Source organism: Schinkia azotoformans, assembly GCF_035811335.1.
Taxonomy (GTDB): Bacteria; Bacillota; Bacilli; order Bacillales; family Bacillaceae_J; genus Schinkia; species Schinkia azotoformans.
Genome location: NZ_JARSMD010000011.1, coordinates 1 through 54,885 on the forward strand (window position 1 = coordinate 1; position 54,885 = coordinate 54,885).

Here is a 54,885-nt window from a genome sequence, read left to right on the forward strand (position 1 = left end):
CTCAAAATTAATACTGACTTGGTGTTGAACTCAAAGTTCAACTTTATTTGCACGCTTGACATTTTGTTTAGTTTTCAAAGATCATTTCGTTCGTCGTGTTTCAGCGACAAGATTTATCTTAACATCTTTATTCGCAGAAGTCAATAACTTTTTTATTTACTTACTTCGACATTATTTTTAATGGCGACTCTCATAATATATCATTATGATTATTAGTTGTCAACATTATTTATCACATATTTTTTTACGTTTTTCGTGACAACGAAATTAAATATATCAGGTTCAAAAACAAAGATCAAGGCCTTTTTGAAAAAAATTAAGTAAAAAGACATCCACAGTTAATTTAAGCACTTGGCTATAACTAGGATGTCCCTATATTTCAAAATTAATTAATTCTTTTTAAATTAATCTCTGTGACGCATTAATGGGAATAATAATACATCTCTAATTGATGGTGAATTTGTTAACAACATTACTAGACGGTCAATCCCAATCCCTAATCCACCTGTAGGAGGCATTCCATACTCCATAGCCTCAATATAATCCTCGTCCATCATATGAGCTTCATCGTTACCTTCTGCTCTTTCTTTTAACTGCGCTTCAAACCGTTCTTTTTGATCAATCGGATCATTTAACTCTGTAAATGCATTGGCATGCTCACGAGCCACAATAAACAACTCAAAACGATCTGTAAAGCGTTTATCTTCATCGTTTTTCTTCGCTAATGGCGAAATTTCAACTGGATGCCCATAAATAAATGTCGGTTGAATTAATTTTTCTTCCACTCTTTGTTCAAAGAACTCATTGACGATATGACCAAATGTCATATTGTCTTTTATCTCAATATTATGCTCTTTCGCTAAGACACGAGCCTCTTCATCACTCATTTTCTTCCAGAAGTCAACGCCTACATACTCTTTAATTGCATCAACGATATGAAGACGAGTCCATTTAGGCTCTAAATTAATTTCATTATCGCCATATTGAACAGTAGTAGAGCCAAGAACTTCTTTTGCAATATGAGCGATCATATTCTCTGTAAGGTCCATAATATCATTAAAATCTGCATATGCCTCATAGAGTTCAATCATAGTGAACTCTGGATTATGGCGTGTTGAAATCCCTTCATTACGGAATACACGGCCGATCTCATATACTTTTTCCAGTCCACCTACAATCAACCGCTTTAAATGCAATTCAATTGCAATACGCATATACAGCTCCATATCAAGTGCATTGTGATGCGTAATAAACGGTCTTGCAGCAGCTCCACCTGCGATGGAATGCATCATTGGTGTTTCAACCTCAAGATAGCCTCTATCATCTAAGTAGCGGCGCATAGATTGCAATATTTTACTTCTAGTAATAAAGGTTCCTCTGCTTTCCATGCTTGTAATTAGATCAAGGTAACGTTGACGATAACGTTGTTCGATATCTTTTAAACCATGGAATTTATCAGGTAATGGTCGTAGAGCCTTTGAAAGAAACGTAAATTCTTTTACTTTAATAGATAACTCCCCAACCTTTGTTTTGAATACTTCACCACTTACACCTACGATATCTCCAAGGTCGGCTTTATCAAAAGTTTCATACTGTTCCTCACCAACAGCATCTTGACGAACATAGATTTGAACTTGTCCATTTAAATCCTGAATATGCGCAAAGCCTGCTTTTCCCTTGCCGCGCTTTGTCATAATACGACCAGCAACAGAGACAACGATAGATTTTTCTTCTAGTTCTTCTTTTGAAAATTGATCATATTGTTCTTTTAGACTCTTAGTCGTATCGCTTCTTTCAAATCTTTTTCCGAACGGATCAATTCCTTTATCCCTAAATTGGGCTAACTTTTCACGTCTCACCAACAGCTGGTCATTTAATTCTTCCTGACTCATTTCATCATCTCCAAATCATTAATATAAGAAATATATGTAAAAAAACTGCCAGTGGATACTGGCAGCATCAGTAATCAAATGCGCCTTGGCGTATTTGCGCCCAGACTTTTTCGAGCTCGCTCGAAAAACTACCTTTGAAAATCGCAAGGCTCGCCGGAGGCTTTAACTTTATAACAAAGTTAAAGTTTATCCAACTCGAATACCTTCATCATCTCTTTGTTCCAGGAATGAGACATATTCTTGCAATAAAGATTCTAATTCTGCTCTTTTATTACATTCGTTTATAGCAGTGCGGACCTTTGCGTTGCCACGAAGTCCTTTTAAATACCAAGCAGCATGCTTACGCATTTCCATAATCCCCACTTTTTCACCTTTAAGCTTAATCAAGCGGTCAGCATGGAGCATACAAACCTTCACTTTCTCCTCAGGAGTCGGCGGTGCCATTAACTCCCCTGTTTCTAAATAATGAACTGTCCGATAGATCATCCAAGGGTCTCCAAGTGCTGCACGTCCGATCATGACTCCGTCACATCCGGTTGTGTCCAGCATTCTCTTAGCATCCTCAGGGGATTTAACATCACCATTCCCGATAACCGGTATATTTACGACTGACTTTACGTCTTTTATAATATCCCAGTTCGCAGTACCTTCGTACATTTGCACACGAGTACGACCATGTAGTGACACCGCTTGCCCACCGGCACGTTCAACAGCTTGAGCATTCTCTATTGCATATATATGGTTATCATCCCAGCCCATTCGCATTTTGACAGTAACTGGTTTATCTACCGCATCAACTACAGCTGCCACCATTTCATATATTTTTTCCGGATCTAAGAGCCATTTCGCTCCTGCATCACTTTTAATTATCTTAGGCACGGGACAACCCATATTAATATCAATAATATCTGCTGTTGTATTTTTCTCAACAAATTTGGCCGCTTCTACAAGAGTTTCTTTTTCACCGCCAAAGATTTGCAGACTCAAAGGCTTCTCGCCTTCATCTATAAAAAGCATGTCCATCGTTTTTTCATTTTTAAATAGGATTGCTTTATCACTTACCATTTCTGCACAAACTAATCCTGCCCCAAATTCCTTTACAATTAAACGAAACGCTGCATTACATACTCCTGCCATTGGTGCTAAAACAACTTGATTTTTTAGTTCAATATCGCCTATTTTAAACATTACCTTCACCTCTTTACAATCGGAGTACTTTTTCTCGCTCAATATATAATGATACACCTTTATCTTCTGTCAGACTATCAGCATTTATTTTAAATTGATTAAAAATATCATTATTGATCTCCAACAATGGAACAATCACAAAAGCTCTTTCAAACATTCTTGGATGTGGAACCTTTAAATGCTCCGACTCTATATTTTCGTCATTAAAGAGTAAAATGTCAAGATCTATTGTCCGCGGTCCCCAATGAATCTCTCTTTTTCTGCCAAGATCCTTTTCAAGCTTTTGTGTAAATTCCAATAATTCATGTGCTGTTAACGAGGTTCTAAGCTTTATAACCATGTTAAGGAACTTCGGTTGTTCTGTATAGCCAACTGGTTCTGTTTCAAAAATAGACGAATGGTCCATTAAGGAAATATGAGGACAATCATCCAATAATTTAATTGCAGTTAGTAAGAAATTTTCGCGGTCTCCTTGATTAGTGCCAAGTGCAAGATAAACAATATTATTCATTTTCTTCCCCTTCGAATTTCGACAGCAACTGACCTGTAATGTCCTTTAATAGGCGGGTCCGGTTTAATCAGTTTTACAGTACAATACTCTATCTTTGAAAAAGCGGCAAGTAAACTAGCAGCTAACAGTTCCGCCACCTTTTCAATCAGTTGGTAGGGCCTTCCTTCCAGTATTTCCTTTGTCATTTCATAAACTTCAGCATAGTTTACAGTTTCATTTAAGTCATCAGTTTGGCCAGCCTTCGCTAAGTCCAACTCCAATTCAAGGTCAACAATAAATCGCTGTCCTAGCCTAGTTTCTTCTGGTAAAACACCGTGATATCCGTAAAACTCCATTTTATTTAAATAGATTTTATCCATTTGACACCACCCAAGCAGCCGGTTTACCTAGCATTGCATCCATCATCCTTGCCATTCTTGTCATTTCTTTAACATCATGGACTCTTACCATGTGGCAACCTCTTTCAATACCAAGACAGACGCTTGCCCCTGTCCCCTCAACACGCTCGTCTACGGGTAGGTCTAGGGCTGTACCAATAAATCTCTTTCTTGATGTAGCAAGCAGAATAGGGTAACCGATATCTACAATCCTATCTAAATTACGCATGACCTCTAAATTATGCTCATAGTTTTTAGCAAAGCCAATGCCCGGATCGAGGATAATCTTTTCATCTGGAACTCCTGCATCTTTTACAATTGCAATACTTTCCCGTAAATCGGAAATCATATCCTCCATTAAGTTCTGGTAATCCATATTATCCCGGTTATGCATCAGGATGATTGGGACTTGATAACGGGCGGCAACCTCAGCCATTTTCGGATCGGCTTTCGCACCCCAAATATCATTAATAATATCCGCACCGGCTTCCAAGGCAAGTCTTGCAACTTCGGATTTATACGTATCAATCGAAAGCGGTATATCAAATCTCTTTTTTAGCTCTTTAATAATAGGCACAACCCGGCTTATTTCTTCCTCATCACTTATTCTTTCGTGGCCGGGTCTTGTCGATTCACCGCCGATATCTATAATATCAACCCCTTCACTAACCATCCTCTCAGCCTGCATGATCGCAGCCTCTTCGTTATTATAACGGCCTCCATCTGAAAAGGAATCAGGAGTGACATTTAAAATACCCATAATCCATGTTTTTTTATTCATATCAAGCCGTACATCACCACATGTTATGTATAATGGCTTATTTTTCATTGTATCCAAACCTTTCATTTTACAATACTCTTATCAAATACGCCTTGGTGTATTTGCGCCCAGATTTTTTCGAGCTTGCTCGAAAAACTACCTCTGAAAATCTGAGGCATCCGCCGGAGGCTTAACTTTATTCAGAATGGGTTTGTACCCTCACTGAATTTAAAACTAGGATTGCATTTATTCAACTGCTTTGGGAGTATAAAGATTCTCTGAATAAAGTTCAGAAACAGTGAAAGACCATTTGCATAAGCATCTGGTCTCATTTCACACTTTATTATTATAACCTAAATCAAATGCGCCTTGGCGTATTTGTGCCCAGCGGATATTTTCGAGCTTGCTCGAAAAACTACCTTTGGAAATCGCAAGGCTCGCCGGAGGCTTTAACCTTATTCTTCAGAATAAAGTTAACTAGTTTTAAGCTTTGGGCTGCATATTCTTGCCATAGGCTTCAATAAAATTCCGAAGCATATCTTTACCATGGGATGTGATAATCGATTCAGGGTGGAATTGTACTCCTTCAATCGGCAGTTCTTTATGGCGGATTGCCATAATTTCATCATCCTTCGTCCACGCTGAAATTTCAAAACAAGCTGGCAACGTTTCTTTTTTCACAATTAATGAATGGTATCTGGCAGCAGAAAAGGGCTGTTCCAATCCCGCGAATACAGTTTTTCCATCATGATAAATATCCGATGTTTTACCATGCATTAAGTTTCGCGCACGGATTACGTCCCCACCAAACGCTTGGGCAATGGACTGATGACCAAGACAAACGCCAAAGATCGGGATCTTTCCAGCAAATGTTCGGATTGCATCTAGACTTATTCCCGCATCGTCCGGTGTACACGGTCCAGGTGAAATCATCAAAAAGTCCGGATTCATTTCCCCAATTTCTTTAATGCTGATTTCATCATTCCGCTTCACAACAAGATCCTGACCCATTTCCCCTAAATACTGAACTAAATTAAACGTAAAGGAATCATAATTATCAATCATTAAAATCACTCTGCTCACCTCGGGCTCATCTTTTCTAATCTCAACTATTTTATAGTATAATAAATTTTTCCATAAAAAAACAGTCCTAATTCTGAAAAGGACTGTTTTCTCTTTTCTACTGATTAAAGTTATTAGCCTTCAAACTGATATAAAGCAGTACTTAAATAACGCTCTCCATTGTCAGGCAAGATTGCTAATACTTTCTTTCCTTTTCCAAGTTCTTTAGCAATCTTTAAAGCAGCTGCAATCGCAGCCCCTGAAGAAATTCCGCATAGAACTCCTTCTTCACGACCGGCACGGCGAGCGTGTTCAAAAGCCTCTTCGTTATCTATTTTGATAATCTCATCATAAACCTTTGTATTTAATACTTCAGGAACGAAACCTGCGCCAATTCCTTGGATTTTATGAGGACCTGGTTTACCTCCAGATAATACAGGTGAATCAGTTGGCTCTACCGCATAGATTTTAATCTCAGGGAATCTTTCTTTCAATACTTCTCCAGCACCTGTAATTGTACCACCAGTACCAATACCGGATACAAAAGCATCAAGTTGATCCATTTGTTCTACGATTTCTTTACCTGTTGTTTCACGGTGAACTTGTGGATTTGCCGGATTTTCAAACTGCTGCGGCACGAAATATCCGTTTTCTTTTGCTAGCTCATTGGCTTTGGCAATTGCACCCTTCATACCTTCTGCACCAGGAGTTAAGACAAGCTCAGCACCATATGCACGTAATAGATTGCGTCTTTCAAGGCTCATTGTATCAGGCATAACAAGTACAGCTTTTAAACCTTTTGCTGCCGCTACCATTGCAAGACCAATGCCAGTGTTGCCACTAGTTGGCTCAATAATAGTATCGCCTTCTTTTAAATCCCCTTTTTCAAGCGCTGCTTCAATCATCGCTAATGCAATACGATCTTTCACACTGCTTCCTGGATTAAAATACTCTAATTTTACATATACATCTGCAGCATTTTCATCAGTTAATCGGTTTAATTTAACAATCGGTGTATAGCCAATTAGTTCTACAATAGAATTTGCAACGCGCATTTTCTCCCACTCCAATTCCGAGTAAATTTATTGGTGTTTAAGATTTATATTAAAACCGTATCAATTTTTCTGATAATTGTCAATTAGTTTTAATCAGCAGTTTTCGCCATAATTCATCATTTTAGGCACCCTAATCTTGTTTTGTTTTATTATAAAGATCTTCTAATTCTTGTTTTGTAAAATGATACTGTTCATTACAAAAATGACAATGTGCATCGGCCTTGCCGTCCTCTTCAATCATCGCTTTAATTTCATCCGGTCCCAAACTTACAATTGCATTGGCCAATCTTTCTTTTGAACAGCTGCATGTAAATGAAACCGGCATCTTGTCCAGAATTTTAATATCTCCAAGCAGTCTTTCTAGAATTTCTTCTGGTGTTAAACCCTCTTGGATTAACTTTGAAATTGGAGGAATCGAATTAATTTGTTTTTCAATTTTTTCAATTGTCTCATCCGTCGTTCCCGGCATTAATTGAATAATAAATCCCCCTGAAGCTAAAATGGAATGATCGGGATTTACTAATACACCGACGCCCACAGCTGAGGGAACCTGTTCTGATGCTACAAAATAATATGTAAAATCTTCACCTAATTCTCCGGAAACAAGCGGTACTTGACCCGTAAAATGCTCTCTCATGCCTAAATCTTTAACAACGGACAAAAAGCCGTTATTGCCAACAGCTCTGGAGACATCAAGTTTCCCCTTATCATTTAATTCAAAATCAACATGGGGGTTTGTAACATAACCACGGACCTCACCATGGGCATTGGCATCAACAAGAATGGCCCCGATAGGACCGCCGCCTTCAATTTTTACAGTAATTTTATCGTCGCCTTTTAGCATCGCTCCCATCATGGTTGATGCAGTCATTGCTCTTCCTAGTGCAGCAGAAGCAGTAGCCCAAGTGTCGTGGCGCCTTTGCCCCTCCGAAACCGTTTCTGTAGTTCGAATACCATAGGCTCGGACTTGGCCATCATAGGCTAAAGCTTTTATTAAATAATCAGACATCCAGTTTACTCCTTTCAGTTGCTTGGTTTCGTGCAAAAATCATTTGCAAGCCTTTTAAAGTTAAGAATGGATCAACAACATCGATTGCATCAGATTCTTTAGCAATTAGTGAAGCCAACCCGCCCGTTGCAATTACTTTCGGTTCTACAGTTGCCTCCTCTTTCATCCTTCTTACGATACCCTCAACCTGGCCGACATAACCAAATAAAATACCAGCCTGCATCGCATGTACTGTGTTTTTACCAACGATCCCATTTGGTCTAGCAATTTCTATTCGTGGCAACTTAGCCGCCTTTGTATATAATGCCTCTGTGGAAATATTTATTCCTGGGGCAATCGCGCCTCCCATATACTGCTTGTCCTCATCAATGTAACAATATGTAGTAGCCGTTCCAAAATCAACGATAATAAGCGGTGCACCATATTCGTGAATTCCTGCCACTGCATTGACAATGCGGTCTGCCCCCACTTCTTTCGGGTTATCATATTTAATATTTAACCCTGTTTTAATTCCAGGTCCGACGATCATCGGGGTAATGTTAAAGTACTTTTCACACATTCTTTCAAGCGAAAACATAATAGGCGGTACAACCGAAGATATAATAATTCCGCTTACGTCGGATGAACGGATCCCGACGTGTGTAAATAGCTCTTTAATGATCATCCCGTATTCATCTTCCGTTTTATTTCTGCTCGTTTCGATTCGCCATTGATACTTTAACTCTTCTCTATCAAATACGCCTAATACTGTATTAGTATTGCCTACATCAATAACAAAGATCATTGTTATCACCCTATTATAAGATTTTTAGCGAAAATAGGATGCCATAAAGGCATCCTATTTTTTATGAATAAAGTTTACTCTTTTGTTTCTTTATTAGTATCATCATTTTTCGTATTGATGTTAACGATGACATCTTCCTTCGTTGTTGTTGACTCTACTTTAGTCGTTGCAGCTGGCTTTTTAGGTTCATTAGCATCAACCGAGCGATCAGGCAATGTTCCATGATCAAATAAATGCCTAATTTGCTCAGCATCAAGCGTTTCAACTTCAAGTAGTGTTTTCGCAATTAAATGATGCTGTTCGGAATACTCTGTTAAGATCCTCTTCGCTTTATCGTAGCATTCTAAGATAATGCGTTGAATTTCCATATCAATTTCATGAGCAATCGCATCACTATAGTTCTGCTCATTGTTAATATCACGGCCTAGGAATACTTGACCACCAGATGCATGGCCAAATTGCATTGGGCCTAACTTATCACTCATACCATATTCAGTAACCATCTTACGAGCAATATTTGTCGCGCGTTGGAAGTCATTATGAGCACCTGTACTTACTTCTCCAAGTACAAGTTCCTCAGCTACACGTCCGCCTAGTAAGCCGGTAATTTTATCATATAACTCCGGCTTTGTCATAAAGTAACGATCTTCCTTTGGTAGCATAACTGCATATCCACCCGCTTGGCCACGAGGAACAATCGTTACCTTGTGAACCATATCGGCCTCATCTAATACAACGCCAATGATTGTATGTCCCGCTTCATGATAGGCAACAATTCTTCTTTCTTTTTCAGATACCACCCGGCTTCTTTTAGCAGGGCCGGCAATAACTCGGTCGATTGCCTCATCAATATCATCAGCTGTGATTACCTTTTGATCTGCTCTTGCAGCAACAAGTGCAGCTTCATTTAATAGATTTTCAAGATCAGCACCTGAGAATCCAGGTGTGCGCAATGCAATCGTCTTAAGATCAACATTATCAGCAAGTGGTTTATTTTTTGCATGTACTCCTAATACTGCTTCACGGCCTTTTACATCCGGACGGTCAACTGTAATTTGACGGTCAAAACGGCCTGGGCGCAAGAGTGCAGGGTCTAAAATATCAGGGCGGTTTGTTGCAGCAATGATGATAATTCCTTCATTGGCACCAAACCCATCCATCTCAACAAGCAATTGGTTTAACGTCTGCTCACGCTCGTCGTGACCACCGCCAAGACCGGCGCCACGCTGACGACCAACAGCATCAATTTCATCTATGAAGATAATACATGGTGCATTCTTTTTTGCATTTTCAAACAAATCACGAACCCTCGATGCACCAACACCGACGAACATTTCTACAAAGTCCGAACCACTAATTGAGAAAAACGGAACGCCCGCTTCTCCTGCTACAGCCCGAGCCAATAATGTTTTACCTGTACCTGGAGGCCCTACAAGCAGTACCCCTTTAGGAATTCGTGCCCCTAATGCTGCAAACTTGCGTGGGTCCTTAAGAAATTCAACAACTTCAACAAGTTCTTGTTTCTCTTCATCTGCACCGGCAACATCTTTAAAGCGTACCTTTTTCTTTTCTTCACTATAAAGCTTTGCCTTACTCTTACCGAAATTCATAACACGGCTGCCGCCGCCTTGAGCTTGGTTTAATAAGAAGAAGAACAAAATAAAAATAATGATGAAAGGAATAATCGAAGTAAAAAATGTTACCCAGCCGCTTGTTTCTTTGGCTGGTAAATTTTCAACCTTTGCGCCACTTTTCCTTAGCATTTCAGTGAAGTCTGAAGCAGTCTCTGTTTGAAGGACATATGTAACGAAAAACTGACCTTCAGGGTATGTTTTTAGCTGACCACGAACTTCGTAAACCAGCCTCTCTGGCTGAATTGTCGCTGACTTTATATCACCTTTTTCTAGGTGAGTCATGAATTGGTCATATGTTAGTGATTGCTGTTGCTGTCCTGTGCCATTAAAGAAGCTTACTACTCCAATGACAACTAAGAATATTAATAAATAAAAAATTGTATTACGGAAGATCCGATTCATTACTTACCTCCTCCTGCGAAGCAAAGAAACTATAGTAAATGGTACCATATTAGTTAAAAAAAACACAACAAATTACACTTCTAAAAAGGATATTTTTTCTATATTTTCTAATTTTGATATACTTCAGGTTTTAAAACCCCAATATATGGGAGATTCCGGTACCTTTCAGCAAAGTCAAGCCCATATCCTACAACAAAGGCATCAGGAACATCGAAGCCAACCAAATCAGCATAAAGATCCACTTTTCTTCCAGTTGGTTTATCTAAGAGTGTTACAATCTTAATTGATTTAGCTTTTCGATAGCGAAGAAGATCGACGAGATAATTTAGCGTAAGACCACTGTCGATAATATCTTCTACAATGATAATATCCCTACCCTCAACAGAGGTATTTAAGTCTTTAATAATTTTAACTTCCCCGGATGACACGGTGGAGCTTCCGTAGCTTGAAACATCCATAAAGTCCATTTCCAGATGGATGTCCATATTTTTCACAATATCACTCATGAAAAGCATCGCGCCTTTCAATACACCAATGACTAATGGGAATCGGTCTTGGTATTCCTCTGAAAGAATCGCTCCAAGTTCTTTTACCCTTTTTTGAATTTCCTCTTCCGCAATTAAAACCTCTTTAATATCGTGCTTCATTCCTAGTTCCTCCTAGAGCTCTTTGTTGTATGATATATATTGTAATAGTAAATAAAGATGACTATTGCTTTCTTCATTTTTATGTCCTTCTAGGGAATATGCCGATTTTTTTAGGCATGGCAGCCAGAGAATATGCCCATTAGCATCTTCAACGATGGGCCAAGCATCCCTTTCATCTCTTGGCACCTTCTTATCGATAAAAATATCTTTAATTTTTTTCGTTCCTTTCATACCTTTTACGGTCATTCGGTCGCCCGTTTTTCGCCTTCGAATATGTATCGGTAATGCAATCTCTTCAGCATAACATATAAAAAAATCAATTCCGTCTATTTTTTCCGGAATACTATCAATCCATTCAGCCTTAATTGAAAAACTACTTGCTACATTAACTTCCCCAGGCACAGCTAAAGTATAGGGGTTAAAGACACGCTCCTTCTTCTCTGCTTTTGGCTCAATAGCTAAAATGCATTGATTATAGGACTTCGTAACAATCAAGCCTTTTGGAAAATGTAAAATACCTGAAGGATGTTCATGGTCGAGCAAAGATAAAAGTTGATTAATATGTATTGTAGCTATATTGGAAGGAATTACTTTATAAAGATATTTTAATATTAGATGAATACCCCTTCTTTGTAAAGAAATAGGTATTCTTTTAAACTCATTAATCGCAAAAACAATTCTTGTGTCCGTCTTCGCTATTAAAACCCTTTGTAATTCCTTTTCTGCATAATCTTCTAATAACTTTTGGTCATCCGAGAGCAACTCACTTAACGTTTGAAACCGTTCTGAAACGTTTGGATTTTCTTTTTTTAAAAAAGGAAGAATATGATGCCTAAATCGGTTTCTTTGATAGTCATCTTTGTTGTTGCTTGGATCAACTCGAAATGATAAATTGCATTCCTCTATGTACTCTTCAATTTCAACCTTGGTCAAACATAAAAACGGTCGAATGAGCGTTGCATTATTATAGGGCCGCTTTACGGGTATCCCCGCTAATGATTGTCCATAGCTGCCCCTAACCATTCTCATCAGCATCGTTTCCACCTGGTCATCCGCGTGATGAGCCAAGGCAAGGTAATCTCCATTATATTTCTCTAAAACTCTATCATAAAACTCATAGCGGCAAATCCTTGCTGCAACTTGGGAGCTTACATGATGTTTTTCAATAAAACCTGGTACATCGACTGAAATCCCTTCAAATTGGATTGAATGATTTTCACAAAAGTTCTTAACAAATAGTAAATCCTCATAGGACTCCTTCCCTCTAAACATATGGTCTACATGGGCGGCCACTAATGTTAACTCCCATTTGTCTTTAATCGTCCACAAATAATGAAGCAGAGCAATAGAATCCGAGCCTCCTGAAACACCTACGACAACAACAGCATTCTCGTCAAGTAAATTGTGCCTTTCGATAAATTGCTCTACTCTGTCATGCTTCATTCCAATCTTCCTTTATAATAGTAGTATTGATTTCCATTTGTATATTGTAGCAAAAAAATCACATCATATGTCCTGCAATATAAAGAAAGTAAGCAATTAATAAAAAAACAGCAATGAGAAATGTTTCAAATACCCCTCTAAATCTATTTCTCCTGTCAGCCTTTCTTTTCATCTGTCTTGCATTTTTTAATGTTTTCGTGGTCGGTATTGATTTTGAATTTGTTTTTGTCGTGGACTGATTCACCGGTTTACTTTGTTTAATCTGAGAGCTAATTGTTTCTATCAATTCCTGTCTCATTTCCTGTGCAGAAGGATAACGTCCTTGAATCGCTTTTATTATGACCCTTTCATATTTCCTTAATGTAGGAGCTGTTTGAACGGCTTTAACTAATTCCTGAAAGTGATTTCCAAGCTCCCCTTTTTTTGAAAAGCGATGAGGAAAAGCACTATTAATCATGATCATCGCTACTGCGAATAAATCATAAGATGGTTCTGCTTTTCTTGAGCCCATACCCCAATATCCACGATCGAAAAACTCAGTAAACTCTTTGATGGAACGCCCTTTCATTGTTGTCCCGCCAACATCCAGCCATCTAACTCGTGAAGGTGGCCCTACTACTAATAAATTATCCGGTTTTAAATCACCAAACACCCACCCCTCCTCATGAAGCCGGTCTAAATCGGAAAGAAGCTGAAGCACGAGGACACTAAGCCATTCATCCCCATTCTTATTTATAAAAGATAAAAAATCATCCCCTTTTAAATATTCCATTACATAGAAATGAAGAGCTTTTCCTTGCCCGGGAAATACCCAATCATCGACATCAAGCAAAGAAGGCCCAAGGCAACCTTGGACCTTAGAAAAATGTCGTAATACATTTACCTCTGAAGTAATCGCCATACTATCATCACTTATTTTTAATGCTACTAATCCTTCCTTCCCCTCCGCTAAATATACAGTCCCTGTTGCCCCGTACCCGAGGGTTTTATGTACTGTATAAGCATGATGGTGCCATTTTCCCTTAATAACCGTTCCTCGTGCTACATTATAATCCGGCTTCTTCGATATATTCATCATCACGGGAAATCCAGCTCCTTAAATTTCGTGGCTTCTTCCTAGAGAAGTGTTGGATCGCCTCACGAATCGCAGGTCCTGTAGGTGTGATGCCACCAGATGTTAATTTCGGGAATACACTTGAAATGGAATCTAGTTTAGGCGTCCAATCTAGTATTTTATCAACCTCATCCCGTCTACCTGGGAATCCAAAAATTGAAAAACGATTTTGACCAATCCTTGAGTTTAGACTGATAGATAAATCAAACAACGCCTCCTTAACCGTAGGTATTTTATCCTTCATACTTCCACTAATATCTACTAATATTAATACCTCTAAATCAACGGTTTCCCCAAGCTCATCAACTACTTCCATCACCTCGCCGCGTTTTTTAGGTGGTAGGTCTTCGATCGTGCTTCTGCTTCCGAGTATTTGTTTTAATTCTGAATTGACAACACCTTGAAGAGTTTGCGTCATCGCTTTTCTTGTCACCATCTGAACCGTTTGTGACAGCTGCTTGGCATAAACAATTTGGCTAATACCGTTGCCACTCATGGCAATTTCCTCTATTTCCTGTTTTCCTTGATCACCAACGGAATCATTCAGCATCACGCCAATCACATTTACAGTAATTCCTTGTTCCTTTGCCAGTGCCGCCATTGCGACTGGATCTTCCCCGGAATTTGAACATCCATCCGTAATCAGTAATATTTGTTTTAGCGTTCCTTTTTTCATTCGTATCTCCTCCAACAATCAATGGTCTATTACCATCATTAACGAATAAAAAAGGAATTATACTACAAATCCATGACATCTACCGGAGGCTATAACTTTATTCAGCCCTGAATAAGGTTATAGCGCCTTTTTACTTGGATACACCGGAATGGAGGCCCACTTTGGAATATTGTGTTGAATTTTTGCAACAATAACCGTCATATCATCTTGAATTTGCCCGCTCGTTCTAATAACTTCTTCTAGTAAAATATCTGCAATCTCCTGCGGATCCCCTGTTGAAATTTCCTTTAATTTTCTCTTCATCCATACATCATAGTTTTCTACATGGGACGGCCCTTCAAATACACCGTCACTCATCATAACGAGGATATCACCAGATTTAAGCTGATCACTTACAACATCTACCTCAAAATCTTGGATGATGCCCATCGGTAAATTGCTTGCTTCAATTTTTTTAATACTTTCACCTCGTTTTATAAAGCTTGGTGATGAACCAATTTTGAGAAACTTAACGTTGGCATCCTGAAGGTCGATCATCGCTAAATCTAATGTTGAAAAGATCTCATCGGTTGTTCTTAATGATAACACTGAATTAACAGATTTAATGGCAACTTTCTCTTCAATCCCGGATTGAAGAATTTTTTGCAATAATACTAATGTTTCATTGCTTTCTAAAAACGCTCTTTCACCATTTCCCATTCCATCGCTGATAGCGATTGCATATTTCCCGGCACCTAACTCAATCGTCGAATAGCAGTCTCCTGAAACGAATGCACCGCCTTTGGCGGCGTGCGCTACTCCTGTGTCTACTACAAAAGCTTTAGCTGAACCTAATGCAACTTGGCAATATCCATGTGGAAATGGAGCACAATCCTCTTTTTTAACAACAATTGTTTCACCTACTATATCCGAAAGCATCGGCGCGATGACCTTTTCTGCCTCCCCAGTGCCATTACAATACGGAATGCTTAATTCAATATCAACATTCCCCGATTTTAAGCTGTAAATATCAATTTGACCTAATTCAATTCCCATCCCAGCCAACGCCTCAATAATTTGGTCTTCCTGATGCTGATGATTTTCCCGCTCACGCTGTATTTCTTTTGCAAAATTATCCATCACTTGGGAAACCCCCAACAACTGATCGGCCACTAAACGTCTGCTTTCCTGTACCTGCTTTTTTAATCTTTGATTTGCATGGTAAAAAGAAAGCTCTTGTTTGATCTCCTCATACACCCTTGCCCCTTTGACACAATGGTTGTCCCACTCACGCTGTAGCGTTCTATTAGGAGGGCCAGAAGAATTTGTTTCACATTCACGCATAATTTCCAACATGTAGTCATAGGTTGTATTAAAGTTGTCCTCCCAGCATTTTGTTTTTCGAAAACAGGTTTGGCACGTTTTTTCTGTTACATTACTTAAGAAATAGTCGATCTCACGACTATCATCTTCATCCTTATTAGTGAGCCCTTGATAGTTAAAACTATTAGAAAGCGCATGAAATAATGTCGAGAATTGCTCAACCCGCTTGGCCGTAACATCTCTTACTTTGCGCATATATTGCTGTTGTTCCTGCGCATGCTCCTCCGTACCAGGAATGAACGTAGCAATTTTTGAAATAGCTGCCTTAGGTGTCAATAGGAAGATCAGGATGGCGATGCAAGACTCTAATATTGTCGGTAGGAGATCCGTTGTGCCTTCTCCATATAAACCGATTAATAATGTACCAATTAAAAGACCAATCCCAACACCGAACTTTTTCCCGTCTTTTAATAGACCACCTAATAGACCGGAAAACGCAAGCAAACTCATCTGATACAAGCTGGCTACATTTGCTAGGCTTAGTATTAACCCTGTAACAACGCCAACGGTGGATCCGATTGCAGCTCCGCCGATGAAGGCGAATAACATCACTAAATACCTGGATAATACATGCTCGACAGAAACATCATAAACGGACCAGCCAATCGTTCCAGTTAACACCGAGGCTAATAAAATGATTAAACAAATAATCTCTTCATTCTTTAATACTTGTTTTCTGCGGCGTATGCTTAACAAAGGCACGCTTTGTATAAAAATTAACGTTAAAATATAACCTAGGCCTGCCTCTATTATACTCATCATGATGTCATAGTAGACAAGTTCATGATTAAATACATACGTTAAAGAAAGCCTTGTTGCTAAAGATGCAATTAATACATTTAAAGGCAAAACCTTAACTCGGTCAAAGCTTATCCTTGAAAAAATCAGATAAAAGATGAAAAATGCTCCGATTGATGCAAATGTAAATCCTGCACTGGGAATCGACGTTGTTAAAGCTCCTAAAACTACGGCAATCGCAGCTTGTCCAGTCTTTTCTTTACGCATTAAAAATACGGCTGCAAAAAAAGGCAAGGCAAATGGTGCAATCTTTGCAAGAATCAAAGCCCGTCCAAGTAAAAAACCGACAAGTACCAACAGCAAACCCTTTTTAATAAAAAGATGATCTAGCTTAGCTCCTAAGCGTTCTAACCATCCCTCCATAATCCCTTGAGTTTGCGCCTGAAAAATCATCTCCCTCTCTACTTTTTGCATACAACACACTCCCCTGACTAGAAATAGTTGTCTCCTATTTAACCACAAGGTTTCCTATTTTTTTGTCAAATCATCAGGGCTAACTATAAAAAGTGTTCGACGTTATTTTATCTTGGTTTGTCAAAAAACATTGTTTTTCACTATAAAAACTTATGAAAAAAGATCACTCCGTAAAATGAAGTGATCTTTTTGTCATTATTACACCCAGCCTCTAAAATGAGATGCTTCCGCCATGCGTCTAATTCCTACCATGTAGGCGGCAAGACGCATGTTAACCTTACGTTGTTCCGCTGCGTCGTACACATTATTAAATGCTCGAACAAGGTTCTTACGCAGCTTATCATTTACTTCTTCTTCAGACCAATAATAGCCTTGGTTATTTTGTACCCATTCAAAGTAAGAAACTGTTACTCCACCTGCACTTGCTAACACGTCAGGTACAAGAAGAATGCCGCGCTCCGTTAAAATTTTGGTTGCCTCTAGTGTTGTTGGGCCATTTGCCGCTTCAACAATAATCGCTGCTTTAATATTATGGGCATTACCAGCCGTAATCTGGTTAGAAATGGCGGCCGGTACTAAAATATCACATTCTAACTCGAGAAGCTCCTGGTTCGTAATCGTGTTCTTGAATAAGTTCGTAACCATGCCAAAGCTGTCTCTTCGATCCAAAAGATAATCAATGTCAAGGCCATTAGGGTCATAAAGTGCACCGCCAGCATCGGAAATACCAACTACTTTAGCTCCCATGTCATGCATGAACTTAGCCAAGAAACTTCCGGCATTCCCGAAGCCTTGAACAACTACACGAGCCTCTTCAATGGTAATACCTCGCTTTTTCGCAGCTTCCTCAATACAGATTACGACACCTTGTGCTGTAGCCTTGTCTCTTCCTGCCGAGCCTCCAAGTACGAGCGGTTTACCGGTAATAAATCCTGGCGAATCATGTTCACGAATCCGGCTATATTCATCCATCATCCATGCCATAATTTGGGCGTTCGTATATACGTCTGGTGCTGGAATATCTTTTGTTGGACCGACAATTTGGCTGATCGCACGGACATAGCCGCGGCTTAAGCGCTCTATCTCACCCATTGACATGGAGCGTGGATCACAAATAATACCACCTTTACCACCACCATATGGAAGGTCAACAATGCCACATTTCAAGCTCATCCACATTGATAATGACTTTACTTCATTTTCATCGACTTCAGGATGGAATCTTACTCCACCTTTTGTTGGACCAACGGCATCATTATGTTGGGCACGATAACCAGTGAAAATCTTAGTTGAGCCGTTATCCATTTTTACCGGAATTCTTACAGTTAACATCTTTAATGGTTCTTTTAAAAGCTCATACATTTCCTTAGAATATCCCAATTTGTCTAACGCTTCTTTAAAAGTGATTTGTGTTGATGTCAATAAATCTAATGACTCTTCAACAATCGGAGTTGCCTTTTTTTGATCAACAGTTGTACCCATAATAGCACCTCTTATCCTAAAACTTTCTTAATACGTTCAATTGCCCAGTCAAGCTCTTCTTTATTAATAACAAGTGGTGGGGCAAAGCGGATTACCGTTTCATGTGTTTCCTTACATAATAAGCCTTCTGCTTTTAATGTTTCACAATATTTACGGGCTGGTTCTGTTAATTCAACACCGATAAACAACCCCCGGCCACGGACTTCTTTAATTTTTGGATTTTGAATTTCTTTTAATTTAGCTTTAAAATACTCGCCTAGCTCATGAGAGCGTTCTGCAAGTTTTTCTTCAACAAGTACATTCATAGCTGCAATTGAAACTGCACATGCTAATGGATTTCCTCCAAATGTTGAGCCATGTGAGCCTGGGTTAAATACCCTAAGAATATCTTTATTCGCAACAACACATGAAATTGGGAATACCCCACCGCCAAGTGCCTTTCCTAATATATACATATCCGGAACGATCTCTTCCCAGTCACAAGCAAACATTTTACCCGAACGTCCAAGACCAGCCTGGATTTCGTCTGCAATAAATAAGACATTATTTTCTTTACAAGTTTCAAACGCTTGCTTTAAGAAGCCCTGTGGCGGAATTATAATTCCTGCTTCCCCTTGAATTGGTTCAATTAAGAACGCAGCTGTGTTTTTAGTGATTGCATTTTTTAATGCATCAAGGTCACCGTAAGGGATGATCTTAATTCCTGGCAGCATCGGACCAAAGCCACGTTTGTATTCAGGGTCAGATGATAAAGAAACAGCAGTCATTGTGCGGCCATGGAAGTTTCCTGCACATGCAATAATCTCCGCTTTGTTCTCTTCCACACCTTTCACATCATAGGCATAGCGGCGAGCTGCTTTAATAGCAGTTTCTACCGCCTCAGCACCCGTATTCATTGGCAAAGCCATTTCTTTATTTGCTATTTTACAAACCATTTCATACCAAGGGCCCAACTGGTCGTTATGGAAAGCACGAGATGTTAAGGTAACACGATCTGCTTGATCCTTTAAGGCCTGAATAATCTTTGGATGACGATGTCCTTGGTTAACAGCTGAATAAGCACTTAACATATCCATGTATTTATGGCCTTCGGGGTCTTCTACCCAAACACTTTCTGCCTTCGAGATTACAATTGGCAGCGGGTGATAATTATGTGCACCGAATTTTTCAGTTTGTTCTATTAATGAAGCTGATTTTGTTTGTTTTTCTCCCACCATGTTTACTCCTCCCTAAAAACTTCTTTGTTATGTTTTGTACCTTCACTTAAATTAACGCAAGAACCATGCCAACTTTAAAAGTGTTGATTTAAAAGGCTTTAGTCATTTTATGTGCAAATAATATTTGCTATTATCTTTCCGCATCTGCAAGAATAGCAAATATTCATTGCACGAAAACTACATAAAGCTGCCAAATTTCATTGCTCTTTACCTTTGGTTTGGTAAAATATAATATAAGCATTCGTAAAAGGGGAATAAAACATGAATGGCAATCATATACAATTAAACTTAAAAAATAAATTTTTCCAACGTATTGTAGATGAAATTGATGTGGGTGTACATGCAATAAACCATGAAGGAAAAACAATAATATATAATAAGAAAATGGGCGAAATTGAAGGCATGGACTTTGATGATGTTCTTGATAAGAGTCTGTTGGATGTTTTTTCTTTTAACAAAAACGAAGACAGTACCCTGCTAGATGTCCTTCGAAACGGCACAATGATTAAAAATGCGAAGCAATCGTATTTTAATAACCAAGGAAAAGAAATAACGACCATTAACGATACAATCCCTATCGAAGAAGATGGCGTCCGAATTGGTGCCATTGAAATTGCCCGTGACGTTACAAAATTAGAGAAACTGATTAGAGAAAATATGAATAAAAAAGGGAACACCCGCTATACGTTTGATAGCATTATTGGAAGCAGCTTTGAAATTCAAGAAGTCATCGAAGCTAGTAAAAGAGCAACCCGAACAACATCATCTGTGCTTATTGTCGGAGAAACCGGGACAGGGAAAGAGCTATTTGCCCAAAGCATTCATAACGGCAGCAATCGTTCTGAAAAGCCATTTATTTCACAAAACTGCGCCGCTTTACCTGACAGTCTTATTGAAGGGCTTTTATTTGGTACGAAGAAGGGGGCCTTTACAGGAGCAATTGAACGCCCCGGTCTATTTGAACAAGCTGAAGGCGGAACCTTGCTACTAGATGAACTTAACTCGTTAAATCCCGCTTTACAAGCGAAGCTTTTACGGGTAATCCAAGAAAAAACAGTGCGCAGAATCGGGGATACAAAGGATCAGGAGATTGACGTTAGAATCTTAGCGACTATTAATGAAGATCCAATTGACGCCATTTCCCAAGGAAGAATTCGCAAGGACCTTTATTATCGGCTAAGTGTTGTTGCTCTTTTTATTCCCCCATTAAGGGAAAGGAAATCAGATATTCACGACCTTGTTCAATTTTTCATCGAAAAATATAACCATCTGTTTGGAATGAACGTTACTGGGATTGATGATAATGTTTTACATGTTTTTGAACAATATGATTGGCCGGGAAATATTCGTGAGTTGGAGCATATTATTGAAGGTGCAATGAATTTAATAGATAAAGAGGATAAAATTTCGTATGTCCATCTGCCGATACATTTTAGGAATAAGCAGCAGCTTAAGGGGGAATCAGCCCTTTCTACTCAATCTGATAACCTTTTAGTCCAAAAAGGAAGACAGATTTTGCCCCTTGATCAATATATGGAGGAAGCAGAAACATACTATTTAAACAAAGTATTGCAGCTTCATAATTTTAATATTACGCAAGCAGCAAAGACGCTCGGAATGAGCAGACAAAACCTTCAATATCGGCTTAAAAAATATAAAATAATTAAAACCGGGCAATAGCCCGGTTTTAGTCTACTTAACTAGTTTACCTCCCCGCAAACGAAAGTTCACGCTCCTGCATGACATCGGCCTCCTCAAAGTCCGTAAAATAAATAACTTCTGTTAGGACCTTGTAGCCGGACAGTTTACTGCTCTCCCTTAAAGCCTCCTCCTTACTTTCAAATTCATACATTTTGATGCTGTCATGCGAATAAAGCGTTAAAACCCACACTCTCATTTCCTCCTTGGATTAAAAAAATAATAATAACTTACTAGCCTCTACTATCATATGCAGGTCCCAAAACAAAATGCCAAAAACGTAAAAAAATGATAAAAAACACCCAAAACCTTATTTTTGGATGTCTCTTTTATCATTATGACCTCGTTATGATACTTGCTCTTGCCCATTGCTATATTCTGAGAACCATGGTATATCGAAACAAGCAAAAAGCACCCAGACTTGGGTGCTTACCTTTTATTGATAATTAATCCTGCTATAAAAATTAGCAGCAAGTATTAGTTGACTTACCCTCTTCTTGCACCACGACCGCCGCGTTTTGACTCGGTATGGCGCTTTAATGATGCCAAACGATCTTCACTATCCTTTAAGAAGCGAGACATTTTAGACTCAAAGTTCTCGACAGGTGCACCACCGCGCTTATCTTGTTTGAAATTACGTGGGCGCTGTTGACGTTGTGGTCGTTCAGGACGATCAGTTCCGGCCGTTTCCACCTGCTCTTTAGCTTTTTTAATTGATAATCCAATTTTACCATCTTTCTCAACGTTTAAGACCTTGACCGTTACTTCGTCGCCAACTTTTAAGAATTCATTTATATCTTTAACATAATTATCAGCAACTTCACTTATATGAACAAGACCTGTTGAGCCTTCTGGCAGCTCCACAAACGCTCCAAAATTGGTGATACCTGTTACCTTTCCCTGTAACTTGCTGCCTACTTCGATTGACATAAAAAAAATGCTCCTCCTTAAAATTATAAAAAATCAGTTTATTTTATTATACTAAATAAAAAAAAACACTGTCAATAAGATGACTTTTTACTCATTCTGCAGCTTGAAGATAATCTCCCCTTCTTCAGATAGAAAATACTCATTTCGGGCAAGCTTTGCTACATACTCATCGTCATTTAATTTAACAATCTCTGCACGGTGATCTTTTTCCTGTTCCTTTAGGCTAGCATACTTTTTTTCGAGTTCAATCTTTTCTTTTATTTTTTCCTGGGCAGCTTCAGCTTGCGTATGAAGCATCGAACCTATGCAATAGCTGATCCCCAGAGCAATGAGTGCAATCAATGTCAGTCTGCGATAAAGACCTCGTCGCTTTTTCTTTTTCTCTAGTTGTTGTTCTGTTTGCTCATGTGTGTAATTAGAATGAAGTGTTGTAATTTTACGACTTCGAAGCGGTTCCATCGCAACTTGACCTCCTTATTCCCGGAACTTTTTCCACCATTTTACTATAGTATTCTTCTTTCTTACTAAAATCCCTGCCATACTGATAAAAAATATTTTGACTTTTTGCGGTACAAATCGCCATAATACTTGAAAAATCCACTTTATTGGTGTATATACGATTAAAAATGTTAACTTTAGGATTTTCCATAGCACGTTCCCCATAAATAAAATAAGAACAATTAATAATTGAATCAGCCATTTAATTGGCTGCACTACCAATATAATAATTAATCTATACACAAAGCGATAGGTCCAAATGGAGGATTTTATCAAAAGCTCCAATACTTTTAAATAAATATTCTTAAATAAGCTTTGATAAGCTGCATAGCCACATAATATAGCTAAAATAATATAAAAGCGAAGCTGTCCCTCATTTACAAGTAATAAAACATAAAAAAAGAGTAAGGCCTGTACCATCCAAAATAAAATATCGTTAATAAACAAAACCCATGTGGCACGCTTAGGTCGCTTTAAAAAGCGACCATATGTATCTAGTGCAGCCCCAAGCCATGCTCCCATAATGACCATGGCAATCATTGTATTTAACTGGATCGTTAGGCTCATTTGAATAGCTTGCTAAAGAATCCTTTAGCTTTCTCCCCATGTTGATCATCAATATAGGAAAGTGCCGAGATTCTCCCTTTAATCGATACAACCCCTTTGTCAACATCGAGATTTTTCATTTGTAGGTTTTCACCTCGAATCACTAAAAAGCCCATAACCGTTTCTAGTAAAAATTCCTCATTATCAAAGCTCTCAACCTGCTTTACACCGGATATTTCCAATGTCCTTCTGCCTCTCATGATGACGTCATGTTGTGCCGTTGTTCCTTTATTTTGATTTCCATTTCCCATATCATAATAATGATCCATATCCTCGTCCTCCTACGTTAAAAGAAGTATTGCGGCATAAGTCCTCTATCACACTATATGATTGGGATAATCGGTTTAGACCAAGCTAATTAGAAAAGCGGAGGGGAAAGAGAAAAGCCACCCTAAAAAATAGAGTGGCCTTCCTCTTCTGTTTCCTCGTATTTGTTTTGTATTTTTTCTTCCTTCACGACTGTGTACATTGAAGCAGCATCTTCTTTTTTCGTTGTATCTTTTATAGCATCAATTTTAACGGTAACAAGTTTTTGGCCAAATCTAATCGTTAACTCATCACCAACCTTCACAGTGGAGCTGGCTTTGGCCTGCACACCGTTGATTGAAATTCTTCCTTGATCAGCTACTTCTTTTGCCAGTGTTCTTCTTTTTATTAATCTTGAAACTTTCAAAAATTTGTCTAAGCGCATTTCCATGGTAATCACTCCTCCCATTTTTTAGCATCTTCCCATATTGCATCAAGTTCATCCAGGGACATCTTCGCAATATCATAGCCTTTATTTTTAACAGTCTCTTCAATAAAACGGAAACGATTATAAAATTTTAGATTCGTTGCACGAAGCCCCTCTTCGGGGTCAATTTTATAAAACCTTGCTACATTTACAAGCGCAAAAATAATATCGCCAAATTCTTTTTCAAGCTTATTCTTGGATAGAGCCGCAGCTTCATTTTCAAACTCCGCCATTTCTTCTTTTACCTTAGCCCACATTGGCTCGACTTCTTTCCAATCAAAGCCAACCTTTGCTGCCTTTTTCTGTAGCTCATAGGCTCTGTACAGGCTTGGAAGCTCTTTTGGAATACCATCGAGCAGAGATTCATGAACAACTTCCGGCTTCTCTCCCCGCTTAATTTCATCCCAATTTTTCACTACTTCATCGGCTGAATCAACAGAAACTTCCCCGAACACATGAGGATGTCTGCGAATCATCTTTTCTGTAATCGCCCGAATCACATCTTGAATTGTGAAGTAACCGTCATCCTCACCAATCTGTGCATGCAGCATCACTTGCAGAAGAACATCTCCAAGCTCTTCAATCAAGGAATCATCATCGCCACCATCAATGGCATCTAGCACTTCATATGTTTCCTCAACTAAGTATTTTTTCAAGGATTCATGCGTTTGCTCACGGTCCCACGGACAGCCATTCGGTCCCCTTAAATCAGCAATCACTTTGCGCAGTGCTTGGAACTCGCCGTACAGCAGTTCATCCTCACGGACTGGCGGGATATAAACGCTCGTTAAATTGCTTAATTCCGCTTCACGATCCAACTCATACAACGGCACACGCTTTAACACCTGCTCCCGGCTTCCGGCCGCTGTTACAATGACAACCTCATAATCATCAGGCAATCGTTCCATTAAAGTTAACTTAACCTCTGATGCAATATAGCTATCATATACTTGGCCGATGATAATATGCTGCTTTAACTGCAGCTCCTCCTCATGTAGACCGGTTCCATCAAGAAATTGAAAGCCTTCGACCGGGTCGATTTCAAGCGCTGTAAACATCGCATCAAAAAAGCTTTGTCCACCTTCAATTTTCACCTCAAAATCACCTTTGCCGGACTGAACCTCTTCAAGCAGCATTTTAACTGTCCTTTCCGCCACGAGCGGATGGCCCGGAACTGCGTACGTAATATCCGTTTCTTTCACCTTTTGCAGAAGAATATCAACAATATGTTCATAGACTTCTTCGAACTTGTCATGACTTTCATAAATATCATCAAAGGATTGAAACACAATCCCTTCTTTCACTAACTCATCGACAACCGGATGTTCCTTTGTCCGTAAGACAAGCGGCGTACTTGTTTCTTTTAACTGACGATATATACCAATCGGGAGCTGCTCAAAATCACCAGCACCAAGCCCGAGGACTGTAATTTTATTTGTCAAAATGAATCACTCCTCCTTTAACGAATAACGTTTTTTATTCCTCTTCCCAATTAGTAGCTGAAGCTTTGACCCAAACGGCAGTAAACTAAGTTCTTCTTCGGAAAGCACATTTGTTTTTACAACAATTAAAATATATATAAATCCTCCAATCATAACAGCTGACAATGATTGAAAGGTCGCGAACAACCGGCTTCCCGCTTCAGGTAGATCAAAAAGTTCTTGTAACAAGAGCTGATAACTAAATAAAATGATGATCATACATACTCCGGCAAATAGAGCCTTCCTTGTATAACCCGAAAACAATTGAACATGAAGCATTTTCGTCAGGACCCTTACATGAAAAACAGTCGTTAAGAGATAGGCAGCCACTGTTGCAAGTGCTGCACCAATCGTTCCAAAGTAAGGAATAAATATATAGTTCAATATGATTTTGCAAACAACACCAATTAGGACAAAGTACGCAGGGGCTAGGGTTTTCCCTAATCCTTGTAAAATGGCCGCTGACGTCATAACAATCGAGCTAAATAAAATGGTGATTGCCAAAATAGCGAGCGTATAAGACCCGCTCGTATTTGTAAATAACATGTAATTAGTAGACTTGATAATAGCGATTAATCCAAGTGTGGCACCGAACCCAACGATGACACTTACACGTATCGACAATTGAACCTGATCCTTAATGTAGTCTAAGTCATTTCTAATCTTGGCACTCGAAATAAGCGGGACAAGTGTAAGGGATAGCGATGTAGCAACCACTGTCCCTAGTTGGATCAATGGTTGTCCACGGTCAAAAATACCTTTTGCCACTTTTGCTTCCGTTAAAGAAAAATCCCCACTGCTTACAAGTTCGGAATATAACGTCATCGCATCAACCAATTGCAGAAGAATTAAAAACAAACTACTGATACAAATTGTGAATCCTTGCACTGTAATGGCTTTTACAATCGAGAGGCTATTCGTACCTGTACCTTTTACACTAAACGAAAACTTAAATTTATGACTCTCCCTCATTTTTATCCAAAAATAAAAAAGTATAATCACAGCGCAAAAACCGCCTGTAATCGAACCGAAAACGGCACCGGCAGCACCGATATAACTGGAATATCCATTTGTTAATAAAAAATAAGTAAATACAAGAATAGTCGTAACACGGATCGATTGTTCCCCAATTTGAGAGATCGCTGTCGGTGCCATATTATTTTGGCCTTGAAAATACCCTCTTAAAACAGACAGGATTGGGACAAATAATAAAGAAAAGGAGACAACCTTTAACGGAACAGATAACTCCCTATCTCCCATCCAATATGAAATTTTTTCTGCACCTGTATATAAAATTAAAAATAAGCCAATAAAGAATATAGAAAGAAAAACAAAGGCAACTAAAAGTACTTTGAACGGTTCACCTTTCTTTTCTTCCATTTGTTCAGCAATGAGTTTTGAGATAATGACTGGAAATCCGTATGTTGCTAAAATAAGAGCGATCCCGTAGAATGGATACACCTGTTGGTAAATGTAAAAACCGATATCACCGGCTATATTTTGGAATGGGATACGATAGGCTGCACTCAAAATTTTAGTAATTATGCCGGCAATAGTTAAGATTAGAGCACTTTTCCATATTTGTTTTTCAATAAATTCACGGGTATTCTCCATTACCCACATCCTTCCAAAGCGGCCTTCCAAAAAAGTATTATACACTACAAAAGTGCATAAAAAAAGGAGACAGCTAGGCCGTCCCCTTTTAACTTTAGTTAAAATTATGTGTAAATTCCTTTTCGAACGGTAATGATTTAGGATTAAGTATAGTTGAACACGATTGGCTTATCCTTATTGCTCCATTTGGCGTGCCAAGAAACTTGCAGCTGTTTCGGCTGCCTTTTGTTCTATTTCTCCTATTGGCTTGCCTTCTTTGGACATGATCAGAACGGATCCAATCGGGTCCCCGTTTGCAATAATCGGTCCAATTACATAGGAGGATACCTTTTCTTCAACACCATCAATAAATTCGACGTCTGTTTCCGAGGCTACTAATGAAACTTGGCGATCCTCCATTACCTTTTCCACAACTTGACCAATATTACGGTTTAAATATTCCTTTTTCGACCCGCCGGCAACTGCAATGAACGAATCTCTGTCAGTTATCAGGATCGTGTGCCCCAAACTATCGTATAACGCTTCAGCATATTCTTTTGCAAAATCACTTAGCTCACTAATAGGAGAATATTTCTTTAAAATAACCTCGCCATCTCTATCTACAAAAATTTCAAGTGGATCCCCTTCACGAATACGTAGTGTCCTTCTAATTTCTTTCGGGATAACAACTCTTCCTAAATCATCAATTCGACGAACGATACCTGTTGCTTTCATTCTAGATGCCTCACTTTCATCTGATGATTGAAAATTATTGGTGATCTAGTTGTGTAACACCTTTGATTGAAGAAATCACCATTTTCTTGTGTTTAGTATCTTACACCTTTACAGTTCTATTCATCATGAAAGTGAAATTTATTGAATTACCATGAGGGAATAATTACCAATGCAACTAAGTCAACCTACCCAATCACTTGCTCTCCAGTCAAATTTAGTTCTTTTAGGAATGCTTCAACTACCCTTATTTGGTCCTCAATTGTAGTTCTATTCTGTTCGGTAATGATTTTTAACTTATCGCCTTCTTGGCCGAGTCTAATATGTTTAACGTATTTTGCCGATAGTTCAACGACTTTACTAATCTGCTCCGGACTTGACTCCATGAGCATCCAAATTTCATTTTTCTTTTGAACAATAGAATCAATTTTTTGCTTTTTAGCATATACCTTCATTCGTGATATTTGGAACAAGTATTCAACTTCTTTTGGAAATTCACCAAAACGGTCAATCATTTCATCTTGAAGATCTGCAACATCTTCTAATGTATCCAAAGCACGGAAGCGTTTATACATGTCAATTTTTTGTTTTCCGTCCTGAATATAATCAGATGGAATGTAAGCATCAATCTCAAGATTAATTTCAACATCACGGAAAATTTCTTCTTTTGGCATGCCTCTTCTTTCATCTATCGCTTCCTTCAGCATTTGTGAATAGAGGTCAAATCCAACCGTATCGATAAACCCATGCTGCTCGGCACCCAATAGATTTCCGGCGCCGCGAATAGACAGATCACGCATAGCAATTTTAAAGCCTGAACCTAATTCAGTGAATTCTTTAATAGCCTGCAATCTTTTTTCTGCAACCTCAGTGAGGACTTTATCCTTTTGATACGTAAAATACGCATAGGCAACTCGGTTCGAACGACCAACACGTCCTCTTAGCTGGTACAGCTGGGAAAGTCCCATTTTATCAGCATCGTACACAATCAATGTATTTACATTTGGAATATCTACACCCGTTTCAATAATCGTTGTGCTGACGAGTACATCAAATTCTCCCTCTAAAAAGGATAAAATAACGGACTCCAACTCATTTTCATTCATTTGACCGTGGGCATAAGTTACCCTCGCATCCGGTACAAGCATCGAAATTTCTTCAGCCTTCCGTTCAATTTCCTCAACTCGATTGTACAAAAAGTAAATTTGACCGTCACGAGCCAATTCACGTTCAATGGCTTCTCTAACCAGACCAGGGTTGTACTCCGCCACATACGTTTGAATTGGAAAGCGGTTTTCAGGCGGTGTCTCTATAACCGACAAATCTCTAACCCCTAGCATGGACATATGAAGCGTCCTTGGAATCGGTGTTGCTGTTAATGTTAGTACATCCACATTTGCTTTCATTTTCTTAATTTTTTCCTTATGGGTAACACCAAATCGCTGTTCTTCATCAATAACGAGTAACCCTAAATCACGATATACAATATCCTTTGATAAAATGCGATGAGTGCCAATAACAACATCGATTGTACCGGCTTTAATGCCTTTAATTGTTTCTGTTTGTTGTTTTTTTGTTCGAAAGCGACTTAACAGACCAACTTCAACTGGGAAGCCTTGAAAGCGTTCACGGATCGTTTCATAATGCTGCTGGGCTAATATCGTTGTTGGCACAAGAAAAGCCACTTGCTTTCCGTCCATAATCGCCTTAAAGATCGCCCTTATTGCCACTTCTGTTTTTCCATAGCCAACATCACCGCAAAGGAGACGATCCATTGGGCGTTCGCTTTCCATATCCTTTTTAATTTCCTCAATACAACGAAGTTGATCCTCTGTTTCTTGGTAGGAAAATGAAGATTCCAACTCCCGCTGCTCTTCTCCATCCTTTGCGAATGCGTATCCTTTACTTGCTTCCCGTTCAGCATAAAGCTTTATTAAATCATCTGCGATGTTTTGAACGGATTTTTGAACCTTCGTTTTAACCTTTTTCCAATCCGTGCCGCCAAGCTTATAGATTTTCGGTTCTTTGCCTTCTGAGGCTACATATTTTTGAACTTGATCAATCTGTTCAACAGGAACATATAGCTTGTCATTGCCAGAATACTTAAGATGGAGATAATCTTTATGAACACCGTTAATTTCCAACGTTTCAATCCCTAAATATTTACCGATACCATGATTAACATGGACGACATAGTCGCCTACTTTTAATTCTGAATAACTCTTGATACGTTCAGCATTGGAGAGCTTTTGTCGGCGTGCTATCTTTTTCGCTTTTTTCTTAAAAAGCTCCTCTTCCGTTATTACCGCTAGATGCTGCAACGGCAATTCAAAGCCACTGCTTAAGTCACCTTTAATAATTTGAAACCGGGTAGAGAGTAAATCAGAGTCCTTCTCGAGTATCTCTGCTTCAATATTATAATCAGCCAACACATTTGATAGTTTTTTAACCCGTTCATCGGTAGCTGCTAAAAATACAACCGCATAGTTTGCCTTTTTCCATCGATCGAGCTCCCCTTTCAACAGATCGATTTGACCGTGAAAGCTTTGCATTTGTTTACATGTAAAATTAATAATATTTTCAGGATGTGTATGTGGTACATGTCGTAAAAAAAGAGATAAATAGAGTAAAGGACGTTTTGCCTTTTCTAATAAATCCTGAAAATGATGATGAATCGATAAATCAACGATAATATCCCCTTGCTGGAGAAGAGAAATTTGCCATTCAGCCTCTTCCTTATCAAGACTCTGGGACATCTCCTGGATCCGGCTGATTTCATCCATAATGACAATTCCGTTCGTTGGAAGGTAGTCTATTAAACTAGCAGACCGGTCGTAATATAACCCCATGTACTTATACATCTCTGGAAAAGGCTGCCGTCTTTTTAATTGATCGACTTCATACGCAACTTTTTCAGAAAGGGCTTCTTTTGCACTCCGGTCGGTTACTTTCTTCAAACTATTAGCAAGCCCAAGTTCAAGCTCTTCAGCACCTTTTGCATAATGTTCATCAAATAATATAACCTCTGTTGCCGGCCCTATCGATATTTCACTAACAGTTTGCAATGACCGTTGGTCTTCTATATCAAAGTAGCGAATAGAATCAATTTCAGTATCAAAAAGCTCTAGTCTAAGCGGTCTTTCTTCAGTTAATGGATAAATATCGATAATGCCGCCGCGAATACTGAACTCTCCCGGTGTAGATACCATCGATGCACGCTCATATCCCATTTTGACGAGTGTCAACAAGAATACATCTAAGTCAAGCTCCTCGCCGGTCTTTAAAGAAATCAGGCTGTTTTGCCATATTTCCTTTGGCGGTAAAATTCTTCTTAAACCAGCAATAGGCGCGATCAAAATGCCGCTTTTTTGTGTACACCAGTGGTTTAATGCTTCAATTCGTTGCCCTTTTAGTTCAGGACTGGCAATCGCAATTTCGGCCGCAATTAACTCATTAACTGGATATAAAAAAACTTCATTCTCACCAATAATCTCAACTAAGTCATCATATAGTTTTTGTGCTTGATACAAATTATGGGTAACAACCAATTGTGGCTGCTTTGATTCTATATACATGGCTGCAATAAACATGGCCCTTGCGGAACCGGATAATCCGGCCACCAATTGTTCCCTTAGCCCCTCATTAAAGCCGCTTGCAACCGTTCTTACTTCCCCATTTTTTATAATGTACGATCGTAACCCTAACAAAATCAATCATTCCCCCTATTTAAGAAAACAGAAAAATGCTTTGGTTTCGACCAAAGCCAACTGCTTTTATATTTATTGGATGAACGTCTGCAAAGAATGGTAATCAGGATTTCTTTCAAGTGCTTCCTGGCAATCCTCACAGATGGATTTAACTAGAATATCACCATTTGAACTATACGTGATCATGTCCATTCTCTCTTCCTCACTTAACACATCGAACCCTAAACTATTGGATTCAATCCCGTCTGAATTGACTTCACCCATTGGTATATTGCAATGCCTGCAGAAATAACGAATAGGCATAGTAAACCCCCTTAAAGATAACCTTTAAGATTAGTATGATCACCTTAAGTGGTTTGTATACGTGCCCTTCTTCTTACTTTTGGTTAAACTCATTCATTACTTCCAAAAACGTATGGGATAACCATTTTTCACAGGCATCTGCCGCTTGTTTGATTGCCCCTTCAATTTCTGGTTGTTCTTCTGCAGAAAATACACCGAGAACGTAATCGGGAACCTTCATCCCGTTTACTGGGCGATTGATGCCAATTCGCAAACGGTTAAAATTTTGCGTACCTAAATGCTGAATTGTCGATTTAATTCCATTATGACCACCGGCACTGCCTTTTGTTCGCAAGCGAATTTTCCCGGTTGGCAAATCAAGATCATCATAAATAACGATTAGATCTTCTACATCAATTTCATAGTAGTCAAGAAGCGGTCGAATCGATTCTCCTGATAAGTTCATATATGTTAATGGTTTTAATAATATAACCTTTTCGCCATTTATTGAACCCATTCCATAAATTCCTTTAAATTTTTCTTTGTTCAATGATAGGCCCCATCTTCTGCAAAGTTCATCTATTACCATAAAACCGACATTATGCCTTGTTTTTTCATAGTTTTTTCCCGGATTGCCTAAACCAACTATATACTTCAATGATCCATTCCCTCTCTTACCCTTTATTGAATATGCTAAAAGACGTAACCAAAAATTGGCTACGTCTTATTATAACATTATTCTGCTTCTGTATTCACGTTTGGATCTTGATCGGCAGCTTCACCTGTATCTTGGACTTCGCCACTGCCGACTTCATCCTCAACCTTAGGTTGTAAAATAGAAGCAATGACAGTGCTGTCGTCATCCAAGACTTCGTATTTTCCATCCACCTTAATATCTCCAACAGTGATAACATCGCCGATATTATACGCGGAAATATCAATGTCAATTTTTTCAGGAATATTAGTCGGTAAACAGCGAACATTCACTTTGTATAAAGGCTGCTGCAATGTTCCACCGTCTTTTACTCCCTGCGCGTCTCCGACTAAATTAACCGTGACCTCAATATCAACCTCTTTTGACATGTTGACCACCAAAAAGTCGGCATGAACAACCTCACCATTTAATGGATTCATTTGGACATCATGAAGCATGACAGATTCAGTCCTACCATCTTCAACTTGAAGCTTAATGATTCCGTTTCTACCAGACTTCCTCATCGTTTTCCTAAACTCAAGGAGATCCACTACAATATGGGCTGTAGGCTTGTCCTTCCCATAGACGACAGCGGGAAATTTACCGCTTTGGCGAATCTCGGTAATCGCCGACCTTCTAAAATCTTCTCTTTTCTTTGCAGAAATCGTAGACAAGAATAATCACCTTCCTCATGGAACTTTTTTTATTATCCCTATCTATCAATGTCTCCAAAAGAGAAGGAAAAGAAACACACAAATATTTTTTTAATCAAATAAAGTACTTACAGATTGTTCTTCGTGTACACGAATAATCGCTTCACTAATCAATGGAGCAACTGAAAGCTCTCTTATCTTCGGAATTTTCTTTTCTTCTGGAAGAGCAATTGTATTTGTCACAACAAGCTCTTTGATTTTTGAGTTCATAATTCTTTCCATTGCTGGACCTGATAATACTGGATGTGTACAGCATGCATAAACTTCCTTTGCACCATGTTCAACAAGGGCATTTGCAGCAAGGGTAATGGTACCAGCCGTATCGATAATATCATCGATTAGGATCGCTGTTTTGCCTTCAATATTACCTACAATATTCATGATTTCAGCAACGTTTGGACGCGGGCGGCGTTTATCGATAATCGCAATTGGTGCTTTTAAGCGGTCTGCCATCTTTCTTGCCCGTGTAACACCACCATGGTCAGGTGATACTACAACAATATCCTCTAGGTTTTTCTGCTTGAAATACTCAGTCAAGATCGGTACACCTTGTAAATGGTCAACCTGAATATCAAAGAATCCTTGAATTTGCGGCGCATGAAGGTCAAGTAAAATGACGCGTGTTGCACCTGCTGTTTCAAGTAAATTTGCTACTAGTTTAGAAGTGATCGGCTCACGGGCACGTGCCTTACGGTCTTGACGAGCATAACCATAATAAGGCATAACAACGTTAATTGTTTTCGCTGATGCACGCTTAAGTGCATCCACCATAATTAACACTTCCATAAGATGTTCGTTTACCGGTGCACTTGTAGATTGGATTACATAGACGTCACAGCCACGAATACTTTCTTCGATGTTAATTTGCACTTCACCGTCGCTAAAACGAGAGACAGAGCATTTCCCCATTTCAATTCCAATATGGTCCACAATTTCTTGGGCTAAAGCCTTGTTTGAACCTAGGGTGAATACTTTTAAATTTGGGTCAAGATATTGGTTTGGCATTTTAGAAAAAACCCTCCGTATTTTATTATTTATTGTCTTGTTTATTTTCCATATAGCCTACTTTATTCGTTTGTCTAGCACGTGCAATGGATAAGCTGCTTTTAGGGACATTTTCTGTAATGGTTGACCCGGCTGCAATAAAGGAATTTTTCCCGATCGTTACCGGCGCAACTAAATTTGAATTACAGCCAACAAAAACCCCATCTTCTATTTTTGTTAAATGTTTCTTCTCTCCATCATAATTTACGGTGATAGAGCCACAACCGATATTTACATCTTTGCCGACTTCTGCATCACCAATATAGCTTAGATGGGATACTTTACTACCTGTCCCTAATACCGATTTCTTGACCTCTACAAAGTTACCAATCTTTACTTCATTGTGTAAAGTAGATTGCGGTCTGATATGGGCAAATGGACCTATATTTACATCATTTCCAACTTCACTGTCATAGGCAGCTGAATGGCGAATAACAGTACGTTCGCCAATTTTACAGTTATCTATTTCGCTGTTCGGACCAATGATACAATCACTTCCAATCACCGTTTTACCTTTAATCACAGTTCCTGGATAGATTGTTGTATCATTTCCAATTACAGTTTCCGCTGAAATATATGTACTCTCTGGATCAATGATGGTTACCCCATTTTTCATATGATCTTTATTAATTCGATGCTTCATAATATTTTCAGCCTGCGCGAGCGCAATTCTATCATTAACGCCCAGAGTCTCATCCATGTCAGCCGTTTGATAAGCTGAAATGGTTTCACCTTTGTTTTTCAAAATCTCAATCACATCCGGCAAATAAAATTCACCTTGCACATTATCATTTTTGACTTCTTTAAGTGCAAGAAAAAGTGATTGATTGTCAAAACAATAAGTGCCTGTATTAATTTCCTTCACTGTTAATTCAAGAGCACTCGCATCCTTATGCTCAACAATCTTTTCTACGGACCCATTTTCATTTCGGATGATGCGCCCGTACCCTGTTGGATCTTCTGAGTAAGCAGTTAAAATAGTCGCTTTTGCATTCGTATTTGTATGATGTTCTAAAAGAGCTTTCATCGTATCAGGTGTAATTAATGGTGTATCACCGCAAATAACGAGTGTTGTTCCTGACTTCTTGCCAAGGATTGCTTCCGCTTGCCTTACTGCATGTGCTGTACCAAGCTGCTCTTCCTGCAAAGCGTAGTCGCATTTTGAACCTAAGTATTGCTTTACTTTTTCTGCGCCGTGACCAATGATAGTCACGATTTTTTTCATTTCAAGTTTGGAAACATGATCAATGACATGCTCCACCATTGGCTTCCCGCACACAGGATGTAATACTTTATAAAGCTTTGATTTCATCCTTGTACCTTGACCTGCTGCTAAAATTACGGCAAAACGATTCATAAAAAACCTCCGCTCGACTCCTTTTTACCACCTTCGAATATATCGTAAAAAACCGTCTATTTCAACAATTCCATTCAAATATGAAGAAAATTCCTATAAAGTGTTGGAAAAGTTGCCTATGGGGATAATATTAACAGAAATTTCACAAATGTAAAAAAGCTGTCCCAAAGTTGAGACAGCCTGTACGTTCGAATCTTAAATTTTATAAAACTATTACGAAGCCCTATGAAGCTCCAGCCTCTTCATATTCCACTTCACTTAGCTCTCCTAAACGATGATATTCAGCTAAAACTGCATCTTGAATCTTCCCACGAGTAGAAGAATTGATAGGATGAGCAATATCACGGAATTCCCCGTCAGGAGTACGTTTACTTGGCATTGCCACAAATAAACCGTTATTCCCATCAATCACTCGAATATCATGAACTACAAATTCATGATCAAGCGTAATGGAGGCGATGGCTCTCATGCGTCCCTCGGTGTTCACGCGGCGTAATCTTACGTCAGTAACTTCCATCTGTATCACCACCTTTTTCTAAATAAAAACATACTTATCTGTAATTCAACAAAATTTGGATAATTCCTTCTCGTTCACAAAAAATTTACAAAAAAAATCCAACTTTTCAGACAAAAGTTGGACATTCTGTGAACAAACTAGAAAAGCGGAAGCGACCGTTTAGCGACGTATAAACTGGAGCCCATCGACTGAGATAAAGGATATCCGGCAACGAACATAGTGAGTTGATGTTGACTTATCGTAGGGAGGTGGGTGAAGTTTACGAGTTGCTGGTCGCTGGAGCTAGACAACGATGTACAAAATTATTTCACCAGTGCTATAACTTCAATTTCTACTAGTACATCCTTTGGTAGTCTAGCAACCTCTACACAAGATCTTGCAGGCTTGTGTTCGCCAAAATATTCGGCGTATACGTCATTCAGTTTAGCAAAGTCATTCATATCCTTAATAAAAACAGTAGTTTTGATTACAGTCTCAAGTGATGCACCCGCTTCAGCCAGCACGGCCTTCAAATTTGCAAAAACTTGATGTGTTTGCGCTTCAATATCACCAGTAACTAAAACACCCGCTGGAGTTAATGGAATTTGTCCTGAGCTGTAAAACATATTATTTACAATAATACCTTGAGAATATGGACCGATGGCTGCAGGAGCCTCATTCGTATGAATCGCTTTCATTTCTCTTCCTCCTTGGTGAGTGGGTTACTCCTCAATTTTTAAAGGTTTGGCATATTTAAAATAATTGCCTTCTTCCACTTCAATATGTTTTTCTTTAACATTAACCTCTGATAACCGAACTAAAGAAATATATTCATCAACTAAGCGCTCTTCAGAATTATCTTCAGCCTCAACCAGTACTCCAATCCCTGCAACCGTAGCCTTAAATTCCTCGAGCATGCTGATCATTCCATTGATTGTACCGCCCGCTTTCATAAAGTCATCAATGATGAGGACATTGGAGCCTTCCTCTACGCTTCTTCTAGCAAGCACCATATTTTGAATTCTTTTTGTTGAACCCGAAACATAATTAATACTAACAGTTGAACCCTCAGTCACCTTACTATCGCGACGTACAATAACAACCGGAACATCCAGATAAGAGGCAACGGCATAGGCTATAGAAATTCCTTTTGTTGCTACTGTCATCACGACATCAATTTTCCGATCGGTGAAAACAGAAGCAAATAAACGACCAATTTTATTAACGATTCTTGGGTCACCTAGGATATCATTTAAGTATAGATAACCACCAGGGAGCAAACGATCCGACTTGGCAAGCTGCTCGCGTAAATTATCAATAAACTTGTGCGCTTCCTCTTCAGACGCGTGAGGGATAAATTTCACCCCGCCTGCAGCTCCTGGTACCGTATGTAATGTACCCATGCCCTGAGTTTCAAAGGTTTGTTTTATAATACCTAAATCCTCACTAATGGATGATTTGGCGGCTCCATAACGATCTGCGAAAAAAGAAAGTGAAACTAAATGACGGGGATGATCCAACAGGTAGCTTGTCATGTCTACCAATCTCCCGCTTCGCCTAATTTTCATTCATGTACACCCCTAAAACCCGAATATTTTATAGTAACTATAACATTTTTATACGGATTTAATCAAGGGCAGATAGAAAAGCGAAAGCGCCTTGCCCATCGCCGTACAAACTGGAGGGTCTTCGACTGAGATAAAGGAAACTTGAATTGCGTTAGCAATTCTTAGTTGACTTATCGTAGGGAGGAGACCTGAAGTTTGCTAGGCGATAGGCGCTGGAGCTAGACAGTGAGAAACAAGTTAACTTTCGTTTCTGTTACCTAATAAACGAACTGCGTATACTTGATCACAGAAACCCCTTAAACCATTGTAAATTCGTTGTAGTCTTGATTGATATTGAACGAGACCATAAACAGTTGGTCCACTGCCGCTCATTAATACCGCATCTGCCCCAAAGCGCTGCATCTGCATTTTTATATGGTTAACCTCGGGATGCATTTTTAAGGTGACGCTTTCCAATACATTTCCAACGTTAGTACAGATTCCTTTAAAATCATGATTATGAATAGCTTGTACCATAGCATCGATATTTGGGTGCTCTACTTGATCCAATTTTAAATTCCGGTAAACATCAGCAGTAGATACCCCAATCGTTGGTTTCGCAAGAATAACCCAGCATGGCGGTGGGGAAGAAATATGCTCTATTTTCTCACCACGACCTGTCGCAATAGCCGTTCCTCCATATACACAGAAAGAAACGTCGGAGCCAATTTCCGCACCGATTTCAGCTAATTTATCAATTGATAGTCCTAAGTTCCACAGCTTATTTAAGCCTCTTAGTGTTGCCGCTGCATCACTACTTCCCCCTGCCAAACCAGCAGCTACAGGAATGATCTTCGAGATTGAAATAGAAACACCCTTTTTCACAGCAAAACGCTCTTTCAATAACTTTGCTGCCTGATAGGCTAAATTCCGATCATCATCCGGTACAAAACGGTTTTGCGAGACTATCGTTATTTTATCATCCTGAAGCTCATCTAATTCAATCCGATCAGCCAAGTCGATTGTAGTCATGATCATTTTAACTTCATGAAAACCATCGTCTCTTTTGTGTAAAACATCTAACGATAAATTGATTTTTGCCGGCGCTTTTACTAAAATTCGATTGCCCATCCTACTTATCACCTACTAAACTCGTCTAGCCACTTACAGCAAGTACCAGACCTACTAAATGAAGTTAATATCTTGTATATTGTATCATAAACAGATAGTATAACCATTTTTATCGAAAAAAAAACCGAAGCTAAAATTAGCCTCGGTTATCGCAGTGTTTTAGTCGTTTTTTTAGAACACGAATTTACTGTTCTTGTTGATTTACTAAACTATGTTGTGCAATTTCAACAGCGCGCTTTACCATGCTTCCGGCTTGTCTTGCTGTTATTCCACCCCAGCCTTCAGCTTGAACAGTATCATAAAATCCAAGTTCCTTTGCGAGTTCATCCTTAAACTGTTGAGACATTAAGCCCCTTCTTCTGCTCATAATGAATACTCCCTCCTAAAACTGCGACAATCTTAGTATTAGGATGTTATGCATAAGTAATTCAAAAAACAACGGACAGTATTTCTACTGTCCGTTTATTGCGATACTTCCTGTATTTTCATCAAAAAATGTTAATTCGACTGTTTCAGTTAAAACATCAGCGTAACTATAAGAAACCCGTTCAAATGAATTTTCTTGTTGATCTAATTCAATAATAAAAACAGAAGGATACGTTTCAGCTAAAACTCCAGACCTTTCAATCGTCTTGCGGCGCCCACCATTTGCTTTTAGTGTCAGGCGCTTCCCAAGATTATTATCAAGAATGCGTTTAATGTCTAACAAAGTTTTTCCCATTCGTTCCACCTCACTATGTATAGTATATCACCAATCGCCATTTCAGTCAAATAAAACTAAAATTATATCAGTGACACCTTTTTACTGTCAATGGGTTTTTGATTCAATAGTAGATTTTTTTTTGAACATAATATTATTTTTCCTCAGTTTGACAATTTTATGTATAATTCGCCTTAATTTTTAAATAATAAAAGCTGCCTTTAAAGTATGAAGCACAAACAAGAAAATTATATTCACAAAATAAGTAAATATTCATTTCCACCTGTATGCTTTACTTTAAAGACAGCTTTATTCATAATCCGATATATTATATGGCATTCCAATTCGAAGTAATCCTCTTGTTTCCACTCCACCTAACCCTTTTTCACCTGTTAAGGTATTTCGAAGTACATCCCACACATTAATATGATCCTTGATCGGCGTATAGCTGATTTTAGCTACAATATATACCGGATCAAGGGCGTGAATATTAATCCGTGTCGGTGAGCTTGCGAAATTGGCTCCAGCTTTGATTAATGATTCAAAGTGTGATTGGCATGCCCCCGCAAAAATAACAAGCTGATCAAGATGTGGAACCTTTTTTCTCGCTTCATAGACGGTTTGGGCAAAGTAGCGCGAGTGGCGGTATGCTTTTAAATCACTTATCTTACCTTTTGATTTAAGATAAGCATCGTGCCCGGTTACAACTAGTATATCGGGTCGCATTTGCTCAATTAACCTGCCAACCCGCTCCGGCATTTCTTTTTCACTCATATGGACGCCATATATCGGAACACCCAGACGTTCATATAATGTGCGGCACTTTTGTAAATAAACAGGATCGCCATCCAGATGCAACACACGGCCGGGCATTTGAAAGTAAGATTCACTATGACTGTAGCCGCTCGAGGCATGATATTCATTTCTTTGGCGAATTAAATTATAATCCTGGCGGAATAGCCAGTTGGATTTATCTACTTTTTCCTTTTCCTTCTTCTGTCGTGATTTATATTCTTTATCGTCTATAATTAATAAATCAGAAATCGGTGCATCAGCAATAAGCCTAACATCCTCGCCTAATAATATAGCTATGTTGTTATTTATTTCCGTCACCCGGAAAAGTAAATCCTGCTTATAAGATTTGCGGGTTACTAAATCTCCCACCTCGATATCCATATTTCCCCTCCTCACATGGGGCAGATACATTGTCTCTATAACCTATGTATCCAAGGGGAAAAACGTGAATCAAATGCGCTTTGCTTTATTTACGTCCAGATGGGATACAAGCTCATCACTTAATCTTCCGAACTCTTCTATACTTAATGTTTCTCCTCGCCTTTTTGGATCAATTCCAGCGGCATGAAGGGCCTTTTCAATATTCTTCTTTTCAATCGTTTGAGCGAAGTGGCTTGATAAATTATTAAAGATGGTTTTTCGCCGCTGTGCAAAGCTAGCCCGGACAACCGTGAAGAAAAACTCTTCATCTGTAACCTTAACAGCCGGTTCCGGTCTTTTTGTTAACCGAATAACAGCAGAGTCAATATTCGGCTGCGGTATAAAAACAGTTTTCGGTACAATCATAACCGTTTTTGCCTCCGTATAATATTGGATGGCTATTGATAAGGAGCCGTAGTCCTTTGTACCAGGGGCGGCTGCTATTCGGTCAGCGACTTCCTTTTGAAGCATACAAACAATTCCCCGTATCGGCAATTGATCGGTCAAAAGCTTCATAATGATTGGCGTTGTCACATAATAAGGGAGATTGGCTACAACCATTAAATCCTGATCTTCCCCAAATTCCTCTGTAATGACTTGGTTCACATTTGCTTTTAGAACATCCTCATGAATAACCTTCACATGCGGATAAGGTTCAAGCGTTTCTTTTAAAATCGGCAGCAACCGTTGGTCAATTTCAAAGGCGACTACTTTCTTTGCCCGCTTTGCCAATTGCTCCGTTAACGCCCCAATTCCAGGTCCAATTTCAATAGCACCACTGTTCACAGTCAACTCGGCAAAATCAACAATTCGGTTTAAAATATTTAAGTCAATTAAAAAGTTCTGTCCTAAGCTTTTCTTGAAAGAAAACCCGTACTTTTCCAAAATTGCCTTCGTTCGTACCGGTGTTGCAATGTCCTTCATCATTCCGTTTCCTCCTGTAACACTTGAACAACAGCCTCTAAAAATGCCGTTTTCGTAATTTGAAACATATTTAAACGCTTATGAAGCTGTTTCCCGTTCGTATACCCTATTTTTAAGATCATCCCAAGCTTTTCTCTTCTTTCCTTGGATCGGTCCTCCCCAATTAAACCAGCTTCAATTAAATCCTCTTGAGTAATTTCCTCCCTTACATTAATCATTTCCTGCTGTACCGCCCTTAAAGCCGTTTGAATAGCTTCAATTGAAGCATGTTCGACACCAAGGCCTTTGCCCTTTTTAGGGATTGCCTCATGACGGGGCAAAAAGGCATGCTTACACCCCGGTACCTTTTCAGATATGATTTTCCGGATTCGTTCCCCAGGATAGTCTGGGTCAGTAAAAATAATGACACCCCGCTGGTTTTGGGCAAGTCGAATTTGTTCAATCGTCGTCTCACTTATTTCAGAGCCATTTGTTTCAATCGTATCTGCTTGAACAGCTCTTTTTACCCGAACAGTATCATCTTTTCCTTCAACCACAATAATTTCTTTGATTTTTTCCATTTTTTTATTTTTCCTCTCAAAAATCTGAAACTTTTAATGCTCGTTTAACGTCTCTTTATATGTATAAGTATAAGCTAATTAAAAACAAAAAACACAGAGGAGTTTATCCCCTGTGAAAATCGAAGATGCTATTCTGTTTATTCTAAGATTTTAATTAAAACCGTTTTACGACCATATCCGTCTACAGTTTTTTGATCAGGAATAAAAAGATCAATTTTATTCCCTTTAATGGAGCCGCCGGTATCTGCAGCGATCGCATGACCATAGCCTTCCACCCATACTTTTGTACCTAATGGAATGACACTAGGATCAACTGCAATAACTTTTGCATCTGGATTTTCTCTCAAATTAATGCCGCTTGAGGTCTTCCCGGAGCATCCGTTACAATAAGCGGTATAAGCGGTAGCTTGGACATAAAATTCCTTTGTCGAGGGACCATCATAACCACGGGCCGCTTGTTGTTTAATTGGTTTTGTACCTAAAGCAACGATTTTATCTTTACTATCTCTAACTTTTTCAGTACTTAGCAGCTTTCTTGAAACTTCCTTGCCATTTTCAAGGACTACTTCAAAGGTTTGCTTTTCCAAACCTTTTTCCCCTTTATCGACTACCTTTTCTACACCTTTTGGTAGGGATGAATCTTTTCGAGTTACAACTGCAAAATCAACTGGTGCTTCCACCACATCGGTGACCTTTTCTACGCGTATAACATTAACAACCATATTTTCTGTGACTTGAGTGCTAGCTTCTGGCTCAACGCGGTCAAGTTCATTAAGTTTAATTTCTTGGTGCTTCAAAAGGTCAACGACCGTAGTCGAAGTGGTCCAAACTGGCTTCTCCTCATTTTTATCTTTGATTGTTACAAGAAAAGCAGTATCTATGACTATTTCTGTTTTTTGATCTAGCTCTGTATCCCTACTTGGACTAATTCTATCGTGTTCACTTAACTTAATATTTTGCTCATTTATAAAATCCCCTACAGTTTTAGCTGCCGACCAAACTGTCTCTTCTTTCCCCCAGGCTATCAATCTAATAGGCTTGGCTGGGTCCCACGAAACTCTCCCGTTTTTCATTATCGGTGAATCCAGCGAAGGCGTGACCCGATCCTGCTCCAAGACTTCTAAATTAAGCTCTGCCAAAAGCTCTTTTACCGTCTCGGCATGGGTTCGTACCGTTTCCTCTTTCCCGTCTAATACAACCGTTACCGGCTGCTTAGTTCCCTCGTACGATAGTACCGCTATTAGTATAATAGCTAGAATACTAGACAAGGCAACTATCATCTTTTTCGATTTCAGCATAATTTGCCTCCTTCTCGGAGTGATTATATAAGAGCCCTTCTCAAGTTGTCAACTATAATTTACCACCCCACCTACTCTTGACAAATTCTAAGACATGTTCACTTTGTCTATCGTTTCACATTATAAAGCTTTTTTCTTTAGGAAATCCACCCAAAAATATCGACAACATTATTCGATAGAAAAGCGGAAGTGCCCGTTAAGCGACAAAAAAACTGGAGGACGACGACTGAGATAAAGTTAATGAAAAAAGGGACTGTCCCACTTGAGAGACAGCCCTTTCGACAATTTATGAAATTCCAAACACCTTTTTCGCATTTTCCGTTGTTTGACGGGCTACTTCCTCGAAAGGTATGCCCTTCAACTCAGCAATTTGCTCGGCAACTAATTTGACATAAGCTGGTTCATTTCTTTTGCCGCGATACGGATGCGGTGTTAAATACGGGCAATCCGTTTCGATGAGTAGCTTCTCTAGTGGAAGTTCGGTAGCTACTTCCTTTGGCTTTTTGGCATTTTTAAAAGTAACTGGGCCACCAAGGGAGATATAAAAATTCATGGCGATGCATTCCATAGCTGTTTCAAGGCTTCCGCTAAAGCAATGCATAATACCGCCCACTTCGCCTGCTTCCTCTTCTTTCAGAATATCGACAATATCCTGTGTTGCTTCACGGTTATGGATGATAATTGGCAGTTTTAACTTTTTCGCTAAGCGTATTTGTTTACGAAATACTTCCTTTTGGATGTCTTTTGGTGATTTATCCCAGTAATAATCCAAGCCCATTTCACCAAGAGCAACAACCTTTGGATGACTGGCCAACCCCTCAATCCACTCCAAATCTTCTTCCTTCATATCAATAGCATCAACCGGATGCCAGCCGATTGATGCATAGATAAAATCATGCTGTTCCGCGATTCTAATTGCACCTTCAATAGTCTCTTTATCAAATCCGACAACGACCATGTGGGAGACACCTTCTGAAAGTGCACGCTCTATAACTTCTGCTTCATCATCGGCAAATTGCCTTGCATTGAGATGAACATGGGTATCAAACAACATAAAAAAACTCCCTTGAAGCTTATTTTATTTTTGTACCATTGGGAATGCTTGCATCAATTGTAGCAAGCTTTAACTTTCCATTGTCCTTTCCGGCAAGGATCATGCCTTGTGACAGCTCGCCGCGAAGTTTGACTGGTTTTAGGTTGGTTACACAGATTACTTTTTGGCCAGTTAATTCCTCTGGTTTGTAATATTCAGCAATACCGGAGACAACCTGGCGCTTTTCAAAGCCTAAGTCTAATTGAAGCTTTAACAGCTTGTCTGCTTTTTTAACATTTTCAGCTTGAATGACTTCAGCAACACGAAGTTCAACTTTTCCAAAATCATCAATTGTGATTTCTTCAACCTCAGGAACAGCCTGCTCGGAACTAGCTTCATTTCCAGTAGCAGCGGCAGGTTCTGACGGCACGGCTTGTGCTGGTGGCTGCATGTCCTCTTTAATAGCTGCCACTTCTTTTTCAGTTTCAAGACGTGGGAAGATCGGCTCGCCTTTTTGTACTTTTGTACCGCTAGGTATTAAACCAAATTGATAGAGACTATTCCAAGCAGTCAACTTCTCGCCGCTCACGCCTAATTGCTCCCAAATTTTCTTTGGTGCTCTCGTTAAAAACGGCTGCAGCATAATGGAACTATATCGTAATGACTCTGCTAAATGATACATTACGGACGCTAAATGGGCTTTTTTGCTTTCATCTTTAGCAAGTGTCCATGGCTGTGTTTCATCAATATATTTATTTGTGCGGCTGACTAGCTGCCAAATAGCTGTTAATGCGACGGAAAACTCCATTTTTTCCATTGCATTTTCAACTTTTTCAACCGTTTCTTTTGCGGTATTTTCTAGAATTCCGTCGAATTCCGTTACTTGCCCGTCATACTGTGGAATTTCTCCGCCAAAATATTTATCAATCATAGCTACTGTACGATTCAATAAGTTTCCTAAATCGTTTGCTAAGTCAAAATTAATACGGTCTACAAAACCTTCCGGTGTGAAGACACCATCTGATCCGAATGGAACTTCACGAAGCAGGTAATAACGGAGTGCATCCAACCCATAGCGATCAATTAATGTGACCGGATCGATGACATTTCCTTTTGATTTCGACATTTTTCCATCCTTCATTAATAGCCAGCCATGGGCAAAAACTTTCTTAGGAAGCGGTACTCCTAAAGCCATTAACATGATTGGCCAATAAATGGTATGGAAACGAACGATTTCTTTACCAACTAAATGAACATCTGCAGGCCAATATTTTTGATATTTTTCATCATTTTCCGTATCATAACCTAAGGCAGTAATATAATTTGATAACGCATCAATCCATACATAAATAACATGCTTTGGATCACCAGGTACTTTAATGCCCCAGTCAAATGTTGTTCTTGATACCGCCAAGTCCTCTAAGCCTGGCTTAATAAAATTGTTAATCATTTCATTTTTGCGAGATTCCGGTTGGATAAATTCGGGATTTTCTTCGTAATATTGCAATAAGCGATCAACATATTTACTCATTTTGAAAAAGTAAGACTCTTCCTTCACCTTTTCAACAGGACGACCACAGTCTGGGCAATTGCCTCCCTCAATTTGACGCTCAGTAAAGAAAGATTCACATGGTGTACAATACCATCCTTCGTACTGATCTAAATAGATGTCACCTTGTTCAACGAGCTTTGCAAATATCTTTTCGACAGTTTTCTTATGGCGATCTTCTGTTGTTCTTATAAAATCATCATAAGAAATATCAAGCTTTTGCCATAAATCTTTAATTCCTGACACAATATTATCAACGAATTGTTGTGGGCTAACTCCTTTTTCCTCAGCCTTTCTTTGGATTTTTTGTCCATGTTCGTCAGTACCTGTTAAATACATAACATCGTAACCTCGTAGGCGTTTATAGCGTGCCATCGCATCCCCAGCTACCGTTGTATAAGCATGTCCTATATGTAATTTGTCGCTTGGATAATAAATTGGTGTTGTAAGATAAAATGATTTTTTTTCACTCAACTAAATGACCCCCTCTTAGACCTAACTGTATTCGTACTATCTATTATACCATCTCCAAAATATACCTAATCAAATATTATGAGTCAAGATTGCACCCGGCCCTAATTTTTTTTGTCGAAAACCCTTGTAGAATTTTGTCGTTATTTTTATAATAAAAGAAAAAAACATTTTTTTGAAAAAAGGTAATTAAATGTAAAAGTGTTGATATTAACTATTTAAATAGTACTAATAAGGAAAGTTAATACATCAATATTTAAAATGCAAAAAAATACATTTTCTTATAAATTCTACACTTTTTTACATAAACAATAATTGACTACTTCTGGAAAACTTGTTATGATGAAAACGGATGAAATTTGTCGAAACATGACGAATTATAAATAAAGATATACTATATTATTAAAGGGAGAAATGGTCACATGAAATCTACTGGAATTGTTCGTAAAGTTGATGAATTAGGTCGAGTTGTAATTCCAATTGAATTACGCCGTACTTTAGGTATTGCAGAAAAAGACTCACTTGAGATATATGTTGACGATGATCGTATCGTTTTAAAAAAATATAAACCTAATATGACTTGCAGCATTACTGGAGAAGTATCTGATCACAACTTTGCTCTTGCCAATGGTAAAATTGTACTAAGCCGCGAAGGTGCAGAATTGTTATTAAAAGAACTTCAAGAAAACCTTGCCGTTGCAAAATAATGATAATTAATTCAAAAGAGGCTAACTACAGCCTCTTTTTTATTGCACACTTACATCTTAAATTTATCCTTCAATATGAAACAATTGGTACACTTCTCTTTTCGGTAGCCCTCGCTCATCCGCAACACGTTTGATCGCATCTTTAGACCGCAATCCCTCTTTTTCAATATAATGCTCTACATGCTCTTTAATCTGCAATTCTTCCCACCAACTATGTTTTTCTGAAATTTCGTCGCTATTTGCCCCTTCAATAATAATGCAAAATTCACCACGAATCGTTTCTTCATCCGCCCACTTGATCAGTTCAGCCACTGTCCCTCTTATGTACTCCTCAAACTTCTTTGTTAACTCCCTAGAAAGCGTTGCTCGGCGATTGCTTCCCCACACCTTTTCAATTGCAGTGAGTGTTTCCTTCAAGCGATGTGGGGCTTCATAAAAGATCATTGGATCCAGCATTTCCTTTAGCCGTTCCAACTCTGCCGTTCTTTCCTTTTTTCCCCGTGGTAAAAACCCATAATAATAGAAATGATCGGTTGGAAGTCCGGAAGCAATGAGAGCTGTTAGCGCCGCATTGGCACCGGGGAGAGCAATAACGGCGATATTTTCCTCCAATGCTGCGACAACTAAATCGTAGCCCGGATCGGAAATGGCCGGCATCCCTGCGTCACTAACTAAAGCAATTGTTTTTCCATTCTTTATTTCTTCAAGAAGTTTAGTGCCGCTTTCCCGCTTATTATGTTCATGGTAGCTTGTCAGCGGTGTTGAAATTTCGAAATGATTAAGAAGCTTCACCGTCTGCCTCGTATCCTCAGCAGCAATTAAATCAACTTCCTTTAAGGTCCGGATGGCGCGAAACGTTATATCTTCTAAATTGCCAATCGGGGTTGGCACTAAATAAAGCAACCCGGCATTTGATTCACTAAAGCTCTTTTGCTGCGTTCTCATACATATACTCCTCTTTTTGTTTTCTCGTTAATTGCTTGACCCGATACTCCTCCTGCATGGCTTCCGTTTTAGACTCATACACTTCTGAAAATAAAAGCTGGACTGGCGTACGTCCTCTTGTATATTTCGCACCCTTACCCGTTTGGTGCATTTCAATCCTTTTTTCTAAATTGTTCGTATAGCCCGTATAATACGAGCCATCACTACATTCCAAAATATAAACATAATGCTTATCTTTCTCCATATAAGATCTCTAACATCTCCTCTGTGTACTCATTATTTTCCTTATACACATAAAGAGGGGGCAATATTTTTAATCCTGCCTTCCCGTATTTTATACCCTCAACTAACAATGTATTAGCTTCCTTCCCCGCTTTAGGATAAACGAGACGCATTCGCTTCGGTTCTATTTTATATTGTCTCATTAAAGTGACAATATCAAGCAGCCTCTCAGGGCGGTGAACAAAAGCTACCTTGCCACCGTGTCGAACAAGCCCGCTTGACACCCTAACAACATCCTCAAGAGTACAATAAATTTCATGACGGGCAATCGCCAGATGCAGGTTTTCGTTATATTCTGTTTCACTCGGTGTTGGAAAATAAGGCGGGTTACAAGTCACAACATCAAACCCTGCATTCCCCAATACCTCAGGTATATCGTTAATGTCACCATGAATAACCGATAGGCGGTCCTCTAAATGATTATACTGAATACTTCTTACAGCCATATCATAGATGCGCTCCTGAATTTCCACCCCTGTGATTGTACCCTTTGTGCGTTCACTTAGAAGCAGTGGAATAACGGCATTGCCTGTACATAAATCAAGCAAAGTTCCTTTTTGTATCGGAACGTAAACGAAATTTGCCAATAGCACGGCATCCAATGAAAAATTAAAGACAGACGGGCTTTGGATAATTTTCATCCGCTCATCCAACAAATAATCTAAACGTTCATCTCCATGTAATTCAACCATATATGTAAATACCCTTCCTTATATAGAAATGAGGCTGACCCTTTGTTCCTGAGTCAGCCTCTACGCCTATTTTTTATTTAAAAACGATAAACAAAACAGGCAGTCGCCATCTTTTCGCAAAGACCCATAGTGAACATTGCAAATATGGAATCCCTCTTGATAAAGTCGAGCGAGGTTGTCATATCCTTCCCCAATATCCGCCAATGACTCTGACTTTTCCTTCTTGTTCGCTTTTCTTTTCGTTTCTTTTTGCTTCGGTTCGTCCTCTTTTTCAAACCGTTGTCTTAGGTGATGATTTTCCATTTTTAAATGGTGGTTTTCCTCAAGCAACTCGGCAAGATGTGCTTTAAATTCACCTAATTGTTTATATAATCGACCGATTTGTTCTTCTATTTCAATCGCCTGATCAAATAATTGTTTTTTGTCCACTTGAATGCACCTCTATTTTTGTGGGCTAAAACGACACGGTCCCTTGCTCCATTAATTCATCAATTGTATATTCTACTACACGCTCAAGTTCGGTCAATTCAATTTGGATAACACCTTCCAATATGTTCAAACCGACTACCTTGCCATCTCCTTGCGGTGTATGAATAGGGTCCCCTAAGTCTGGTAACTCTGCTTTTGCAGTCTCATAGTCATCGTTTTCATATTTCAAGCAACACATAAGTCGTCCGCAAAGTCCAGAAATTTTGGCTGGATTTAATGACAAGTTTTGATCCTTTGCCATTTTTATAGATACCGGGTCGAAATCACCTAGAAACGTAGAACAGCAAAGCATTCTTCCACACGGCCCGATTCCGCCGAGCAACTTTGCCTCATCACGAACACCGATTTGACGGAGTTCGATTCTTGTCCTAAAGATAGCTGCTAAATCCTTAACTAATTCACGAAAATCGATGCGACCATCTGCTGTAAAATAGAAGATAATCTTATTTCTATCAAACGTATATTCTACGTCTACTAGCTTCATATCTAATCCATGCTCTACTATTTTTTTCGTGCAGGCTTCATATGCTTCTTTTGCTTCTTTTTTATTTTCTTCAACATTTCTTATATCGTTTTCATCCGCAAGGCGAATGACCTTCTTTAACGGTAAAACGATATCATTTTCATCAACCGTTTTTTGGGCGATGACAGCCTTTCCAAACTCAACTCCCCGAACAGTTTCAACGATAACGTATGATCCTCTTTCGATCTTGATTTCTCCTGGATCAAAATAATATATTTTACCCGCCTTTTTAAAGCGTACTCCTACTACCTCATACAAGCATTATCCCTCCTGCAACTTCAGTATCAGCTGCTCCATTAATAATGAAGGATTGACATTGGCATTTAACCGCTTCTTTGCCTCTAAAATAACGGTTAAATCGTCTACGATTTTCTTTTGAGAAAAACGCATAGATTGTGCCTCAAGCAACTCCTTTTGATCTATATAAATTAAACTATTTTCTTCACCTATTTGGATATATAAAAGGTCTTTAAACCATAATAATAATAAATCCAAACCTACACTAAGCTGTTCTTTTTCCTTAAAGTGTGACAGCCAATTTTCATGTAAAAATAATAAAGCATGATGGCCCCTCTTTAAAAGGACCTCATTTAATTGTATCACTATGTTTCGGGCTTGTGCAAACCAATCGTCTGAAATTATAGCAAGTGCTTCATTAATATTATTGGTAAGAGAGGCAACAATTTTTCCTAAATGAGCAGGGACACCTTGTTGTAGCAGTTTTTGTAAAAGTAAATCTGCCGTTAATGGTTGAAAATTCAAAATTTGACATCTGGATAAGATCGTTGGCAGTATTTGCTGAACCTGTTCTGTTAACAAAATGGCAATAGTTTGTCCATCTGGTTCCTCTAAAAACTTTAATAAACTATTGGCTGCTTGATTTGTCATTTTATCAGCATGTTCAATTAAATAGATTTTCCCCTTTGATTCTACACTCTTCTTTGAAAATTCTCTCTGCAAATCTTTTATTTGTTCTTTTTTTAACGATAAACCGTCCGGTGATAGGAAATGGACATCAGGGTGATTGCCTGAGTCAATTCGCTTGCATTCAATACAGGAATTGCATGGTTCGGCACCCGTTTTATTTATGCAAAAAAAGCTTTTGGCGAGTTGAATGCCGACGGCTTTTTTGCCTGTCCCACGACCACCCTCAAATAAATAAGCATGCGCAATCCGGTCTTTCAATATACTATTTATCAGCATCTTCACAACCTTGGGCTGTGTTTCCTGTAGTTGTTCCCATGTTTGCATATACGATCACCACATTATTTTATCTATTAGTACCTTTTTAATATCCGAAAATACATTCTCAATTTCTTGATTAGCATCTATTCTTACAATTCTATTAGGGAATTTCGCCAAAACTTCCTCGTATCCCTCTTTCACCTTAGTGTGGAAATTCATTTCTTCTAAATCTAACCTATTTACTTCTCTTTCTTTATTTTTTCTAATTCTAGTTAATCCAACCTGAGGATCTAGGTCTAAATATAAGGTTAAATTCGGCATAAAATTTCCAATAGCAAATTCATTAATCGAAAGAACCTCGTCAATCCCTAAACCTCGTGCATACCCTTGATAGGCTAAACTACTGTCGATAAAACGATCACATAATACAATTTTATCTTCATTTAATGATGGAATAATCTTTTCCACTAAATGCTGTCTTCTTGCTGCAGCATAGAGGAGCGCCTCCGTTCGACCATCCATTTTAGTATTCTTTTTATTTAAAATAACTGAACGAATTTGTTCAGCTATATCAATTCCTCCTGGTTCTCTTGTAACAACAATACTTTTCCCGCTATATTCAAGAAAATCCTTAATATAATTAATTAATGTGGATTTTCCTGATCCCTCGACACCTTCGAGAGTTATGAGATAACTCATTTTTTTTCCTCCGCTTACAATTCTAGTTTAAATACTTATCTTCACTTATTTTACCCTAATTTTGTAATGGCTGGCATGTTTTCATATAAATCTTATTTAAAAACTTCAAGTCCATTTTCCAAAATATCTCTATGATTTTGCAGATAAGCACCTGCATTTAGTAACTCTAGAAGCTGGTTAATATGTGAGTTTGTTATTTTTTCGCCTTCAAGGATCAACGGGATCCCCGGCGGATAAGGAATAACAGATACAGCCGCAATATGATCTTTCGTTTGAAGCAGCGGAACTCTTTCTTTTTTGAACTTTTTCATTTCATTATAATGAATGGCTAGGGTTGAAATTTTATCTTCCGTTTTATCTAAGGCTTTATATGTATTTTTTTGTTGGACAAATTGAACCGGTAAGTGCTTGACAGCCACTTTTAGTTTTTCAATTATAGCTGCCCCATTTTCAATGGCAGCTAAAGGCAGAACAAATAAAACATTCCACCGGTCTGCGAGCTCTGTATAAAGGGCTTGCTTTTCGAATTCCTTTTGTAATTCATAACCGGAGTGGGAGCATCTTGTTTGAACAATTACCTTTAATGGGTCGCAATTATTGTCTTTAGTATTAGTGGGTAGGACACTCAGTTGGTCAATGGTTGAAAGTTGTTGTCGAAGACTATTAATACTGGTGACAATTTTCCCCTTTTCGCTTTCCGTAATCTGGGCTAAGTAATACCTCGCTATATCTAAGGATGTCATAATCGGATAAGAAGGACTACTGGACTGAATGGCTTGCAAATAGTATTGTAAATTATCCAGATCGATATGACGACTATTACAATGAAGAAATGAGCCCATCGTCATCGCCGGCAATGTTTTATGCGCCGACTGAACAACAATGTCTGCACCCAGTTGTATAGCTGAAGGTGGGAACGGTTCACCAAGTATTAAATGGGCCCCATGCGCTTCATCAACGAGGACTATTAATCCATTGGCATGGGCAAGATTTATTATTTGCTGGAGCTCTGTAGAAACCATGCCATAATAGTTCGGTGAAGTCAAAATAAGCACCTTGGCATCAGGAAACATTTTTATTGCTTTTTCGACTGTTTCACGTGAAACATTTGTTGAAAATTGCCCATTTTTATCATATTCAGGCGATAGGAAAACTGGCTGAACACCTGCCAATTTTAAACCATTTAGGACGGACTTGTGGCTATTACGTTGAACAAGCACACTATCACCCTGTTCGCAGGTTGATAGTATCATAGCTAAATTGCCAGCTGTAGATCCCCCGACAAGGAAATAACTTTTCGTTACTTTATAAAGATCAGCCGTTAAATCCTCAGCCTCTTTTATAATCCCACTAGCTGAATGCAAATCATCCAGATTCCCAAGCTCCGTTTGATCTATTTTTAATAATTCCTGAAATAGGTTATGACCTGATGGTAACGGTGGAAATACTGTTCCACTTTTATGCCCAGGTACGTGGAATGAGATTGGTTTTGTTTCAATATGGCTTAGTAAACCATTGTATAGAGGAAGTAAATCTTGATTCATCGGAGAGCCTCATTTCATTTTCATTCGTTATTAATATTAAATAAAAAACAGACCCTATGCAAATATGGATCTGTTCTATTTCAGATTTAGCATCGGCTCTGTAATTTTCCGCATCTGATTTAAAAAATGTTTGTATTTTTCATCATTTGTTTCCGTTGAAACTAATTCTTTCTCACATTCATTACAAATAAATTGCGTATATATATGAATGCCCTTATCTTTCTTTTGTTCGCAAATGACGCACGTCTCCCCATCAGAACTTTTATTTGTGTTTAATTCCATCCAGTCCACCTCCACAGTTTCAGTATCGCCAATCAGCTTAAATTTTATACACTATTTTGAATAGGCAAAATACTATATCCAAAACTGTTAGTTGTTATTATTTTATGAGAAAAGGAATTATTTGTGTCTGTCTATAGGAAAAAGGAAAAAGCCTAACAACCTTATTTATTACCTTGTTGGTTAAGCCTATTGTCAAATATTGATGCTTATTATCCTTTATTAGTCTTTATTACATTATTAGAGCAAAAAAAAGAACAGCATTTCTGCTGTTCTTTCGTTTGCTTGGCAACGTCCTACTCTCACAGGGGGACAGCCCCCAACTACCATCGGCGCTGAAGAGCTTAACTTCCGTGTTCGGAATGGGAACGGGTGTGACCTCTTCGCTATCGTCACCAAACATTGTATTGAATTGAAGGTTGTTCCTTCAAAACTAGATAATCGGCATTCATATTTACCGTGCATTCACTGTCCAGCTCCGGCGCCTAGCGACTAGTGGACTTCACCCATCTCCCTACGATAAGTCATCATCGAATCGCTACGCTCTTCGTGATTCCTTTATCTCAGTCGATGTGCTCCAGTCCATACGTCGCTGAACAGGCGCCTCCGCTTTTCTATTTGGTTAAGTCCTCGATCGATTAGTATCTGTCAGCTCCACGTATCGCTACGCTTCCACCTCAGACCTATCTACCTCATCGTCTCTGAGGGATCTTAGGTCGTA

At 38.8% G+C, this 54,885-nt stretch carries 55 protein-coding genes and 2 rRNA genes; 2 read left to right on the plus strand and 55 right to left on the minus strand.

Annotated features, from left to right (window positions below; all coding sequences use genetic code 11):
* Positions 1–404 precede the first annotated feature (404 nt).
* From lysS to P9E47_RS06335, 17 genes are all read right to left on the minus strand, one after another.
* On the minus strand, positions 405–1,892 hold the full coding sequence (gene lysS / locus P9E47_RS06255; RefSeq protein ID WP_003330549.1) for a lysine--tRNA ligase: 1,488 nt from the start codon (positions 1,890–1,892) through the stop codon (positions 405–407).
* Between the two features lie 186 nt (positions 1,893–2,078).
* Positions 2,079–3,080, minus strand: coding sequence for a tRNA dihydrouridine synthase DusB (gene dusB / locus P9E47_RS06260; RefSeq protein ID WP_003330548.1), 1,002 nt, complete (start codon positions 3,078–3,080; stop codon positions 2,079–2,081).
* Between the two features lie 13 nt (positions 3,081–3,093).
* Positions 3,094–3,591, minus strand: coding sequence for a 2-amino-4-hydroxy-6-hydroxymethyldihydropteridine diphosphokinase (gene folK, locus P9E47_RS06265; RefSeq protein ID WP_003330547.1), 498 nt, complete (start codon positions 3,589–3,591; stop codon positions 3,094–3,096).
* Positions 3,588–3,950: a dihydroneopterin aldolase gene (folB, locus tag P9E47_RS06270; RefSeq protein ID WP_003330546.1), complete on the minus strand. Its 363-nt coding sequence runs from the start codon at positions 3,948–3,950 to the stop codon at positions 3,588–3,590. The genes folK and folB overlap by 4 nt, the downstream gene beginning before the upstream one ends.
* A complete protein-coding gene (folP, locus tag P9E47_RS06275; protein WP_039957110.1) occupies positions 3,943–4,797 on the minus strand; it encodes a dihydropteroate synthase in 855 nt (284 codons plus the stop codon). The genes folB and folP overlap by 8 nt, the downstream gene beginning before the upstream one ends.
* Before the next feature lie 414 nt (positions 4,798–5,211).
* Positions 5,212–5,802 carry an aminodeoxychorismate/anthranilate synthase component II gene (gene pabA / locus P9E47_RS06280; RefSeq protein WP_326162892.1) on the minus strand — a complete coding sequence of 197 codons (591 nt, stop codon included), beginning with the start codon at positions 5,800–5,802 and terminating at the stop codon, positions 5,212–5,214.
* A gap of 122 nt (positions 5,803–5,924) precedes the next feature.
* Positions 5,925–6,845: a cysteine synthase A gene (gene cysK, locus P9E47_RS06285; RefSeq protein ID WP_003330542.1), complete on the minus strand. Its 921-nt coding sequence runs from the start codon at positions 6,843–6,845 to the stop codon at positions 5,925–5,927.
* A 130-nt stretch (positions 6,846–6,975) separates the two neighbouring features.
* A complete protein-coding gene (gene hslO / locus P9E47_RS06290; protein ID WP_326162875.1) occupies positions 6,976–7,854 on the minus strand; it encodes an Hsp33 family molecular chaperone HslO in 879 nt (292 codons plus the stop codon).
* Positions 7,847–8,638 carry a type III pantothenate kinase gene (locus P9E47_RS06295; protein ID WP_003330540.1) on the minus strand — a complete coding sequence of 264 codons (792 nt, stop codon included), beginning with the start codon at positions 8,636–8,638 and terminating at the stop codon, positions 7,847–7,849. Before P9E47_RS06295 ends, hslO begins: the two co-directional genes overlap by 8 nt.
* A 74-nt stretch (positions 8,639–8,712) precedes the next feature.
* Positions 8,713–10,674 carry an ATP-dependent zinc metalloprotease FtsH gene (gene ftsH, locus P9E47_RS06300; protein WP_003330539.1) on the minus strand — a complete coding sequence of 654 codons (1,962 nt, stop codon included), beginning with the start codon at positions 10,672–10,674 and terminating at the stop codon, positions 8,713–8,715.
* Positions 10,675–10,781: 107 nt separating this feature from the next.
* Positions 10,782–11,321, minus strand: a complete 540-nt coding sequence (gene hpt / locus P9E47_RS06305) for a hypoxanthine phosphoribosyltransferase (RefSeq protein WP_003330538.1) — start codon at positions 11,319–11,321, stop codon at positions 10,782–10,784.
* A gap of 12 nt (positions 11,322–11,333) precedes the next feature.
* Positions 11,334–12,764 carry a tRNA lysidine(34) synthetase TilS gene (tilS, locus tag P9E47_RS06310; protein WP_003330537.1) on the minus strand — a complete coding sequence of 477 codons (1,431 nt, stop codon included), beginning with the start codon at positions 12,762–12,764 and terminating at the stop codon, positions 11,334–11,336.
* Positions 12,765–12,822: 58 nt separating this feature from the next.
* Entirely contained in the window at positions 12,823–13,842 is a 1,020-nt protein-coding gene (locus P9E47_RS06315) for a serine/threonine protein kinase (RefSeq protein WP_003330536.1), read from the minus strand.
* Positions 13,811–14,554: a VWA domain-containing protein gene (locus tag P9E47_RS06320; RefSeq protein ID WP_326157589.1), complete on the minus strand. Its 744-nt coding sequence runs from the start codon at positions 14,552–14,554 to the stop codon at positions 13,811–13,813. Before P9E47_RS06320 ends, P9E47_RS06315 begins: the two co-directional genes overlap by 32 nt.
* A gap of 117 nt (positions 14,555–14,671) precedes the next feature.
* Entirely contained in the window at positions 14,672–17,128 is a 2,457-nt protein-coding gene (spoIIE, locus tag P9E47_RS06325; RefSeq protein ID WP_003330533.1) for a stage II sporulation protein E, read from the minus strand.
* Positions 17,129–17,326: 198 nt separating this feature from the next.
* Positions 17,327–18,610 (minus strand): Glu/Leu/Phe/Val family dehydrogenase, encoded by a 1,284-nt coding sequence (locus tag P9E47_RS06330; RefSeq protein ID WP_326162876.1) that lies wholly within the window; start codon positions 18,608–18,610, stop codon positions 17,327–17,329.
* An 11-nt stretch (positions 18,611–18,621) separates the two neighbouring features.
* Positions 18,622–19,827 (minus strand): ornithine--oxo-acid transaminase, encoded by a 1,206-nt coding sequence (locus tag P9E47_RS06335; RefSeq protein ID WP_003330531.1) that lies wholly within the window; start codon positions 19,825–19,827, stop codon positions 18,622–18,624.
* Between the two features lie 261 nt (positions 19,828–20,088).
* On the opposite strand from P9E47_RS06335, the gene P9E47_RS06340 reads away from it, so the two are divergent.
* Positions 20,089–21,507, plus strand: a complete 1,419-nt coding sequence (locus P9E47_RS06340; protein WP_326162877.1) for a sigma-54 interaction domain-containing protein — start codon at positions 20,089–20,091, stop codon at positions 21,505–21,507.
* A gap of 25 nt (positions 21,508–21,532) precedes the next feature.
* Here the strand turns inward: P9E47_RS06340 and P9E47_RS06345 are convergent, their stop codons facing one another.
* From P9E47_RS06345 to metG, 27 genes are all read right to left on the minus strand, one after another.
* Positions 21,533–21,718 (minus strand): hypothetical protein, encoded by a 186-nt coding sequence (locus tag P9E47_RS06345; RefSeq protein ID WP_003330529.1) that lies wholly within the window; start codon positions 21,716–21,718, stop codon positions 21,533–21,535.
* A 293-nt stretch (positions 21,719–22,011) separates the two neighbouring features.
* Complete coding sequence (locus tag P9E47_RS06350) at positions 22,012–22,455, minus strand: S1 domain-containing RNA-binding protein (RefSeq protein WP_003333397.1); 444 nt, start codon at positions 22,453–22,455, stop codon at positions 22,012–22,014.
* 87 nt (positions 22,456–22,542) lie between these two features.
* Complete coding sequence (locus tag P9E47_RS06355; RefSeq protein WP_326152386.1) at positions 22,543–22,914, minus strand: FtsB family cell division protein; 372 nt, start codon at positions 22,912–22,914, stop codon at positions 22,543–22,545.
* A gap of 15 nt (positions 22,915–22,929) precedes the next feature.
* A complete protein-coding gene (yabQ, locus tag P9E47_RS06360) occupies positions 22,930–23,520 on the minus strand; it encodes a spore cortex biosynthesis protein YabQ (protein ID WP_003333399.1) in 591 nt (196 codons plus the stop codon).
* The gene (gene yabP, locus P9E47_RS06365) at positions 23,517–23,828 is read right to left on the minus strand and encodes a sporulation protein YabP (RefSeq protein WP_003333400.1); all 312 of its coding nucleotides are present in this window, start codon (positions 23,826–23,828) and stop codon (positions 23,517–23,519) included. Before yabP ends, yabQ begins: the two co-directional genes overlap by 4 nt.
* A 122-nt stretch (positions 23,829–23,950) precedes the next feature.
* A complete protein-coding gene (locus tag P9E47_RS06370) occupies positions 23,951–24,250 on the minus strand; it encodes an RNA-binding S4 domain-containing protein (RefSeq protein ID WP_326162893.1) in 300 nt (99 codons plus the stop codon).
* Positions 24,251–24,261: 11 nt separating this feature from the next.
* Complete coding sequence (gene yabN, locus P9E47_RS06375) at positions 24,262–25,734, minus strand: bifunctional methyltransferase/pyrophosphohydrolase YabN (protein ID WP_003333402.1); 1,473 nt, start codon at positions 25,732–25,734, stop codon at positions 24,262–24,264.
* Between the two features lie 6 nt (positions 25,735–25,740).
* On the minus strand, positions 25,741–27,387 hold the full coding sequence (locus P9E47_RS06380) for a putative polysaccharide biosynthesis protein (RefSeq protein WP_003333403.1): 1,647 nt from the start codon (positions 27,385–27,387) through the stop codon (positions 25,741–25,743).
* A gap of 174 nt (positions 27,388–27,561) precedes the next feature.
* A complete protein-coding gene (spoVT, locus tag P9E47_RS06385) occupies positions 27,562–28,101 on the minus strand; it encodes a stage V sporulation protein T (protein ID WP_003333405.1) in 540 nt (179 codons plus the stop codon).
* A gap of 185 nt (positions 28,102–28,286) precedes the next feature.
* Positions 28,287–31,805, minus strand: coding sequence for a transcription-repair coupling factor (mfd, locus tag P9E47_RS06390; RefSeq protein ID WP_003333406.1), 3,519 nt, complete (start codon positions 31,803–31,805; stop codon positions 28,287–28,289).
* 72 nt (positions 31,806–31,877) lie between these two features.
* Positions 31,878–32,108, minus strand: coding sequence for an anti-sigma-F factor Fin family protein (locus P9E47_RS06395; protein ID WP_003333407.1), 231 nt, complete (start codon positions 32,106–32,108; stop codon positions 31,878–31,880).
* A gap of 73 nt (positions 32,109–32,181) precedes the next feature.
* Positions 32,182–32,745: an aminoacyl-tRNA hydrolase gene (gene pth / locus P9E47_RS06400; protein WP_003333408.1), complete on the minus strand. Its 564-nt coding sequence runs from the start codon at positions 32,743–32,745 to the stop codon at positions 32,182–32,184.
* Between the two features lie 77 nt (positions 32,746–32,822).
* Complete coding sequence (locus tag P9E47_RS06405; protein WP_003333409.1) at positions 32,823–33,455, minus strand: 50S ribosomal protein L25/general stress protein Ctc; 633 nt, start codon at positions 33,453–33,455, stop codon at positions 32,823–32,825.
* Positions 33,456–33,545: 90 nt separating this feature from the next.
* Positions 33,546–34,499, minus strand: a complete 954-nt coding sequence (locus P9E47_RS06410; protein WP_003333410.1) for a ribose-phosphate diphosphokinase — start codon at positions 34,497–34,499, stop codon at positions 33,546–33,548.
* 25 nt (positions 34,500–34,524) lie between these two features.
* Entirely contained in the window at positions 34,525–35,895 is a 1,371-nt protein-coding gene (gene glmU, locus P9E47_RS06415; protein ID WP_003333411.1) for a bifunctional UDP-N-acetylglucosamine diphosphorylase/glucosamine-1-phosphate N-acetyltransferase GlmU, read from the minus strand.
* A gap of 223 nt (positions 35,896–36,118) precedes the next feature.
* Positions 36,119–36,412: a septation regulator SpoVG gene (gene spoVG / locus P9E47_RS06420; protein ID WP_003333412.1), complete on the minus strand. Its 294-nt coding sequence runs from the start codon at positions 36,410–36,412 to the stop codon at positions 36,119–36,121.
* A gap of 302 nt (positions 36,413–36,714) precedes the next feature.
* Positions 36,715–37,089 carry a RidA family protein gene (locus P9E47_RS06425; protein ID WP_003333413.1) on the minus strand — a complete coding sequence of 125 codons (375 nt, stop codon included), beginning with the start codon at positions 37,087–37,089 and terminating at the stop codon, positions 36,715–36,717.
* Positions 37,090–37,113: 24 nt separating this feature from the next.
* Positions 37,114–37,959, minus strand: coding sequence for a pur operon repressor (gene purR / locus P9E47_RS06430; RefSeq protein ID WP_035198242.1), 846 nt, complete (start codon positions 37,957–37,959; stop codon positions 37,114–37,116).
* Positions 37,960–38,196: 237 nt separating this feature from the next.
* Entirely contained in the window at positions 38,197–39,069 is an 873-nt protein-coding gene (gene ispE, locus P9E47_RS06435; RefSeq protein WP_003332146.1) for a 4-(cytidine 5'-diphospho)-2-C-methyl-D-erythritol kinase, read from the minus strand.
* A gap of 184 nt (positions 39,070–39,253) precedes the next feature.
* A complete protein-coding gene (locus P9E47_RS06440; RefSeq protein ID WP_003332145.1) occupies positions 39,254–39,436 on the minus strand; it encodes a small, acid-soluble spore protein, alpha/beta type in 183 nt (60 codons plus the stop codon).
* A gap of 84 nt (positions 39,437–39,520) precedes the next feature.
* The gene (gene veg, locus P9E47_RS06445; protein ID WP_003332144.1) at positions 39,521–39,790 is read right to left on the minus strand and encodes a biofilm formation stimulator Veg; all 270 of its coding nucleotides are present in this window, start codon (positions 39,788–39,790) and stop codon (positions 39,521–39,523) included.
* 288 nt (positions 39,791–40,078) lie between these two features.
* Positions 40,079–40,945 (minus strand): sporulation peptidase YabG, encoded by an 867-nt coding sequence (yabG, locus tag P9E47_RS06450; RefSeq protein WP_003332143.1) that lies wholly within the window; start codon positions 40,943–40,945, stop codon positions 40,079–40,081.
* Between the two features lie 69 nt (positions 40,946–41,014).
* Positions 41,015–41,911, minus strand: coding sequence for a 16S rRNA (adenine(1518)-N(6)/adenine(1519)-N(6))-dimethyltransferase RsmA (gene rsmA / locus P9E47_RS06455; protein WP_003332141.1), 897 nt, complete (start codon positions 41,909–41,911; stop codon positions 41,015–41,017).
* Entirely contained in the window at positions 41,908–42,468 is a 561-nt protein-coding gene (gene rnmV / locus P9E47_RS06460) for a ribonuclease M5 (protein ID WP_003332140.1), read from the minus strand. The genes rsmA and rnmV overlap by 4 nt, the downstream gene beginning before the upstream one ends.
* A 137-nt stretch (positions 42,469–42,605) precedes the next feature.
* Positions 42,606–43,766: a G5 and 3D domain-containing protein gene (locus tag P9E47_RS06465; RefSeq protein ID WP_003332139.1), complete on the minus strand. Its 1,161-nt coding sequence runs from the start codon at positions 43,764–43,766 to the stop codon at positions 42,606–42,608.
* Positions 43,767–44,052: 286 nt separating this feature from the next.
* Positions 44,053–44,820 carry a TatD family hydrolase gene (locus P9E47_RS06470; protein WP_326162878.1) on the minus strand — a complete coding sequence of 256 codons (768 nt, stop codon included), beginning with the start codon at positions 44,818–44,820 and terminating at the stop codon, positions 44,053–44,055.
* Positions 44,821–44,839: 19 nt separating this feature from the next.
* Positions 44,840–46,822: a methionine--tRNA ligase gene (metG, locus tag P9E47_RS06475; RefSeq protein ID WP_326162879.1), complete on the minus strand. Its 1,983-nt coding sequence runs from the start codon at positions 46,820–46,822 to the stop codon at positions 44,840–44,842.
* Between the two features lie 419 nt (positions 46,823–47,241).
* Between metG and P9E47_RS06480 the strand changes: the two genes are divergently transcribed.
* Positions 47,242–47,526 (plus strand): AbrB/MazE/SpoVT family DNA-binding domain-containing protein, encoded by a 285-nt coding sequence (locus P9E47_RS06480; RefSeq protein ID WP_003332136.1) that lies wholly within the window; start codon positions 47,242–47,244, stop codon positions 47,524–47,526.
* Between the two features lie 63 nt (positions 47,527–47,589).
* Here P9E47_RS06480 and rsmI read toward each other — a convergent pair whose 3' ends face one another.
* From rsmI to P9E47_RS06535, 11 genes are all read right to left on the minus strand, one after another.
* Entirely contained in the window at positions 47,590–48,471 is an 882-nt protein-coding gene (rsmI, locus tag P9E47_RS06485; RefSeq protein WP_326162881.1) for a 16S rRNA (cytidine(1402)-2'-O)-methyltransferase, read from the minus strand.
* Positions 48,446–48,715: a GIY-YIG nuclease family protein gene (locus tag P9E47_RS06490; protein ID WP_326162883.1), complete on the minus strand. Its 270-nt coding sequence runs from the start codon at positions 48,713–48,715 to the stop codon at positions 48,446–48,448. The genes rsmI and P9E47_RS06490 overlap by 26 nt, the downstream gene beginning before the upstream one ends.
* Positions 48,702–49,445 carry a tRNA1(Val) (adenine(37)-N6)-methyltransferase gene (locus P9E47_RS06495; protein WP_326162884.1) on the minus strand — a complete coding sequence of 248 codons (744 nt, stop codon included), beginning with the start codon at positions 49,443–49,445 and terminating at the stop codon, positions 48,702–48,704. The genes P9E47_RS06490 and P9E47_RS06495 overlap by 14 nt, the downstream gene beginning before the upstream one ends.
* A 66-nt stretch (positions 49,446–49,511) precedes the next feature.
* On the minus strand, positions 49,512–49,874 hold the full coding sequence (yabA, locus tag P9E47_RS06500) for a DNA replication initiation control protein YabA (RefSeq protein WP_326162886.1): 363 nt from the start codon (positions 49,872–49,874) through the stop codon (positions 49,512–49,514).
* Between the two features lie 25 nt (positions 49,875–49,899).
* Positions 49,900–50,715 carry a PSP1 domain-containing protein gene (locus tag P9E47_RS06505; protein ID WP_326162887.1) on the minus strand — a complete coding sequence of 272 codons (816 nt, stop codon included), beginning with the start codon at positions 50,713–50,715 and terminating at the stop codon, positions 49,900–49,902.
* Positions 50,716–50,718: 3 nt separating this feature from the next.
* A complete protein-coding gene (holB, locus tag P9E47_RS06510) occupies positions 50,719–51,708 on the minus strand; it encodes a DNA polymerase III subunit delta' (RefSeq protein WP_326162888.1) in 990 nt (329 codons plus the stop codon).
* Between the two features lie 6 nt (positions 51,709–51,714).
* A complete protein-coding gene (tmk, locus tag P9E47_RS06515; RefSeq protein WP_326162889.1) occupies positions 51,715–52,341 on the minus strand; it encodes a dTMP kinase in 627 nt (208 codons plus the stop codon).
* Positions 52,342–52,433: 92 nt separating this feature from the next.
* Positions 52,434–53,885 carry an aminotransferase class I/II-fold pyridoxal phosphate-dependent enzyme gene (locus P9E47_RS06520; RefSeq protein ID WP_326162891.1) on the minus strand — a complete coding sequence of 484 codons (1,452 nt, stop codon included), beginning with the start codon at positions 53,883–53,885 and terminating at the stop codon, positions 52,434–52,436.
* Between the two features lie 75 nt (positions 53,886–53,960).
* The gene (locus P9E47_RS06525; protein WP_003332126.1) at positions 53,961–54,167 is read right to left on the minus strand and encodes a sigma factor G inhibitor Gin; all 207 of its coding nucleotides are present in this window, start codon (positions 54,165–54,167) and stop codon (positions 53,961–53,963) included.
* A gap of 280 nt (positions 54,168–54,447) precedes the next feature.
* Positions 54,448–54,564 (minus strand): 5S ribosomal RNA (rrf, locus tag P9E47_RS06530).
* Between the two features lie 218 nt (positions 54,565–54,782).
* Positions 54,783–54,885: ribosomal RNA gene (locus P9E47_RS06535) — 23S ribosomal RNA — on the minus strand; the annotation flags it as partial.

Coding starts and splice junctions, on each gene's coding strand:
- lysS (WP_003330549.1), bottom strand. CDS start 1,892: ATGAGTCAGGAAGAATTAAATGACCAGCTGTTGGTGAGACGTGAAAAG.
- dusB (WP_003330548.1), bottom strand. CDS start 3,080: ATGTTTAAAATAGGCGATATTGAACTAAAAAATCAAGTTGTTTTAGCA.
- folK (WP_003330547.1), bottom strand. CDS start 3,591: ATGAATAATATTGTTTATCTTGCACTTGGCACTAATCAAGGAGACCGC.
- folB (WP_003330546.1), bottom strand. CDS start 3,950: ATGGATAAAATCTATTTAAATAAAATGGAGTTTTACGGATATCACGGT.
- folP (WP_039957110.1), bottom strand. CDS start 4,797: ATGAAAAATAAGCCATTATACATAACATGTGGTGATGTACGGCTTGAT.
- cysK (WP_003330542.1), bottom strand. CDS start 6,845: ATGCGCGTTGCAAATTCTATTGTAGAACTAATTGGCTATACACCGATT.
- hslO (WP_326162875.1), bottom strand. CDS start 7,854: ATGTCTGATTATTTAATAAAAGCTTTAGCCTATGATGGCCAAGTCCGA.
- P9E47_RS06295 (WP_003330540.1), bottom strand. CDS start 8,638: ATGATCTTTGTTATTGATGTAGGCAATACTAATACAGTATTAGGCGTA.
- ftsH (WP_003330539.1), bottom strand. CDS start 10,674: ATGAATCGGATCTTCCGTAATACAATTTTTTATTTATTAATATTCTTA.
- hpt (WP_003330538.1), bottom strand. CDS start 11,321: ATGAAGCACGATATTAAAGAGGTTTTAATTGCGGAAGAGGAAATTCAA.
- tilS (WP_003330537.1), bottom strand. CDS start 12,764: ATGAAGCATGACAGAGTAGAGCAATTTATCGAAAGGCACAATTTACTT.
- P9E47_RS06315 (WP_003330536.1), bottom strand. CDS start 13,842: ATGATGAATATATCGAAGAAGCCGGATTATAATGTAGCACGAGGAACG.
- P9E47_RS06320 (WP_326157589.1), bottom strand. CDS start 14,554: ATGAAAAAAGGAACGCTAAAACAAATATTACTGATTACGGATGGATGT.
- spoIIE (WP_003330533.1), bottom strand. CDS start 17,128: ATGCAAAAAGTAGAGAGGGAGATGATTTTTCAGGCGCAAACTCAAGGG.
- P9E47_RS06330 (WP_326162876.1), bottom strand. CDS start 18,610: ATGGGTACAACTGTTGATCAAAAAAAGGCAACTCCGATTGTTGAAGAG.
- P9E47_RS06335 (WP_003330531.1), bottom strand. CDS start 19,827: ATGGTGGGAGAAAAACAAACAAAATCAGCTTCATTAATAGAACAAACT.
- P9E47_RS06340 (WP_326162877.1), top strand. CDS start 20,089: ATGAATGGCAATCATATACAATTAAACTTAAAAAATAAATTTTTCCAA.
- P9E47_RS06350 (WP_003333397.1), bottom strand. CDS start 22,455: ATGTCAATCGAAGTAGGCAGCAAGTTACAGGGAAAGGTAACAGGTATC.
- P9E47_RS06355 (WP_326152386.1), bottom strand. CDS start 22,914: ATGGAACCGCTTCGAAGTCGTAAAATTACAACACTTCATTCTAATTAC.
- yabQ (WP_003333399.1), bottom strand. CDS start 23,520: ATGAGCCTAACGATCCAGTTAAATACAATGATTGCCATGGTCATTATG.
- yabP (WP_003333400.1), bottom strand. CDS start 23,828: ATGGATCATTATTATGATATGGGAAATGGAAATCAAAATAAAGGAACA.
- P9E47_RS06370 (WP_326162893.1), bottom strand. CDS start 24,250: ATGCGCTTAGACAAATTTTTGAAAGTTTCAAGATTAATAAAAAGAAGA.
- P9E47_RS06380 (WP_003333403.1), bottom strand. CDS start 27,387: ATGGAGAATACCCGTGAATTTATTGAAAAACAAATATGGAAAAGTGCT.
- spoVT (WP_003333405.1), bottom strand. CDS start 28,101: ATGAAAGCAACAGGTATCGTTCGTCGAATTGATGATTTAGGAAGAGTT.
- P9E47_RS06395 (WP_003333407.1), bottom strand. CDS start 32,108: ATGCCTATTCGTTATTTCTGCAGGCATTGCAATATACCAATGGGTGAA.
- P9E47_RS06410 (WP_003333410.1), bottom strand. CDS start 34,499: ATGCCAAACCAATATCTTGACCCAAATTTAAAAGTATTCACCCTAGGT.
- glmU (WP_003333411.1), bottom strand. CDS start 35,895: ATGAATCGTTTTGCCGTAATTTTAGCAGCAGGTCAAGGTACAAGGATG.
- spoVG (WP_003333412.1), bottom strand. CDS start 36,412: ATGGAAGTTACTGACGTAAGATTACGCCGCGTGAACACCGAGGGACGC.
- P9E47_RS06425 (WP_003333413.1), bottom strand. CDS start 37,089: ATGAAAGCGATTCATACGAATGAGGCTCCTGCAGCCATCGGTCCATAT.
- purR (WP_035198242.1), bottom strand. CDS start 37,959: ATGAAAATTAGGCGAAGCGGGAGATTGGTAGACATGACAAGCTACCTG.
- ispE (WP_003332146.1), bottom strand. CDS start 39,069: ATGGGCAATCGAATTTTAGTAAAAGCGCCGGCAAAAATCAATTTATCG.
- P9E47_RS06440 (WP_003332145.1), bottom strand. CDS start 39,436: ATGAGCAGAAGAAGGGGCTTAATGTCTCAACAGTTTAAGGATGAACTC.
- veg (WP_003332144.1), bottom strand. CDS start 39,790: ATGGGAAAAACTTTGTTAGACATTAAACGCATTCTTGATAATAATCTT.
- yabG (WP_003332143.1), bottom strand. CDS start 40,945: ATGGATATCGAGGTGGGAGATTTAGTAACCCGCAAATCTTATAAGCAG.
- rsmA (WP_003332141.1), bottom strand. CDS start 41,911: ATGATGAAGGACATTGCAACACCGGTACGAACGAAGGCAATTTTGGAA.
- rnmV (WP_003332140.1), bottom strand. CDS start 42,468: ATGGAAAAAATCAAAGAAATTATTGTGGTTGAAGGAAAAGATGATACT.
- P9E47_RS06465 (WP_003332139.1), bottom strand. CDS start 43,766: ATGCTGAAATCGAAAAAGATGATAGTTGCCTTGTCTAGTATTCTAGCT.
- P9E47_RS06470 (WP_326162878.1), bottom strand. CDS start 44,820: ATGTTGTTTGATACCCATGTTCATCTCAATGCAAGGCAATTTGCCGAT.
- P9E47_RS06480 (WP_003332136.1), top strand. CDS start 47,242: ATGAAATCTACTGGAATTGTTCGTAAAGTTGATGAATTAGGTCGAGTT.
- rsmI (WP_326162881.1), bottom strand. CDS start 48,471: ATGAGAACGCAGCAAAAGAGCTTTAGTGAATCAAATGCCGGGTTGCTT.
- P9E47_RS06490 (WP_326162883.1), bottom strand. CDS start 48,715: ATGGAGAAAGATAAGCATTATGTTTATATTTTGGAATGTAGTGATGGC.
- P9E47_RS06495 (WP_326162884.1), bottom strand. CDS start 49,445: ATGGTTGAATTACATGGAGATGAACGTTTAGATTATTTGTTGGATGAG.
- holB (WP_326162888.1), bottom strand. CDS start 51,708: ATGCAAACATGGGAACAACTACAGGAAACACAGCCCAAGGTTGTGAAG.
- tmk (WP_326162889.1), bottom strand. CDS start 52,341: ATGAGTTATCTCATAACTCTCGAAGGTGTCGAGGGATCAGGAAAATCC.
- P9E47_RS06520 (WP_326162891.1), bottom strand. CDS start 53,885: ATGAATCAAGATTTACTTCCTCTATACAATGGTTTACTAAGCCATATT.
- P9E47_RS06525 (WP_003332126.1), bottom strand. CDS start 54,167: ATGGAATTAAACACAAATAAAAGTTCTGATGGGGAGACGTGCGTCATT.